A 57375-nucleotide genomic window follows, 5' to 3' on the forward strand; every position below is an offset into this window, starting at 1 on the left:
GGGTGGCGGACGCGGTGCTGGCGCAGCGGGCGAACCTGGGCTGGCGCCCGTACCGGATCGCGGCCGGCGTCTGCGTCGGCCTGACCTGCGCCACCAAGTGGAGCGGCCTGTACGTCGCGGCGGCCTTCGGCGTGATGACGGTCCTGTGGGACGTCGGCGCCCGCCGCCTGGCCGGGGCCCCGCGCCCGTACCTGGCGACGCTCGCCCGGGACGTGGTGCCGGCCTTCGTGTCGGTCGTGGTGGTGTCGCTGGTCGTCTACGTCACGTCCTGGTGGGGCTGGTTCGCCAGCAGCAACGTGCCGGGCAAGGGCGGCTGGGGCCGGGACTGGGCGGTCGGCCGCTCGACGGACTACCCGTGGATACCCGAGGGGCTGCGCGCCCTGTGGCACTACCACTCGACGGTCTACGACTTCCACACCCACCTGAGCGACCCGCACACCTACCAGTCGAACCCGTGGTCCTGGCTGGTGCTGGGCCGGCCTGTCTCGTTCTTCTACGAGTCCCCCAAGCAGGGCCAGAGCGGCTGCACGGCCGCCGAGTGCGCCCGCGAGGTGCTGGGCATCGGCACCCCGCTGCTGTGGTGGGCGGCCGTGGTGGCGCTGGTGTACTGCCTGTGGCGCTGGGTGGCGCGGCGGGACTGGCGGGCCGGAGCGGTGCTGTGCGGCCTGGCCGCCGGTTACCTGCCGTGGTTCGCCTACCAGCAGCGGACGATCTTCCTCTTCTACGCGGTGGTGTTCGTCCCGTTCCTGGTGCTCGCGGTGACCATGCTGGTCGGTGCGCTGATCGGGCCGCCGGGCGCCTCCCGGGACCGCCGGATCATCGGTTCGGCGGCGGCCGGGCTGCTGGTGCTGCTGATCGTGTGGAACTTCCTCTTCTTCTTCCCGCTGTTCACCGGGCAGACGATTCCGATGGACGACTGGCGCCAGCGGATGTGGTTCAACAGCTGGATCTGATCGACACCGCTGTTCCCTGAATCGTCCGTATGCGGTGCACGACACGTACCAGATCCGTCACAACTCGCGGGCATTTCGTCGGCGCACCGATCGGCGCTGCCTAGGGTGGGGGGAACAGCGTGTCCGGCCCCGGTCGGTTGCGCCCGTCCGGCAGACCCTTGGGGGAACAGCACCATGCGCAGAGGCGCGAAGATCGGCATCATCACCGGCGTCTCCGTCGCCGTGCTCGCAGGCGGTGGCTACGGGGCGTACAGCCTGATGGGCGGCTCGGACTCCGGATCGTCCTCGGCGAAGAAGCCCCGCACGGTGGTCGCCGAGCCGCCCTCGGCCGAGCAGGCGACCAACGGTGCGAAGGACTTCCTGGCGGCCTGGGCCGCCGGCGAGCTGGACAAGGCGGCCGCGCTGACGGACGACCCGGCCGCGGCCACCACCGCGCTGACGGCGTTCCGCGACCAGGTCAAGCCGAGCGCGCTGACCCTGGCCCCGGCCGGCCCGGCCACCCCGCAGGCCTTCGCCTCGGCCACCGGCACCCCCGCGCCGGCCAAGCCCTCCGCCGGAGCCTCGGCCACGCCGTCGGCGGGCGCGACCCCGGGTGCCACCGACTCGCCGTCGGCCTCCGCCTCGGCCGGCCCCGCCGGTGTGCTGATGGGCTTCAAGGCGCGCGCCGAGTTCGCCGGCACCAACCGGGTCTGGGACTACAACGGCTTCCTGAACGTCGTGAAGATGAGCGACAACACCCCGGCCGTGCACTGGGCGCCGACGGTGATCCACCCGCACCTGTCCGGCAACGAGACGATCGCCACCCAGCAGGTCTTCGCCCCGCCGTCCACCGTGGTGGACCGCAACGGCAAGCCGCTGCAGGGCGCCTCGCTCACCCCGGCGCTGCTGTCCACCCTCCAGGACAACGCCCACAAGCTGCTGCCGCCGGACCCGAACAAGGACCAGGACGCGGGCAGCGCGGTGGTGATCAGCGACCCGGCCGGTAAGGGGGCCACGGACAAGCTGTTCACCATCGTCGAGCCCAAGCCCGGCAAGCCGTTCAAGGTGACCATCGACAACACCATCCAGGCGGCGGCCGAGAAGGCGATGACGGACCTGGGCGGCAAGTCCGGATCCGTCGCCGCGATCGAGCCGAGCACCGGCCAGGTGCTGGCCTTCGCGAACGCGCCGGCCAACGGTCAGAACCGGGCCTTCACCGGCCTGCTCGCGCCCGGCTCGACGATGAAGATCGTCACCTCGACGGCGCTGCTGGAGGCCGGGGTCAACCCGGACACCGTGGTGGCCTGCCCGGAGAAGAGCAGCAACCCGGTCGCGATCCCGAACGACTTCCCGGGCGCCTTCCCCAACAACACGCTCCAGCAGGACTTCATGATGTCCTGCAACACGGCCTTCATCAACCAGGGCCTGACCAGCCTCAAGCCCGAGACGCTGTCCAGCACGGCCAAGGACGTGTTCGGCATCGGCCTGGAGTGGAAGACCGGCCTGCCGAACACCGACGGCAAGGTGCCGCCGACGCCGGGCAGCAAGGACGAACAGGCCATGAACTACATCGGCCAGGGCAAGGTCCAGATGAACCCGCTGGCCATCGCCTCGATCACCGCGACCGTCCAGAGCGGCGCGTTCAAGCAGCCGATCCTGGTCCCCGGCCTGCCGCAGCAGGCGGCGGCCCGCCAGATCGCGCCGGACGTCGCGGGCAAGCTGCGCGCAATGATGAACGCCACCGCCACCGGCGGCACGGCCAAGGACGTGATGGCCGGGATCACCGACAACGCGGGTGCCAAGACCGGCTCCGCCGAGGTCGCCGGCGCGTCCACCACCAACAGCTGGTTCACCGCCTTCCGCGGCAACATCGCGGTCGCCGCCGAGGTGCAGGGCGGCGGCCACGGCGTCGACGCGGCCGGCCCGGCCGTCGCCTCGCTGCTCAAGGCCGCGGGCCGCTAGAACAACCCGTCCGGACGGAGCCCGCTCAACCCCGTGGCAGGGCGGGCTCCGGTCTGCCCGGGAGCCGGTGCGGCGGGATCGGGCGCCGGCTGCTCCAGCGCCGGGCCGCCAGCCGCGGCCAGATCACCAGGACCACCGGCAGGGCGAGGTAGCCGAACCGCCCGGCCGGGGCGAGCATGAACGCGATCGCCAGCCCGGCGGCCAGCAGGTCGGCGGCCGCGATCGCGGACACCGGCGGCCGGGCGAGCAGCCAGATGGCCACCCCGATCCCGCCCATGGTCATCAGCGCCAGCGAGACGGAGTGCCCGGTCGGCCCGAAGCCGGCCAGCACCTTGCCGGGCAGCGGGCTGCCGGCCGGGGTGCGGATGGCGGTGAGCCCGAGCGGGAAGCGCACCACCTGCTCGCGCAGCGCGTCCGCCCTGGTCAGCACGGAGGGCAGGAGCACGGCCAGGCCGGTGCCGAGCGCGATCAAGGTGGTCCGGGCGGCGGGCCGGCGGCCGTACAGCCGCCACAGCAGCAGGGCGGCGACCGGCAGCGCCGGCCAGGCCGTCCACTTGAGGGTGCAGGCGAGGGCGAGCACCAGGCCGGCGCCGACGGTGCGGTCCCGCTCGGCGAGTGCCATGGCGAGGCAGCAGAGGCCGATCAGCGGCAGGTCCACCCCGCCGACGACGAGGGCCAGCGAGATCAGCGGCGAGGCGGTGAGCACGGCGAGCGGCAGCAGCGGCGCGCGCTCGCGGGTGGGCCGCAGCAGCCGCCAGCTGGCCAGCAGGCAGACCACGAAGGCCAGCGCGAACCAGATCCGGGCGTCCCCGGCGACCTGGGCGAGGTCGGAGCCGTCGCCCAGCAGTTGGCGCGGCATCCCGAACAGGGTCATGGCCGGCAGGTACGGGTTGTAGTCGGTGACCACCACCGGGTGCGGCAGGTACGGGCTGCCGGTGGTGAGCAGCAGGTGGGCCGAGCGTTCGACCACCATCACCTCGGACTGGTGGCGGCCCTGCACGGCGAGCAGGGCGAGCGGCGCGAGGACGGCCCCGGCGAGGGCGACCACGGCGGCGGCGCGGGCCGCGTAGCGGCGCGGCAGGGTGAGGCAGAGCAGCCCGGCCAGGACGTAGGCGGGGGCCGCGATGAAACCCCACATCCGCTGGTTGGGCAGGTCGGAGACGAGCGGGAAGGCGGCCGCCCAGCCGGCCGCGATCAGGCAGCCGAGCAGTTGGACGGTGCGCATCGAGGCGAGTCGGGCGGGATTCAGCCGATCGGGCGTGGGTGGGAACGTGCTCTCGCCACGCTGGCGGGGGAACGGCCGACTGGAGAAGCCGAGGGGCGGTCGTCCTGGTCCGGACGGCGCTGCGGCGGGGGTCGGCGGGGCCGGCGTTCTGCTGCGGCCGGTGAAGCGGCCGCGCGGGCGGGAGAAGCCGGGCGTGCGGGTGCTCACCATGGTGGAAGGTTATGGGTGGTGGCCGGGCCCTGTCGCCATGGCGTGGGGCACGTGGCGGGAGGTGGCATGAGGGGGGCCGCCGAGTGTCGTGGTCGGCGGCCCCTCATGTCTGGATTCGTCCGGCTCAGCTGTTGCGGTGGCCGGTGGAGCTGTCCGCCGCCGCGGCCTGTGCCTGCTGCTCCAGTTTGGAGTGCTTGATGCTGTAGCCGAAGTAGACGACCACGGCGACGGCGAGGGCGATCGCGCCGGCCCGGAAGGTGTCGGCGTGCAGGCCGGTGATCAGGTAGGCGCAGAAGGCGACGCTGAGCAGCGGGACGACCGGGTAGCCGGGGACCTTGAAGCCACGCGGCAGGTCGGGCTGGGTGCGGCGCAGGATGATCACGCCGATCGAGACGACCGAGAAGGCGATGAGCGTCCCGAGGCTGGTGATGTCGGCCAGCTCCTTCAGCGGGACGAAGGCGGCCAGCGCGCCGACGCCGAGGCCCACCACGAGGGTGTTCCAGACCGGGGTGCCGGTGCGCGGGGAGAGTTCGGCGAAGCGCTTGGGCAGCATGCCGTCGCGGCCCATGGAGTACAGGATGCGGGTCTGGCCGTAGATCACCACGAGGGTGATGCTGAAGATCGAGATGATCGCGCCGATCGCGAAGACGATCGAGGGCCAGGTCTGGCCGGTGATGTCCTGGAGGATCTGGGCGAGGCCGGCCTCCTGGCCCTCGAACTTCTGCCACGGCTGGGCGCCGATGCCGGCGAGGGCGACCAGGATGTAGAGCAGGGTCACCACGACCAGCGAGATGATGATCGCCAGCGGCAGGGTGCGGCGCGGATTCTTGACCTCCTCACCGGCGGTGGACACGGCGTCCAGGCCGATGAAGGAGAAGAAGATGCTGGACGCGGCGACCTGCACGCCGCCGATGCCGAGCGGCATGAACGGGGTCAGGTTGCCGGAGTGGAAGCCGGTGAGCGCGATGCCGACGAACAGCAGCAGGATCAGGATCTTGATCCCGACCATGGCCGCGTTGACCTTCACCGACTCGCTGACGCCGCGGGTGAGCAGCACGCAGACCATCGCGACCAGCAGCAGCGCCGGCAGGTTGAACCAGTGCGTGAGGTCCGGCGCGCCGGACAGCTGCTCCGGGATGGTGAAGCCGAAGGCCAGGTCGAAGAACTTGTTCAGGTACTCGGCCCAGCTCACCGCGATCGCGGAGGCGGAGACGCCGTACTCCATCAGCAGGCAGATGCCGACGCCGAACGCGACGCCCTCGCCGAGGGTGGCGTAGGCGTAGGAGTACGAGGATCCGGAGACCGGGATCGCGGAGGCCATCTCGGCGTAGCAGAGCGCGGTGAGTCCGGCGGTGACCGCGGCGAGCACGAAGGACAGGATGACGGCCGGTCCGGCCGAGGGCACCGCGCTGCTGAGCACGAAGAAGATGCCGGTGCCGATGGTGGCGCCGATGCCGATCGAGGACAGCTGCCAGAGGCCGATCGTGCGGCGCAGGTGGATGCCGGAGCGTCCGCCCTCCTCGGGCGCACCGGCCGGGAGGCCGTCCTGGCCCTCGCTCTCGGCGATGAGGGACGAGACGGGCTTGCGTCGCAGCAGACGCGCACCGAGAGAGTTGCTGGTCACAACTGCGGTCCTTCTGGGCGGGGGGAGGGTGTCCTGGCGGCCGGTCACTCGACGCGCCATGGGGTGTCATCGGGGACCAACCGAACAAAGATGGGACAGTACCCCGCGAAAGCACCAGTGTCGCAAACGAACAGTCCGGATCGGCGCATTGTACGAATTGGCGCATGAGCCTATACAAACCGGACACTTCGCAGACGGCGGATTCGCCGTCCAGCAGCTAAAGCAGCAGCTCAGCGGCCCAGCACCGCCCGCATCACCGAGCGGGCGATCGGCGCGGCCAACCCGCCGCCGGTGACGTCCGTGGCGTCACTGTCCGCGATCACCACGGCCACCGCCACCGGCGGCACCGCGTCCGAGCCGGCGGGCTTGGCCCAGGAGATGAACCAGGCGTACGGCGTCCCGCTGTTGTCCACCCCGTGCTGCGCGGTGCCGGTCTTCCCGCCGACCACCGCGCCGCCGATCCGGGCGTTGCCGCCGGTGCCGTTCTCCACCACGTCGGTCATCAGCTTCTGCACCTGCCCGGCCACCGCCGGGGTCATCGCCCGCCGGTACACGGCGGGTTTCATCAGCTGCACCGCGGTGCCGTCGCCCTTCGTCAGCTTGTCCACGAGTTGTGGGCGCATCACCGTCCCGTCGTTGGCGATCCCGGCCGCGACCATCGCCATCACCAGCGGGGTGGCCGCGGTGTCGAACTGCCCGATCGAGGAGAGCGCCACCTGCGACTGGTTCATCGTGGTGTCGAAGTTGGACCGGGCCGGGCGCACCGGCATGTCCAGCCTGGCGTCGTTGAAGCCGAAGTTCTCGGCCATCGCGACCATCGGGCCCAGCCCGGTCCGCACCCCGAGGTAGCCCAGCACGCTGTTGCAGCTGTAGACCATCGCGGTGTCCAGCGACTGGCCGGGCCGGTCGCATGCCGAGGTGTCGTTGACCAGCGGCGTGGTCGTCCCGGGCAGCACGTACGGGAACGGCGCGTCGGTCGGCGCATCGGGGTCGGTGACCACGCCGGCCGCGAGCGCGGCCGCCGCCGTGACCACCTTGAAGGTCGAGCCCGGCGGGTAGGTCTGGCGCAGCGCCCGGTTGAGCATCGGCTGGTCGGTGTCGGACTGCAGCCGGTTCCAGGCGGCCTGATCGGCCGCGGCGGAGCCGGCGAAGCTGCCCGGGTCGTAGGACGGCGTGCTGGCCAGGGCGAGGATCCGGCCGGTGGCCGGCTCGATCGCGGCCACCGCGCCCTTCTGGCTGCCGAGCCCGCGCACCGCGGCCTCCTGGGCGGCCCGGTTCAGGGTGGTGTAGACGTCCCCGCCGGGGTTCTGCCTGCGGGCGACGGCGTCCCAGACCGCCCAGCCGGCCAGCCTGCTGTCCGTCCCGGACAGCAGGTCGTCCTCGACCCCCTCCAGCTGGGTGTTGCCGTACGCCTGCGAGGCGAAGCCGGTGACGGCCGCGTACGTCGGGCCGTCGGTGTAGGTGCGCTTGTAGTCGTACCGGCCGCCGGTGGGCTCGGAGCCGGTCACGGTGTCCGCGCCGACCCGGATGTTGCCGCGCGGCTGCGAGTACCGCTCGATGGTGAGCCGCTGGTTGGCGGAGTTGTGGTTGAGGTCCTCGGCCTGGAACACCTGCACCCGGGTGGCCTGGACGCACAGCGCCGCGACCAGCAGCAGGCAGAAGACGCCCGCGCGGCGCCCGGTGACGGAGATGCCGGGCAGGCCCTGCGGCCCGTTGCCCCGGGCGCGCGGACGGGAGCGGGTGCGCGCCATCAGTCCTCCTCCGACCCGGACGCGGACGGGGCTGGGACCGGGGCCGGGGCCGGCCGGCGCGCGATGTCGCTCATCCGCACCAGCAACGCCACGATGATCCAGTTGGTGACCACCGAGGAGCCGCCCTGCGCGACGAACGGCAGCGTCATCCCGGTCAGCGGGATGAGGTCGAGCACCCCGCCGGCCACCACGAACACCTGGAGGCCGACGATCGCGGCCAGCCCGATCGCCAGCAGCCGCCCGAACGGGTCGCGCAGCGCGATGCCCGTCCGGAACCCCCGGGAGATCAGCAGCGCGTACAGCAGGAACACCGCGACGAGCCCGGTCAGGCCGAGTTCCTCGCCGATGGTGGCGAGGATGAAGTCCGACTTGGCGGCGAAGCCGATCAGCACCGAGTGCCCGTTGCCGAGCCCGGTGCCCAGTTCCCCTCCCCAGGCGAAGGCGAACAGCGACTGGGCGATCTGGTTGGCGCCCTTGCCCGCCGCGATCGAGCCCAGCGGGTCCAGCCAGTCCGTCACGCGGCTGTGCACGTGCGGCGAGAGCCAGCCCACCGTGGCCGCCCCGACCGTCGCCAGGGCCAGCCCGATCACGATCCACCCGGTGCGCGCGGTGGCCACGTACAGCATCACCACGAACAGGCCGAAGAACAGCAGCGAGGTGCCGAGGTCCGTCTCCAGCACCAGGACGCCGACGAACGCCGCCCAGATCAGCAGCACCGGCCCGAGCACCCGGCCGCGCGGCAGCTGCCAGCGCCAGACCCGGCGGCCGGTGAGCGCCAGCGCGTCCCGGTGCACCGCCAGGTAGGCGGCGAAGAAGACGGCCAGCAGGATCTTGGCGAACTCCCCCGGCTGGAAGGACAGCGGCCCGATGACGATCCAGATCCGCGAGCCGTACACCGGGGGGAAGAAGATCGGCAGCACCAGCAGGACCAGCGCCACCAGCGCCCCGAGGTAGGCGTACCGCTGCAGCCGCCGGTGGTCGCGCACCAGCAGCACGACCGCGATGAACAGCGCCACCCCCAGGCTCGACCAGAGCAGCTGGGTGGAGGCCGCGCCGGCGCCCGAGGTGGCGCGGTCCAGCCGGTAGATCACCACCAGCCCGATCCCGTTGAGCAGCACCGCGATCGGCAGCAGCAGCGGGTCCGCGTACCGGGCCCGCCGACGGACCACGGCGTGCGCCAGCAGGGCGAGCACGCCGAGCGCGGCGCCGTACTCGGCCGCGCCGGCCGGCACCCTGCCGTCCAGGTTGACGCCGACCTCGACGTAGCCGAACACGGCGATCAGCACGGCGGCCAGGACCAGCAGCAGCTCGGTGGTGCGCCTGGTCGGCACCGGCCGGCTCGGCCGGGCTGCGGTTCTCGTCACGGCGGGGGGTGTCGCCACGGACCGTCCTGGGGGTCGCGGGGAGCCGGAGCGCTGTTCCGGGGGGATGCCAATCGGGATGGACCGGCGACACGAAGCCGGTTCACCCAGGTTCGTCACCCTAACGAGCACTATCCATATTTATCGGCTTTTTGCTGCGGTGTGTCCGCTCTTGGCGTGAATCCTCCGCTCACTCGGGCCGCCGTCCGGCCAACGCCGCCGCCCCGGCCGCCGCCGCCCCGGCCGCCGCCGCGGCCAGCAGGACGGCGGCGAGCGGCAGTTCCGCCCACGGCACGGCGACCCGGCCGGTGCGGGCCGCGGAAACCAGACCGCGGACCGCCGCGTTGGCCGGCGAGAGCGGCGCCACCAGCTCCAGCGCGGCCAGCACCAGCGCCACCGCGATGCCGTACTGCGGCCGCGCCAGCACCGGCCGGTTCGCCAGCGCCCCGGCCGCCACCCCCAGCAGCACGCACACCACCGCGGCCGACGCCCCGGCCGCCAGCGCCGGTCCGGCCGGCGGCTGCCGCTCCACCCCCGGGTTGGCCACCGTCCCGCTCAGCCACCACAGCGCCGCCACCTCGGCCGCCGCCAGCGCCAGCCCGGCCGTCAGCGCCGCCAGCAGCGCGCCCAGGTGCACCCGCAGCGGCCCCGCCGCCGCGACCAGGCAGGCCCGCGAGGCCGGCGGCTCCGCCCCGAGCACGCTGCGCACGTACCAGGCGCTCACCGGCAGCAGCACGGCCGCGCCGTAGCCGAGGTCACCCAGCAGCGGGTTGCCCGCCGACACGCCCACCACCAGCAGCAGCGCGTACCCCAGGAACGGCGGCAGCCAGGCGTGCGAGCGCACCAGCAGTTCCAGGTGGTACCGGGTCAGCGCTCCGAGCTGCCTCACCGCTGCCCCTCCCGCTGCCGTACCGCCAGCACCCGGACGACCGGGCGGCCGAGCAGCAGCCGGCGCAGCAGCGCGTCCGTGTGCGCGGCCGGCACGGTCAGCCGCACGACCGTGCCGGCCAGCGGGGTGAGCCGCGGCGCCCCGGGCAGCCGGGGCGGCAGCGGGGTGCCGTCCGGGACGTCCACCTCGACCTCCATCGTCGGGCCGCCGCCGTCCGGCGCGGGCCCCGCCTCCTCGGCGGGCCGCAGCGCGCCGTCCGCGCCGACCCGGTAGGCGGCGCTGGTCAGCCCGGCCAGCCGGGCCGGGTCGTGGTCGACGAACAGCACCGCCCCGCCGTCCGCCGCCCGCTCGGCGGCCGCCTCGTCCAGCACCGCCCTGGCGTCGGGGTCGAGCCCGGTCCACGCCTCGTCCAGCAGCAGGACCGGGGCCTCCGCGAGCAGCGCCTGCGCGACCGCGACCTTCTGGCAGGTGCCCTTCGACAGCCGGCTCAGCGGCGTGCCCGCCCGGTCCGCGATGCCGAAGCGGTCCAGCCAGTCCCCGGCCCGCCGCCGCGCCCGCTCGGCCGACAGCCCGTGCACCCGGCCCACCCGCAGCAGGTACGAGGCGGCGTCGAACGGCAGCGCGGGCGGGAAGCGTTCTGGCACGTACGCGGCACCGCCCGGGCGGGCCACCCGCCCGGCGGTCGGCCGCTCGATCCCGGCCGCCAGCCGGAGCAGCGTCGACTTGCCGCTCCCGTTCGCCCCGGCGATCCGCACCAACTCCCCCGGCCCGACCGCGAGATCGACCCCGCACAGGACCCACCGCCCGCGCCGCCCGTACCGTTTGCCGACCCCCGTCAGCTCCACCGCGCCCCCACTCCCGCCCGGACTCGCACGAAACCCGCACGGAAGGCTATCCAGCCCGGGTAGGGCGGACGTAAGTCCTCGCAGCCCCGACGGCCTTTCCATGCACCGGAGTTCACGCCGCGGCGGGGTGACGCACGATCCGGTCTCGTTTGGCCATCGCGAACTGATGATCCCTAGGATCACCGGGTGACTACCGGACGACGACCAAAGACCAGGCTCGGCAGCCTGCTGGGCGCCCTGGCGATAACGGGCGCCTCGCTGCTCATCGGCCTGCCCGCCCACGCCGACGAACCATCAGCCGGAGCCGCCGCGCCCAAGGAGGCCCCCAGGGTCGACCTCGTCCTGGACGTCAGCGGCTCCATGAACGAGCGGGACATCCAGGGCAAGAGCCGGATCTCGGTGGCCCAGCAGTCGCTGAACGACGTGATCGACGCGCTGCCCGCGGAGACCGAGTTCGGCATCCGCACCCTGGGCGCGAACTACCCCGGCAACGACAAGACCCAGGGCTGCCAGGACACCAAGCAGCTGTACCCGGTCGGCAAGACCAACAAGGTCGAGGCCAAGACCGCCATCGCCACCCTGCGGCCCACCGGCTGGACCCCGATCGGCCTGGCCCTGCGCGGCGCGGCCCAGGACCTCGGCAAGGGCGAGACCACCCGCCGGGTGGTGCTGATCACCGACGGCGAGGACACCTGCACCCCGCCGGACCCCTGCGACGTCGCCCGTGAACTCGCCTCCCAGGGCATCCACCTGGTCGTCGACACCCTCGGCCTGGCCCACGACGACAAGACCCGCCAGCAGCTGCTCTGCATCGCCAACGCGACCGGCGGCACCTACACCGACGTCCGCACCCAGGAGCAGCTCACCGACAAGGTGAAGCAGCTGGTCGACCGCTCCAACGACACCTACGCGGCCACCCCGGTGAAGACCTCCGGCGCCGACAAGTGCGAGAGCGCCCCGGTGCTCGCCCCGGGCGTGTACAGCGACCGCGAGAAGTTCTCCGAGCACCGCGTCTACAAGGTCCCGGTCAAGTCCGGCCAGGAGCTGCGCGCCTCGGTCAGCGTCGGCCTGGACCGCGCGGTGGCCCGGGACTACGGCGTCCTGCTGCAGGCCACCAGCGCGACCGGCCAGGAGCTGGTCCGCGGCACCGACGCCGGCAGCAGCCGCACCGACGTGATCTCCACCGGCCTGCGCTGGTCCACCAGCGACTCCAAGGGCTACATCACCACCGGCCCGACCTCCTCGTCGAGCGCCAAGCCGGAGACCACCGTCTGCCTGGTCGTCAGCAACTCGCTGGCCCCGCAGGCCGGCGTCCAGGCCGACCCCGGCCTGCCGCTGGAGCTGACCGTCGACCTGGCCACCGCCTCGTCCGCCCCTGAGGGTGCGGCGATGGGCCTGGGCCGCGGCTGGATCCTGCTGCTCACCCTCACCCTCGCCGGGCTGCTGTTCGGCCTGGTGTTCGGCTGGATCGCCCGCTGGCGGATCTCTGTCTGGCGGGAGAACTGACCATGCGACCGACCACACGATCGACCACGCGCACGACCCTTCGCGGCGCCCTCGCCGCCCTCGCCCTGCTGCCCGCCCTCGCGCTGGCCGCCCCGGCCGCCTCCGCCGCCTCCCCCTCGCCCTCGGCGAGCGCGAGCGGCGCCCCGGCCCCGGCCACCAAGGCCGGCACCTCCTTCCTGACCGCGACCAACCTCTCCCCCGGCCAGGACGCCAACGTCGCCGCCTCCACCGGTGACTACCTGTACTGGGCGTTCGGCGCCTCCGAGGGCCAGACCCCGACGATCGGCCTGACCGTCAACCTGGCCCCCGCGACCGACCGGCACGGCCCGCAGACCTGGTCCGCCGAGGTCTTCGACGGGCTCCGCCGCCGCCAGTCCTGCACCGCCGGCACCCAGAACGCCACCGGCGACCAGAACACCGGCACGCTCACGCTGAGCTGCACCCTGCGTGAGATCCGCTCCTGGGCCGAGCCGTGGTCCGGCGACCCGCTGCCCGGCACCTACTACGTGCGGCTCTCGGTCAGCGACGTCCCGCAGCCCGACCTGGGCCTGGCCACCTCCGTCCAGCTGCACGTCAGCGCCAAGGGCAACGCGGACAACGCCCAGCCGGAGGGCGGCGAGCTCAAGGCCCCGCTGGTCCCGCCGGCCGGCGGCGGCGCCAGCACCGCCAAGGCGGCCGCCCCGGTGGCGGCCGAGGAGCACTGGTACACCGGCTGGTTCTCCGGCTGGAACAGCCGCTGGTACTGGACCATCGGCGGCGGCGCCCTGGCCGCCCTGGCAGGCGTCCTGGGCTACAACCTGACCCGGCACCCGCGCGGCTACCGCCCGCCCCGCTACGGCGCCGTCCCGCCGCAGTCCGGCGCCCCCCAGCCCGGCCCCTACGCCGGCTCCCAGCGCCCCTGACCCACCCCGCCCCACCCCGAGGGCCGGCCGGATTCCCCCGGCCGGCCCTCGGCCGTTCCCACTCCCGTTTCCGCTCCTGCTCCGGCTCCCGCTCCCGTCCGCGACCGACCGTCAGTTCACCGGCCCACCCCGCCGTGACGGTCGTCACACGGCCAACTCCCGCACCCGCGCGCCGGATCGACCCCGGACAACGCAGAAGCCCCGCCCGGTCTGACGACCGGGCGGGGCTTCTGTTGGGTGGAGCTGAGGGGATTCGAACCCCTGACCCCCTCGATGCGAACGAGGTGCGCTACCGGACTGCGCCACAGCCCCAACGAGAAGAAACTCTAGCACCTTCCGGAGGGGGTCCGTGACCACCCCCGGGGATGCGGTGCTGGTCCGGGGGCCGGGGAGGTCACTCGTTGGCCGCGCGGGGGCGGGCGTCGGGGGCCGACGGTTCGGCGTACTGGTCGAACAGCGGGGTGTTGCGGGCGGACTCGGCGGGGCGGCCCGCGGTCCAGGTGCCGGGGGCCGTCAGGTCGAGGCCGCGGGAGACCCGGGGGGCGACCGGCGCCGTGACGTACGTCGGCAGCGGGACGGGCACCGGTTCCCAGGAGTCCGGGCCGGCCGCTCCGCGCTCGCGCATGCCGTCGACCCATTCCTCGTGCTCGGTCGCCTCGGCCACCGCTGAGGCGGACGGCGCCGAGGCGGACGGCGCGGAGACGGCGGCCTCGCCGGGGTCGGCGGCCAGCCGCAGGTGCGGGCGGCGTCCGGCCCGCCCCTCGGCGGCCGGGGCCTGGGCACGAGCCGGGGCGTGGGCCCGGACGTGGGGCTGGGTGTGGACCTGGGTGTGGGCCTGGGTGTCGACGGCCTCGGCGGGGACGCTCCGGGCCGCGGCGCGCTGCTGCTCGCGCTTGCGCAGCCGCTCGGCCGCCTGGGCGGCCCGGGCACGGTCGAGCTTCACCTCGTAGCGCTGGCGCTCCAGCTTGCGCAGGTGGCCGATGTACAGGGTGAGGAGGGTCGCCGGGACGGCCGGGACCCAGAGGAAGGCCAGTCCGGCCACCGCCGCGACCACGGCGCCGAGCGCGAAGGCCAGGAAGAGGGCGGTGACCATCCGGCGCCGGCGGGCCAGCAGCCGGGCCCGGCGCTGCGCCCCGCCGTGCGGCGCGGAGCCCGGACGCTCTCCCCGGGCACCCCGCTCGGGCGAGGGCGCGGTCGCGGACACCGGCACCGGCGCGGGTGGAGGCTCGACGGAGGCCGAGGACTCGGGCTCCACGACGGGCGGCGCGGAGTCCGCCGCGGGGTCGCCTGAGGCGGCCCCGTCCCGTCCGGGAGGGCCGTCGCTGCTGTGCTCGTCGTCACGCGGTTCGTCGCCCAGGGCCCGGGCTGCCCGCCGCTCCAGCCCCGAACGCCCGGCCAGCAGGCGGATGGCGGTGCTGAAGCGCTCCGTCGGGCGCGCCTCGTTGAGTTCGTCCTGCCTGCGGAGCCACATCGGCACCAGATAGGCGGCCCAGGCCCCTACGATGACGGCGTAGATAAGGCCGCTACTGCTCACGACCCACACCGTACGGGCGCCGGGAAGGCCTGGCAGCAATTTGGCTCGGCGTGTCGTGTGATCAAGCTGATTCTCCGACTATTTTGCCGGTATTTGTGCCAGTCCGCCGTCGCGGCGATGCCATATCGATATTTGATTCGAACATATATTCAATTACTTGACCCGTGACCTGAACTGATCGACCGCCAGCGTTCCAGCATCCCCTCCGGCACCTCCTCGGCGGTCAGCGCGTACACCAGGTGGTCCTGCCAGGCGCCGTCGATGTGGAGATAGCGCGGGCGGATTCCCTCCGAGCGGAAGCCGAGCTTTTCCACCACCCGGCGGCTCGGGCCGTTCTCCGGGCGGATGCAGACCTCGATCCGGTGCAGGCCGAGGGTGCGGAAACAGTGGTTGACGGAAAGCGCCACGGCCGTCGGCATGATGCCCCGGCCGGCCACCGCCTCGTCGATCCAGTACCCGACGTTCGCCGAGCACATCGAGCCCCAGGTGATGCCGCCGACGGTCAGCTGGCCCACCAGCTGGCCCTTGTAGAGCACGACGAAGGGCAGCATCCGCCCGGCCGAGCCCTCACCGCGCAGGAAGCGCACCATCTGCCGGAACGTCGGGCGCGGCCCGGCGGCCTGCCCGGCCGGACCGGGCGGGACGGTCGCCTCCCAGCGGCGCAGCCAGTCCCGGTTGCGGAGGCTGACCTCCTGCCACTCGCGCTGGTCGCGGGCCCGGATCGGGCGCAGCACGACCTCCCCCTCGTGGAGTTCTACCGGCCAGCCGGCGTTCAGTGCGCTCTCCCGGAAGCTGGTGCGTCCGGCCGGGGGTGGTCCCCGCCGCCGAGCTGGTCGACGGCGTGGGCGAGCAGCGGTTCGAGGACGGCCAGGCCGTCCTTGACGCCGCCGGTCGAGCCCGGCAGGTTGACGATCAGGGTACGTCCGGCGAGCCCGGCCAGCCCGCGGGAGAGCGCCGAGGTCGGGACCTTCTCCCGGCCGTACGCGCGGATGGACTCGGCGATGCCGGGGACCTGCCGGTCGATCACCCGGGCGGTCATCTCCGGGGTGAGGTCCATCGGCGAGATGCCGGTGCCGCCGGTGGTGAGCACGACGTCGTAGCCGGCCGCGACGGCCTCGCGCAGGACGGCCTCCACCGGCTCGCCGTCCGGGACGACCCGGGGGCCGTCGGCGGTGAAGCCCATCGCGGTCAGACCGGCCACCAGCAGCGGGCCGCCCCTGTCCTCGTAGACGCCGGCCGAGGCCCGGTTGGAGACCGTTACCGCAAGCGCCCTCATGCGCCCGCCCCCTCGATGGTGAACCCGTTCCGCCCGCTCACTCGCCCGCCTCCGGCGCGAACCAGTCGCCGCTCTTGCCGCCGGTCTTGCTGAGCACCCGGACGGACTCGATGGTGGCGCCCTTGTCCACGGCCTTGACCATGTCGATGACGGTGAGGCCGGCCACCGCGACGGCGGTCAGCGCCTCCATCTCGACGCCGGTGCGGTCGGCGGTCCTCACGGTGGCGGTGATCTCGACGGCGTCGTCCGCGACCGTGAGGTCCACCGTGACGCCGGAGACGGCGATGGGGTGGCAGAGCGGGACCAGGTCGGGGGTCTTCTTGGCGCCCATGATCCCGGCGATCCGGGCCACCGCGAGGGCGTCGCCCTTGGGCACGCCCTCGCCGCGCAGCAGCTCGACCACCTTCGGGGAGACCCGGACCCGGCCGGCCGCGACGGCGGTGCGCGCGGTGGCGGCCTTCTCGGAGACGTCGACCATCCGGGCCGCGCCCTGGTCGTCGACGTGGGTGAGGCGGTCACCGGGGGGAGGTGTCGTCACGGGTGGCTCCAGGGGCGCGCAGGTGGAATACCGCGCTACCGTACAGCTCCTCCGCCCCACCCCGTGGGAGGGGCCTGGTCCGCGGGACATGTCCTAGGAACCGAGCAGGACCACGTCGACCTCGCTGCCGGCGGGCAGGGCGGTGACGGCCTCGGGGACGGTGATCAGGCAGTTCGCGCGGGCCAGGGCGCCGACCAGGTGCGACTCGGCGCCGCCCACCGGCTCGACGGTGCCGTCCGCCGCCGAGTAGCGGCCGCGCAGGAACTGCCGGCGGCCGGCCGGGGAGCGCAGCGCCGCCGGGCAGAGCGCGCGGACCACCGGGCGGTGGACGTCGGCGGCGCCGAGCATGGTGCGGATGACCGGGCGGACGAACAGCTCGAAGGAGATGTAGGCGCTGACCGGGTTGCCGGGCAGGGCGAGCAGCGGCACGCCGGCCGGGCCGCCGATCCGGCCGAAGCCCTGCGGCTTGCCGGGCTGCATCCGCAGCCTGCGGAAGTCGACACCGCCGTAGGACTCGAAGACCTCCTTGACCACGTCGTACGCGCCGACGCTGACCCCGCCGCTGGTGACGATCAGGTCGGCCCGGCCGAGCTGGTCCTCCAGGACGGCGCGCAGCCGGTCGGCCTGGTCCGGGACGGCGCCGACCCGGTAGGCGATGGCGCCGGCGTCCTGGGCGGCCGCGGTGAGGGTGAAGCTGTTGGAGTCGGAGATCTGCCCGGGGCCGACCGGCTCGCCGGGCTGGACCAGCTCGCTGCCGGTGGACAGCACCACGACCCGGGGGCGCGGGCGGACCGTGACGGTGGCGCGGCCGATCGCGGCGAGCAGGCCGAGCTGGGTGGGGCCGAGCCGGGTGCCGGCCCCCAGGACCTTGGTGCCGGCCGCGACGTCGCTGCCGCGGCGGCGGATGTGGGCGCCCTCGGCGACCGGGCGCAGGACGCGGACCTCCTCGTCCTCGACGGGCGCGGTCATCGCGTCGGCGGGCACGCCGGTGCCGGTGCCGCCGTCGGTCCATTCGACCGGGGCGACGGCCTGGGCGCCGGGCGGGACGGGGGCGCCGGTCATGATCCGGGCGGCCTGGCCGGGCCCGACCCGGGGCAGTTCGCCCGCGCCGGCCGCGATGTCGCCGACGACGGCGAGCACCGAGGGGTACGGGTCGGTGGCGCCGACGGTGTCGGCGGTGCGCACGGCGTAGCCGTCCATCGAGCTGTTGTCGAAGGGCGGCAGGTCGCCGTCGGCGAGGACGTCCTCGGCGAGCCGGCAGCCCTGGGCGTCGAGCAGTTGCAGCTCGATGGCGGGCAGCGGGCCGACCGCGGCCAGGACGTCGCTGAGGTGTTCGTCCACCGTCCAGAGGCGGGGGGCCGCCGGTGCCGGGTCCGTGGTTCCGTCGCAGCAGGCTGCGGCGGATCCGGTGGTGTGGTGGGTGGACCCGGTCATCGGCGGCTCGCTCTCTGTCGTCGTGTCAGTCCTGCAGCTCGGAGGCGACGAACTCGCGCAGCCAGGAGCGGAACTCCGGGCCGAGGTCCTCGCGCTCGGAGGCCAGTCGGACGATAGCGCGCAGGTAGTCCGCGCGGTCGCCGGTGTCGTAGCGGCGGCCCTTGAAGAGCACGCCGTGGACCTGGCCGCCGGCCTCCGGGTCGCGGGTGGTCAGCTCGCGCAGGGCGTCGGTGAGCTGGATCTCGCCGCCGCGGCCGGGCGGGGTCTCCCGCAGCACGTCGAAGACCAGCGGGTCGAGGACGTAGCGGCCGATGACGGCGTAGTTCGAGGGGGCCTCGTTCGTCTCGGGCTTCTCGACCAGGTCGGTCACCTGGAAGACGTCCTCGCCGAAGCCGTTCGCCTTGACGGCGGCGCAGCCGTAGAGGTGGATCTGGGAGGGGTCGACCTCCATGAGGGCGACGACCGAGCCGCCGAGCTCCTGCTGGACCTCGATCATGCGGGCGAGCAGCGGGTCGCGCGGGTCGATCAGGTCGTCGCCGAGGAGGACGGCGAAGGGCTGGCCGGCCACGTGCTGCTCGGCGACCGAGACGGCGTGGCCGAGGCCCTTCGGGTCGCCCTGGCGGACGTAGTGCATGTTGGCCAGCTCGACGGATTCGCGGACCCGGCGCAGGCGGTCCTCGTCGCCCTTGCGGGCGAGCAGCTCCTCCAGCTCGTACGCGCGGTCGAAGTGGTCCTCCAGGGCCCGCTTGTTACGGCCGGTGACCATCAGTATGTCGGACAGCCCCGCGGAGGAGGCCTCCTCGACGACGTACTGGATGGCCGGCTTGTCGACGACGGGCAGCATCTCCTTCGGAGTGGCCTTGGTTGCCGGGAGGAAGCGGGTGCCCAGTCCGGCCGCGGGTACCACGGCCTTGGTTACCGGGATTCGGGAGTTGGTCGTCGTCATGCGTTTACCTTACTCAGGCACGTTTTCGCCCGGCCGAGCGCGGTCGACGGCTAGGACAGCACGTCGCGGGGCCCGGCCACGGCGGCAGGCGTATGGGAATTGACCGGCTGGGCGAGGGGGTCCCCGCCGGCACAGGGCGACAGACTACCCGGCTTTTTTGAACGGTCACGCTCGGCAGTCGCGTTGGGCTGCGCACCGGCGGCGGGCGGGGCGGCCGGCCGCGCCGCCGACCGGTCGCCGGGGCCCGGGCGGACCCGCCAGCAGTCGCCGCCGGCCGCCCTGGCCTCGGCGAGCGCGCGGTCGGCGGCGCGCAGCAGCACGGCGGCGTGGGTGCCGTCCTCGGGCAGCACGGCGACGCCGACGGCGGCGGTGAGGCCGTTGCCGTGCGCCGGGCGGGACTCGCGCGGGCCGGAGGACCAGTCGAGCAGCAGGTGCCGGCGGACCGACCAGACCAGGCGCTCGGCGACCTGCGCGGCGCCCTCGGCGCCGGTGTCCGGCAGCACCACCAGGAACTCCTCGCCGCTGTAGCGGCCGAGGGTGTCGGCGCGGCGGATCTCCATCGCCAGCCGCTGGGCGAGGTCGCGCAGCACCGCACCGGCACGGCCGCGGCCGTGCTCGGCGACGACCGCGTCGAAGCCGGTGATCTCCAGCAGCAGCACGGCCAGCGGGCGTGGTCCTTCGGGCTGGTCGGTCCGCTCGGCGCGGCGGGCGCGCTCGATCTCGCGGTCCAGGGTGAGCTGCAGGTGGCGGTAGTTCCACACGCCGGTGAGCGGGTCGCAGGAGGCGGTGCGCTCCAGGTCGGCGCAGTGGGTCTCCAGTTCGGCGATCCGCTCGCGCAGCTGCTCCTGCCGGGCGGCGGCTTCGGCGCCGCCCCGGCGCAGCCGCAGCCCGAGCACGGTGGCGCCGGCCAGCGCGGGGGCGCTGAGCACGGCCAGGGCCTGGACCAGCAGCGGGGTGGACAATCGCGGCGGCCTTTCGCATGTCAGGCTCTGCGCGTCGATGGCGCCGGCCGGCGGGACCGGTCGGTGAGACCGGTCGGCGGCACAGCTCGACGGCACAGAGTTGCGGAGGATCCGATGCACAACGAGAAGAGCGATCTGAGGACACGGCTGTTGACCCGGCGCCGCGCACTCTCCGCCGACGGGCGCGCGGAGGCCGCGCACGCGCTGGCCGGGCACGCCGGGGAGCTGGCGGCGCCGGGCACCACCGTGGCCGCGTACGTGTCGGTGGGCGCCGAGCCCGGGACCAGGCCGTTGCTGGACGCGCTGCGGGCGCGCGGGGTGCGGGTCCTGCTGCCGGTGCTGCTGCCCGACAACGACCTGGACTGGGCCGCCTACCAGGGCCCGCAGGAGCTGGCCCCGGCCGGGCGCGGGCTGCTGGAGCCGGTCGGCCCGAGGCTCGGCCCGGAGGCGGTCACGGAGGCCTCGGTGGTGCTGCTGCCGGGCCTGGCGGTGGACCGGCGGGGGCTGCGGCTGGGCCGCGGCGGCGGCAGTTACGACCGGGTGCTGGCCCGGCTGGGGCGGGCGGGCGCGCGGCCGGTGCTGGCGGTGCTGCTGTACGAGCACGAGCTGCTGGACGAGGTGCCGGCCGAGCCGCACGACCGCCCGGTGGACCTGGCGGTCACGCCCGCCGGGCTGCGCAGGCTGGGGTGAGACGGCGGCGGCCCCGCTCCGGGGAGGGAGCGGGGCCGCCGGGGTCGTGCGGGTCGTGCGGGGTCAGCCGTTGGTGAGCACCAGCTTGTGCTTGGTGGCCTTCTCGACCGCGTCCGGCGTGTAGGCCCAGGTCAGCAGCTTGCCCTTGAGCCAGAGGTCGGTCTGGTCGTTGTAGTTGTCGTGGAAGGCGTGGCCGGAGGCGCCGCCGACGTTGATCCAGCGCGAGGAGTCGAGGTCGCTCAGGTCGATCACCATCCGCATCGACGGGATCCAGTCCACCTGGTAGCCGGCCGCCGCGTTCCAGCCGGCCGCGTCGACGGCCGCGGAGCCGCCGGAGAGCCGGTACGGGCCGCGGTTGAGCAGCCGGTGGACCACGCCGGAGGCGATCGAGGAATCGTCCGTGCCGAGGGTCTGCTCGCGCAGGGTCAGCTTGTGCAGGCGGCCCCAGCTCCAGGTGGAGATGTCCTTGCTGAGCAGCGAGGTGAGGTCCTGCCGGGCGTCCTTCATCGCCTCCTTGAGCAGGTTGTCCAGGCCCTTCTGCTCCTTGTGCTGGGAGTCGATGTACGTCCACCAGGAGCTGTCCGGCTTGTCCAGCTGCTGCCGGACCACCTCGGTCCAGCGGTCACCGCCGTCCGGCTGGGCCTTGCCCGGGTCGCGGGTGCCGCACTCGGTGACGATCTTGCTGGAGCTGTCCGGCCTGGTCGGGTCGTCCTGCTGGCGGACCAGCAGGCAGTTGCCCTTGGCCCGCAGGTCGGCCGGGAACTTCTGGCCGAAGGCGAGGCTGAGCAGCTGGCGCCAGACGCCGTTGTAGTAGGCGGCGGCGGCCGAGTCGGCGTCCTGGTGGTAGTTCCAATCCTTCAGCAGGTCCTGGGCCTCGCGCACGTACGGGTCGTCGATCTGCTGCTTGAGCAGCAGCGGGACGAGCGTCTTGGCCATGATGCTGGTGTTGTCCAGCTGCATGGTCTGCATGTCGTCCGGCGAGATCTTGCCGTTGTTCTTGAGCAGGCCCTCGATCTGGTCGGTGATCTCCTTGGCCCGGGTGCCGTACTCCCAGTCCTTGGTGAGCGAGTACTTGTAGCTCGGGTCCACCACGGCCTGGTTGGCGGTGACGATGTAGCCCGCGGACGGGTCCAGGCTGTACGGCAGGGCGGTGAAGGGGATCGAGCCCTTCCACTGGTACGTGGAGTCCCAGCCCGGGGCCGGGTAGCTGCCGTCGCCCTTGCCGCGGACCGGGATGTCGCCGGGGGCCTGGTAGCCGATGTGCTTGGCGTCGGCGTAGACCAGGTTCTGCGCGGGGACGGCGAAGTCCTTGGCGGCGGCCCGGAACTCGTCCCAGTTGCGGGCCCGGTCCAGCTCGAACACCGCGTCCATGGTCTTGCCGGGGTTCAGCGCCGTCCACTGCAGGGCGACGCCGTAGCCGCCGGTGCCGCGGTCGGGGGCGGCGCTGCCGTTGGGGGCGTACTTGCCGACGTTCTGCTGCTCGGTGCTCTGGTCGGAGATGAGCGGGGCGCCGGTCTGGGTGGTGCGGACGGTGATCGTGCGGTCCTCGCCGCCGGCGACCTTGATGGTCTCCTTGCGGAGGTCGAACTTCACGTCCTTGCCGTCGACCTGGTAGGTGTCCGGGCCGGTGACCTTCTCCAGGTAGAGGTCGGTCACGTCGGCGCCGAGGTTGGTGAAGCCCCAGGCGACGTCCTTGTTGTGGCCGATTATCACGCCGGGCATGCCGGCGAAGCTGAAGCCGGAGACGTCGTACTGGCAGGCCGGCGAGCTGGTGCGGCAGTGCAGGCCCATCTGGTACCAGACCGAGGGCAGGCCGGGGCCGAGGTGCGGGTCGTTGGCCAGCAGCGGCTTGCCGGTGGTGGTGTGGGTGCCGGCGACGACCCAGGAGTTGGAGCCGATGCCCTGGCCGGGGCGGCCGAGCAGCTGCGGCATGCCGTCGATCCGGTCGGTGAGGCCCTGGAGCAGCGCCTTGGTGGTGGCCGCGCCCTGGGTGGTGGCGGTGCCGCCGCCGGACGGGGGCGAGCCGTCGGCGGGGCGGTAGTTGTCGCCGGCCACCGTGCCGGTCTTCACGATCGTGCCGTTGCGGGTGTACGGGTAGTCGGGGTACAGCTCGGCGATCTTGTCCGGACCGAAGTCCTGGGCCAGCAGCGAGCGGTCGATCTCCTCCTGGAGGTTCCCGGAGAGGTTCCAGGCCATCGCCTTGAGCCAGGCCACCGAGTCGACCGGGCTCCACTGCTCGGGCTGGTAGTCGCCGTTGACGGCGCCGAGCAGGGCGTACTCCAGCGAGGCCTTCTCGCCGCCGGGGTGCTCGCCGAGCCAGGCGTTCACGCCGTCCGCGTAGGCCTGGAGGTTCTTCTTGGTGTCGGCCGACAGCTTGGTGTCGAACTCCTTCTGCGCCACCTGCCGCCAGCCCATGGTGCGGATGAAGGCGTCGGTGTCGACCTGGCCGTCGCCGAACATCTCGGACAGCCGGCCGGCGGTGATGTGCCGCCGGACGTCCATCTCCCAGAAGCGGTCCTGCGCCTGGACGTAGCCCTGGGCGCGGAAGAGGTCCTCGCTGGTGTCGGCGTAGAGCTGCGGGATGCCGTTGGCGTCCCGCTTGACGTCGACCGGCGCGCTCATGCCCGCCACCTTGACGGTGCCGTCGACCTCCGGGAAGGACGCGCGGACCGCGGTGACCCCGCGGTAGCCGCCGTAGCCGACGCCGGCCACCAGCAGCACGACCAGCACGATCACGATCAGACGGGCGCGCCGGAACTTCTTCGAGCGGGGCATCTGGGTCCTTGCGGTCCTGACTTCGGGGCGGGCGGGCGTGTCCAGGGCCGGGGGCCGTGACAGGGCACCACATTAGGCCGAGTCGGCCGAGCGGCGTGCACGGGGGACGCTCACCGTGGGATCGGAGGAGGTCAACGAGGAGGCCTGGAGGCGGCGGTCGGGGGCCCGGGGAGGAAAAGAAACTAAAGATATGGCAAAATGTTAGACTGAGTAACGATCCGCAACAGGAGCATTGACGCCTTCTTAACGGGTCGCACCCTCCAGCACCACCAGACACCCCGCCCGCCCCTGCCTGCACGAGGTGCCACTGCGTGAACATCGACCACCTGAACCAGCTCCTCCTCGAGTTCTCCGTGATCCTGCTGGTCGCGGTGGTCGCCGTGCGGATATCCACCCGCTCAGGGCTACCGAGCCTGCTGATCTACCTCGGGATCGGCGTCGCCCTGGGCCAGAACGGCATCGGCGTCTCCTTCAACAACGCCGAGCTGACCCAGGTGCTCGGCTACGCGGCGCTCGTGGTGATCCTCGCCGAGGGCGGCCTCAAGACCAGCTGGCGCGAGGTCAGACCCGTGATGCCGGCCGCCACCGTGCTCGCCACCGTCGGCGTCGGGGTCAGCGTGTTCGTCACCGCGGCCGGCGCGCACTGGCTGGTCGGCCTGGACTGGCGGACCTCGATGCTGCTCGGCGCGATCGTCTCCTCCACCGACGCCGCCGCCGTCTTCTCCGTCCTGCGCATGGTCCCGCTGCCGCACCGGCTCACCGGCCTGCTGGAGGCCGAGTCCGGCTTCAACGACGCGCCCGTGGTCATCCTGGTCGTCGCCTTCGCCACCACCGGCGAGCTGGACTCCTGGTACGTCCTGGTCGGCACGATCATCGCCGAGCTGGCGATCGGCGCGGCGGTCGGCTTCGCGGTCGGCAAGCTCGGCGCGTACGGGATCAAGCACGTCGCGCTGCCCTCCTCCGGCCTGTACCCGATCGCCGTGATGGCGCTGACCGTGCTCGCCTACGCGGGCGGCGCGCTGCTGCACGGCTCCGGCTTCCTCGCCGTCTACATCTGCGCGGTGATCCTCGGCAACGCCAAGCTGCCGCACGGCCCGGCCGTCCGGGGCTTCGCCGACGGCCTGGCCTGGATCGGGCAGATCGGCATGTTCGTGCTGCTCGGCCTGCTCTGCACGCCCGAGACCATGGGCTCCGCGGTGGTCCCCGCGCTGGTGATCGGCGGCGTGCTGGTCTTCCTGGCCCGGCCGCTGTCCGTGGTGCTGACGCTGACCCCGTTCAAGGTGCCCGGCCGGGAACAGGCGCTGCTCAGCTGGGCCGGACTGCGCGGGGCGGTGCCCATCGTGCTGGCGACCATCCCGCTGGTGTCGGGCGCGCCGAAGGCCCAGGACGTCTTCAACATCGTCTTCATCCTGGTCGTCGTCTTCACCCTGCTCCAGGGCCCGACCCTGCCCTGGGTGGCCAAGCAGCTGCGGATCGGCGAGGGCTCGATGGGCCAGGACCTCGACATCGAGTCCGCCCCGCTGGAGAAGCTGCACGGGCACCTGCTGTCGGTCACGCTCTCCCCCGGCTCCCGGATGTCCGGCGTGGAGGTCAGCGAGCTGCGGCTGCCCAAGGGGGCCGCCGTCACCCTGGTGGTGCGGGAGGGCAGCTCCTTCGTGCCGGACAAGGCGACGGTGCTGCGCGGCGGGGACGAGCTGCTGGTGGTCACCACCGACGAGGTCGGCGAGGCGGCCGAGCGGCGGCTGCGGGCCGTGGACAAGGGCGGCAAGCTCGCGGGGTGGCTGCACGGGCGGTGAGCCCGGCGGGTGGGCGGCGGGTGGTGACCGGAAGACCGGAAGGCCTCACCCGCTGTTCACCTTCGATGGGCAGGACAATTTTGGACGTGCCTTGTAGTCTGGGGATCCGCGCGACATCTACGCGCGTATATGTATGATGGTCAGATCACACCCAGCATCTGCCTGAAGCAGAGTTGGCGCGACCGTTCGGCGGCCGCGGTCCGGACCTCGGCCACCACGCCGGTCCGGCCCGGTATCTACCCCGGTCGACGCGCGAGAGGACGACTCTCGGCGCCGTCGGGGCCACCCCATGCCCTGCCGCGCTACCAGGCAGCAGGAAGGACCGACCGTGACGGCCCGCCGAACGGTCGACGACCCCGCGGACACCGCGACCCCGCGTGACACCGCCAACGCCACCCCCGCCGACGGCACCGCCGATGCCGTCGACGCCCCCGCCCCCGTGCGGGTCGGGTACGGCGCACTGCTGCGCACGCCCGGCGCCTGGACGTTCCTGGCACCGGCATTCCTCGCGCGGCTGCCGTACGCGATGCTCAGCATGGGCATCCTGCTGCTCGTCAAGGACACCCACGGCTCGTACGGCACCGCGAGCACCGTCGCGGCCGTCGCCGCCGTCGCCCAGGCCCTGATCGGCCCGCAGACCGGCCGGCTCGCCGACCGGTACGGCCAGACCGCCGTCCTCGTCCCGACCGTCGTGGTGCACGCCGCCTCGGTCGGCGCGCTGATCGCGCTGGCGCTCGGCCACGCACCGGCCTGGAGCCTGTTCCTGGCCGCCGTCCCGGCCGGCGCGAGCGTTCCGCAGATCGGCGCCATGGTCCGGGCCCGCTGGATCGCCGAGTTCACCGCGGACGGCGCGTCCGCCTCGTCCGCGGCCAAGGTGGGCACCGCGTTCGCCTTCGAGTCCGTGACGGACGAGTTCACCTTCGTGATCGGCCCGATCCTGGCCACCGCCGTCGCCACCACGGTCAGCCCCTCGGCCGGGCTGATCGCCGAGGCCACGCTGACCCTCGTCGGCGGCCTGGCCTTCGCCGCCCAGCGGCGCACCGCGCCCGCCCGGGCACTGCCCCAGCCCGGCGTGCGACGCGCCTCCGCGCTCGCCTCCCCCGGCGTCCGGCTGCTGGCCGGGGCCTTCCTCGGGGTGGGCGCCGTGTTCGGCGGCATGCAGGTCTCGGTGAACGCCTTCGCCGACTCGGTCGGGCAGCACGGCGCCGCCGGCACCGTGTACGGGATCTTCGCCGGCGGCTCGATGGTGGCCGGCGTGCTGTACGGCGTGATCGCCTGGCGGCGGTCCGTGCAGCAGCGGATGGTCATGAGCTACGCCCTGCTGGTGCTGGGCTGCTCCACGCTGTGGGCGATGCCCAACCTGGTCGCGCTCGCCGTCGCCGGACTGGTCTGCGGCCTGGCCATCGCGCCGACCCTGATCAGCGGCTACACCCTGGTCGAGACGCTCGTCGCGGACGGCGCCAAGACCGAGGCGTTCACCTGGCTGACCGGCGCCATCGGCCTCGGCCTGGCGGTCGGCCAGATGATCGCCGGGCAGCTGATCGACGGCCACGGGCCGTCCAGCGGGTTCCTGGTGCCGGTGGCCGGCGCCGGCCTGGGCCTGATCGCGCTGGTGTCGCTGCGGCACCTGCTGACCGCACCGGGCGGGCCTGGTCAGGTCGTCGCGGCCGCACCGGAGCTCGGCGCCGCGGCGCAGCTGGTGGGCGCGGCCAAGGGCTGAGCGGGCACGCGGTGGCGCACCGCGCGAAGCCGTGGGCGGCGCGCGGTGGAAGCCGCGCGGAGCCGCGGTGGAGAAGTGTGCGCGGCTCGGCCACGGCTCATCTCACATCGGAGTCGCTGGACTGATTCAGCGGAATGCCGCATCATTGACCATCGTTAGCACTCATCAGGCGAGAGTGCCAGGAGGAAGACAAGTGCCCACGTACCAGTACCAGTGCACCGAGTGCGGCAACGGCCTGGAGGCGGTGCAGAAGTTCACCGACGAGGCGCTGACCACGTGCCCCGACTGCCAGGGACGGCTCCGCAAGGTCTTCTCGGCCGTGGGCGTCGTGTTCAAGGGCTCGGGCTTCTACCGCACCGACAGCCGCTCGTCCTCCAGCAGCACGGTGGGCGCAGGCTCCTCCGGTAGCTCCTCGGCGGCGTCGTCCGGCTCGACCCCGGCGTCGTCCTCGACGTCGTCGACGTCCTCGTCCTCCGGTTCTTCGAGCTCTTCCAGCTCCTCCAGCCCGGCTCCGGCCGCGAGCTGACCTCGGCGCCGGACGCACACAGCGCATCGACAAGGCCCGCCACCCCGCGTTCTCCGCGGGGCGGCGGGCCTTCGTCGTCCCTGCTCGCTGTCACCACCCGCCGCCCCGGTTCGTCAGCCCCGGCGGGCCGGATGCACTCGTGCGGGTGTACGAATTCATCCACAGGGCCCGAGTTGTCCACAGGCTGCGGATAACGGCTTTCCGGGGCGGGGCGCGGCGCACATCGTAGGGGTCGCCGGAGAACGACCGGCCCGCACAGGGGCGGCCCCCACGACCTCGGTGGTGACCATGACGACGATGAGCCTCTCCGTACCGCTGCCCGCACCCGCCGTACCGCCCCGGCGGGAGGTGCCGTGCTTCCCGCCGATCCGGCGCGGGGCCGGCGGGTGGCACCGCTGGCGGCACGCCGTACGGCGCCGGGCCGGGGTGCCCGCGCTGGTGCTGCTCGCGGTGGCCGCGGCGCTCGCGGTCGGGCCCGCACGGGCCGGGCTGCCGTCGCCGCCGGGCGGCCCGGTGAGCCGGACGGGTTGCCAATCCGGTCCGACGGAAGATCACCCGTAACCGGGCAACGACTTCGTCGTTCACGGCGGCATGAAAGGCTTCAAGGAATTCCTGCTGCGTGGAAACGTCGTCGAACTCGCCGTCGCCGTCGTCATCGGCGCGGCCTTCACCAACATCGTCAACGCCTTCGTCAAGGGCGTCATCAATCCGATCGTCGGCGTCTTCGGAACGAAGGACCTGGCGTCCTACAGCTCCTGCCTCAAGGGGCCCTGCGAGCTGAACGCCACCGGCGAGGTCACGTCCGGGATCCTCATCCTGTGGGGATCGGTGCTCAGCGCCCTGCTGCAGTTCCTGATCACGGCGGCCGTCGTCTACTTCGTCCTGATCGTGCCCATGAACAGGCTGGCCGCCAGGCGGAAGAGCACCGCCGAGACGCTGGCGGAGGCCGAGGCCAAGGAGGTCCAACTGCTCACCGAGATCCGCGACGCGCTGGTCGCCCCGCAGCGCTGAGCGCCGCGCCTCAGTCCCCGTGGTGCGGCGGGCGCTGGCTCAGGTACCAGTCCAGCCCCCGCCCACCGCTCTCCCCCGCCCCGGGGCGCTCACCCCAGCCGGTGTCGGTGTCGTCCCGGGACTGCTGGTCCAGCGGGTCCCGGAAGACCAGCCGGGCCTTCGGCGCCGCCGGCCGCTCCTCCCGTCCCTGCTGCTCCCCCTGTCCCTGCTCCCGCGCCTGCCCCTGCCCCTGCTCGCTCACCCTGCTCACTTCCGCTTCCCGTCGACTGCCGTCCGGATCGTCCTGTCCCTCCAGCCTAAGAGCCCCGTGACACACCCCGGGCCCTGGTGCGGAGTGCTCCGCACCAGGGCCCGGGGCGGGGATGGAGCCGCAGGCAGTTGCTCGGGTTCTCAGGCGGCCTCGAAGCCCGCGTGGTCGGCGATCTTCTTCAGCTCGGCCAGCGCGTGCTTCTCGATCTGGCGGATCCGCTCGCGGGTGAGGCCGTGCTGCTTGCCCACCTCGGTGAGGGTGCGCTCGCGGCCGTCCTCCATCCCGTAGCGGGAGCGGATGATCGAGGCCGTGCGGTCGTCCAGCCGCCCGATCAGGCCGTCCAGCTCCTCGCGGCGGAGCATGACCATCACGGCGTCCTCGGGGGACGTCGCCCCGGTGTCCTCGACCAGGTCGCCGAACTGGGTCTCGCCCTCGTCGTCGACCGCCATGTTGAGGCTGACCGGGTCGCGGGCCCAGTCCAGCACGTCCTTGATCCGGGCCTCGGTGGTGTCCAGCTCGGCCGCGATCTCGGCCGGCTCGGCCTCCCGGCCCAGCTCCTTGGACTTCTCCCGCTGCACCCGCCGGATCCGCCCCAGCTCCTCGACCAGGTGCACGGGCAGCCGGATGGTGCGGGACTGGTCGGCGATCGACCGGGTGATCGCCTGCCGGATCCACCAGGTGGCATAGGTGGAGAACTTGAAACCCTTGGCGTAGTCGAACTTCTCGACGGCGCGCACCAGGCCGGCGTTGCCCTCCTGGATGAGGTCCAGCAGCGGAAGGCCGCTGCGCGGGTACCGGCGGGCGACCGCCACCACGAGCCGGAGGTTCGAGCGGATGAAGACGTCCTTGGCGCGCTCGGCGTCCTCGGCTATCGCCTCCAGTTCCTCGCGCTTCACGCCGTCGGGGAACACGCCCTGCTCCAGCAGGTGCTGGGCGTACACGCCGGCCTCGATCCGCAGTGAGAGCTCGACCTCCTCGGCGGCATCGAGCAGGGGTGTCCTGGCGATCTCGTCGAGGTACATACCGACCAGGTCGCGGTCGGCCTCAAGGTTGGTCGGGCGGGCCGCGCGAGTCCGGTCGGCCCTGTCGCGAACGACGGCACGGGTGGCCATGCTTGCTCCCTTTGCTGGAATTGCCGAGGTCTGCCTGCCTGCCCCCCGAGAGGGCAAGAAATGCGGGCCCCGCGGGGCTCACACGTAACGATCCAACGAACAGAATCCGGACAACATTCCCAAGTTACTCAGATTCTTCCCCGTGATGCAGTATGCTGCCGGTTTTCACCCCGGCTATGGACACTAGGTGACCGGTCGAGCACCTTCGGTGTCGTTTTCGCGACTGCTTTTGAGCACTTCCGTCACGCCCCGCACACGCGCCCGCCGCCCCGCCGGCCGCCGTACAGGGTGAAACCCGCGAACGGGCACGCGCGTTCCCGCGCACCCCCGCCTTCCATCCCCGCCTTCCACTGGCGCCCGCCCCCGGCGTACGCAGGTTCTCCCCACAAACGATGCCGAATCGCTATCACCCGTGGTCCTGATCGGCCCGGGACACTGGGAAGGTGTCAGCCATGCACCTGACCAACAGCTCGACCACCGTCACTGCGCGTCACCGTCGCCTCCTGCGGGATTCGGCGCTCGCGGTGGTCTGTGCCGCGCTGTTCGGCCTCCTGGCCGCCCTGGTGACCCGGCACTGGCATCCGCTGGAACAGCTCGACCAGAGCTGGATCGGCGAACTGCACACCTTCGCCCGGCAGCACCGGATCTGGACCGCCTCGGTGCAGACGCTCTCCGACATCGGCGGCACGGTCACGATGCGCACCCTGCTCGGCATCGCGGCCGTCTGGCTGTGGCTGATCGGCGCCCGGGTCCTGGCCGGCTGGGTGGCCGCCCAGACCCTGGTCGGCTGGGGCGGCCAGTGGGCGCTGAAGCTGGCCGTCGGCCGCCAACGCCCCTCCTTCACCGACCCGGTCTCGCACGCCGGCGGCCCGGCCTTCCCCTCCGGGCACGCCATGGCCTCGGCGATCACCTGCGCGGTGCTGGTCGGCCTGGTCTGGTACCGGGTCCGTCGACGCGGACGGATCGCCGCCTGCGCGGTGGCGGCGGCGACGGTGCTGACCATCGGCTGGACCAGGATCGCCCTCGGGGTCCACTGGCCGAGCGACGTGGTCGCCGGCTGGCTGGCCGCCGGGTTCGTGCTGGGCGCCGTGACCGCCGTCGTCGAACTCTGGCGACCGGGCGCGCTGGCCCGCGACGTACGGCGGGTCAACTGGCGTACCCGGCCGAGGGTCCAGCGGATCACCGTGCCGTCGGTCCGGTCGCCGCGCGGCACCGATCCGCTGGGCGACGCCGCCACCGACCACCCGGACGAGGCCGTCCACTGAGACCACCGACATCCGCGTACGGTCGTCCGGGGCCGCCCAGGGCCGGTACAGGGCCGTCCGGGGCTGCCCGAAGCCGTCCGCTAGCGTGACGGCCATGTCTCCCGACCCGGCCCCCGCCGCCGCCCTCCGTCACCCCGAGCGCCCACTGCGGATCGCCACCGTCCAGGCCCAGGCCGTGGCCGGCGACATACCCGCCAACGCCGCCCAGGCCGCCGAGTTGGTCCGCGAGGCCGCCGCGGCCGGCGCCCGCCTGGTGCTGTTCGCCGAGAAGTTCCTCTCCGGCTACGAGCCCGAGCTGATCCGCACCGACCCGCTCAAGTGCGCCGTCCAGCCCGGCGATCCGCGCCTCGCGCCGATCGCCGAGGCCTGCCGCGAGACCGGCACCGCCGCGATCGTCGGCGCCGCCGCGCAGGTGGGCGACGAGCTGCGGGTCTCCGCCTTCGTCCTCGGCCCGGACGGCGGCCTCGTCACCCGCTACGACAAGCAGCACCTGTTCAAGGCCGAACGCGACTACTACCGTCCCGGGGCTGCCGGTTGCACCCTGGAGCTGGACGGCTGGCGGCTCGGCCTCGGCGTCTGCTACGACTCGGGCTTCCCCGAGCACGCCCGCGCCGCCGCACTCGACGGCTGCCACGCCTACCTGGTCGGCGCGCTGTTCAGCGTCGGCCACGGCCACCACGAGTCCCGCACCTGGTTCCCCGCCCGCGCGCTCGACAACACCCTCTACACGGTGCTCGCCAACCACATCGGCCACACCGGCGGTTGGCACACCTGCGGTGGCAGCGCGGTGTGGGCCCCGGACGGCCGGCTGCTCGCCGAGGCGGGCGAGGACCGGCGCGAACTCGTCGTCGTCGACCTCGACCCGGCCGTCCTGCGCGCCGCCCGGGAGAGCGAGACCATGCTCGCCGACCTGGCCGCCGCCAACGCCCGCCCGGCCGCCCCGCGCGCGCTCTTCGCCCTGGTCTGAGCCGGTCGACCTCCGTGCCCGGCCGCTCCGGGCAGGCGGGGTGGCCCGGCCGCTCCGAGCCGAGTGCGCTGGCCGGTCAGGCGGTCCGCATCGCGTCCACCACGGTCATCCGGCCGACCCGACGGGCTGGCAGGACGGCGGCGGCGAGCCCGGTCAGGACGGTCAGCCCGAGTGCGGCCAGCACCAGCACCACCGGCGGGCCGCCGACCGTCCCCACCGTGGAGGTGAGCGAACGCGCGGCCGCCCAGCCGTAGCCGACGCCCAGTCCGGTGCCGACCAACGCCCCGGCCAGCGACAGCAGCACCGCCTCCAGGGTGAGCATCCGGCGCAGCTGCCGCCGGGACATCCCGATGGCGCGCAGCATGCCGATCTCGCGGGCGCGTTCGCTGACGCTGAGCATCAGGGTGGCCGCGACGCCGAGCCCGGCGATGGCGACCGAGAAGGACAGCAGGGTCATGCTGACGGTCGTCATCCGGTCCAGCAGCAACCGCAGCGTCTCCGCCTGCGCGCCGGTGTCGGTGACGGCCACCTCCGGGTGGTCGGCGAGCGCCCGGTCCAGCGCCCGGCGGGCGGTCGACCGGTCCTCGCCCGCGCCCGGGCTGATCCAGACCGTGGTGACGGCCGCGCCGGGGGCGAGCCGGTCCAGGGTCGCGGGGGTCACCAGCAGCGTCGCACCGGTCTGCAGGGTGAGCGGCAGGCTGCTGCGTCCGGGTTCGACCCGCAGGTCGGTGCCGGGCCCGCCCGCCGGGCCCCCGACCCGGCGCACCCCGCCGCCGCCGAGACCGCTCAGCGCGGCGCCGTCGGCGAGCGCCCCGGCCTGGTCGACGCCGTCCGCCGAGGGGTTGAGCCGGGCCAGGTCGGCGGCCGCGACCAGGGTGGGCCGGCCGTCGAGTTCGACGGTGGCCGAGCGGACCGGCGTGACGGCGAGCCCGCGCTGCGCACCGAGCGCGGTGACCGTCCCGGCGGGCAGCGCGCCGCCCCCAGTGACGACCGCCGAGAAGACCCCGGGCTGGCGCGCGGACACCGCCGGCACCAGGGAGTTGGAGGTGATCTCCAGCGCGGTGACCGCGCCGACCATCACGGTCACGCCGAGCAGCAGCGCCGAGCCGGTCGCCCCGGTGCGGCCCGGGTTGAGCCGCAGCTGCTGGGTGGCGAGCCGCCCGGCCGTCCCACCGAGCCGCCGGGCCGGGCCGCCCAGCACGCCGACGACGGCGGGCAGCAGCCGGTCGGCGAGCCGCAGCACGCCGAAGAAGCTGACGATCGCGCCGACGGTGACCGCGAGCAGCGACAGCGGCGGCGGGGCCACCGCGCCGGCCACCAGCAGCGCCGTCCCCGCGCACAGCAGCACCACCGTCCACACCGCCGCCCGGGCCTTGGCCGCCCCGCCGACCGGCCCGTGCGTGCCGCCGAGCGCGGCCACCGGCGGCACCGCCGCCGCGGCCTTCGCCGGGCCGCGGACGGCCAGCAGGGTGAGCAGCACGCCGAACAGCCCGGCCAGCGCGCAGGTCAGCGGGGCCGGCGCCAGCGAGAGGTGCACCGGGCCGAGGTCGAGCGTGCCGACGACCACCGTCCCCGCCGCGCACAGGCCGACCCCCAGCAGCACGCCCGCCGCCGAGGCTCCCGTCCCGAGCAGCAGCCCCTGGCGGCGGATCAGCCGGCGCAGCTGCCGCCGGTCGGCGCCCACGCAGCGCAGCAGGGCGAGTTGGCGGGTCCGCTGGGCCAGCACCACCGTGAAGGTGTTGCCGACCACCATCCGCGCCACCGCGAGCGCGATCAGCACGAAGGAGAGCGCGGCGATCAGCACCACCCCGTAGAGGGTCCGGCTCTGCCGGGTCGCCTCGGTGACGGAGGCGTCTCGGGTGCGCACCTCGACGCCGTCGCCGAGGACGGCGCGCAGCGCCTCGACGGTCCGGGCCCGCGAGGCGTCCGGCCGGACCCGGACGTCCAGCTGGGCGGTGGTGACGCCGGTCGCGTACTGGGCGACCGCACCGGCCGGGACGCCGACGATCGGGCGCCCGGCGAGGCTGGGCGCGCCCCGGCCGTCCAGGACGCCCGCCAGCCGGGCGGTGGCGGCGGAGCCGTCGGCCCGGGCCAGCCGCACCTCGGCCCCGGGGGCGGCGTCGAGCCGGTGCGCGGTGTCGGCGTCGAGCAGCACCTCGCCGGGCCCGGCCGGCCAGTGGCCGCCGGTGAGCAACTGCCAGCGCAGCGCCGGGTCGTCGGCGACCGCGCTGACCGCGGCGGTCTGGTCGAGCGGGCGCCCGTCGGCCGTCAGCACCGATCCCTTGCCGACCAGTCGCGGCGCCACCCCGGCCACCCCGGCCGTCCGCCGGGCCCGCTCGGCGGCGGCGTCCAGCCCACCGCCGGCGGCGGTCCTGGTCACCTGCACGTCGCCGGGCCCGACCTCGGCGGCCGCGGTCTGGCTGAAGGAGTCCACCAGCGCCCCGCTGCCGCTGACCGAGGCGATCAGGAAGGCCACCCCCAGCGCGATCGCGGCCCCGCTCAGGAGCAGCTGCCGCAGTTGCCCGCGCAGCTCGGCCACGGTGTATCGGTACGTCGTCATCGCTCCCCGGCTCGTCCGCCCTGACCAGGCACGACGCACTGGCAGGGGCCTCACCGAGCCTAGGGTCCGCACCCGCCCCGGCCCGTCAGCACGAGGTCTCCTCGATGATCACTCCGAGGACGGACGGCCGACCGCGCCCCCTCCTCCCCGAGAGGTACGCCGCCCCCGACCCGGCCCGGCCCCGGAAACGCCGTAGGCCCCCCGCCCTGGTGGGCGGGGGGCCTACGGCGACACACGCGTCTCTGGTGCCCCAGGCAGGATTCGAACCTGCGACACCGGCTTTAGGAGAGCCGTGCTCTATCCCCTGAGCTACTGAGGCGGGGCCCGTCTGCGACAAGGCCGTCCACAGCCTACCGGATCGGGGGTGGGGTGGGTGTGGCGGTTGGGGGTGCGGGTGCCGACGAGGGGTCAGGGCGGGTCAAGTAGCCTGCCGGAAATGCGTTCGACCGCCTTGCCGCGCCGTGCGAAGGAGACGAAGGACCCGATGAGACCTGCTGGGCACCCGGTGGTGCGACTGCTGGGGCAGGTGTGGGTGTGGCCCGCGGTGGTGATGCTGGCGGTGGGCGGGTACCGGCTGGGGACGCCGGAGCTGTGGCGGGACGAGATGGCGACCTGGACGGTGGCCACCCGGTCGTTGGGCGACCTGCTCCGGCTGCTCCAGCACGTGGACGCCAGCAACGGGGCGTACTACCTGCTGATGCACGGCTGGACGGCGGTGTTCGGCGACTCCGTGGTGGCGCTGCGAATACCCTCCGTGCTGGCGATGGCGGGGGCGGCCGCGTTCGTGGCGCTGACCGCCGAGCGGCTGTTCGGCAACCGGGTGGCGGCGGTCGGCGCGGGGCTGCTGTTCGCGGTGCCGCCGGAGGTGTCGCGGTACGCGCAGGAGGCGCGCGCGTACGCGCTGGTGACCTTCGCGATCGCGGCGGCCACCTGGTTCCTGGTGCGGGCGCTGGAGCGGCCGACATGGCGGCGGTGGGCGCCGTACTGCGCGGCGATGGCGGTGGCCGGCGCCGGGCACCTGATCTCGTTCAGCACGGTGGCCGGGCAGGCCGCGCTGGTGCTGCTGCACCTGTGGCGCACGCGCGGGGCGGCGGAGCGGCGGCTGCTGTGGCAGTACCCGGTGGCGGTGGGGGTGGCGGCGGTGCCGGTGCTGCCGGTGGTGCTGCTGGGCAGCCGGCAGTCGGACCGGCAGCTGGGCTGGATCGAGAAGCCGAACCTCGGGGGCCTGGTGCACTTCGGCCAGCACCTGTTCGGCTCGCACACGGTGTTCTACGCCTTCGTCCTGCTGGCGCTGCCGGTGCTGCTGCTGCCGGGCCGGCGGGTGCAGGCCGGGCAGGCGCTGCTGCTCGCGGGGCTGCCGGTGGCGGGCGTGTGGGTGGTGTCGCAGGGCGGCACCTCGTACTTCATCGAGCGGTACCTGCTGTTCACGGTGCCCGCGTGGGCGGTGCTGGCCGGGGGCGGGGTGGGCGCGGTGTACGGCGTCGCGGCGGCCTGGGCGAAACGTTTCCGTGCTCCGGGACCGGCCAGGGCGGCGGTGGGACTGCTGGCGCTGGGACTGCTCGCCGTCCCGGCCGTGGCCGCCCTGCCGAAGCAGCCCGCAGTGCGCTACGTGGGCTCGCACAACGGGTCGGAGGAGCCGTTCCGGGCGGCGGCCGGGGTGATCGCCGCGGGCTACCGGTCCGGGGACGGGATGGCGGCCCCGCTGGGCAACCAGGCCTGGGCGATGGTGTGGCCGGGCGTCAGCTACTACCTGCCGTCGGACGTCCACCCGTACCCGGTGTTCGTCGCGCAGAGCGCCGACGACGCGGAGGAGCTGTCGCCGACGCCGTGCCCGCAGCCGGAGGCCTGCCTGGGGCAGGCGGCGCGGATCTGGCTGCTGGTCCTCGGGGACACCGAGGACCCGCTGACCACCATGCCGGAGGACCAGGCGCAGGCTCTCCGCACGCAGTACGGGGCGCCCGACCAGGTCACGCCGCTCGGCGGGTTCACGGTCGCGCTGCTCGACCGCGACAACTGACGAGCGGGACCCGGAGCGCGCGGCGGCTGACGAGCACCCACCCGGAGCGCGCGGCGACTGACGGGACGGCCCTGGAACACGCGACGGCTGACGAGCATCACCCGGAACACACGGGAACACGACGGAGGGGGAGCCGGGCGAACCGGCTCCCCCTCCGTCGTCGCGGGCTCAGAGCGTGCGCATCAGCCGGGACTGGATGGACGGCGGGTTCAGGTCGGACTGGAGGGCCACCGGGACCTCCGTCTTGTCGTCGCCCTCGCCCACCCGCAGCAGGCCGACCTCCTGGCCGGCCTTCGCGGTGTGGCCGAGCTTGGCCGCGTCCAGGGTGACCGTGCCGGTGATGCCCGGGAAGCCGGCCACCACGAGGTCCTTGGTCGCGACGACCTGGACCTTGCCGCCGAGGCCGTCGTCCACGGTGCCGACGACGTCGCCCTTCTTCACCACGGTCTGGCCGGTCAGGCCGCCCTGCGCGGCCTGGATCTGCTTGCCGCTGACCTTGAGCACGGTCGGCAGGATGCCGTCGCCGGGGTTGGGCGAGGTGGCCTGCTGGCCCAGGGTGACGCCGATGATCAGCCGCTTCACACCGCCGATCTCCTTGTAGGCGGCCCACATCAGGCAGCCGCCGGCCGGGGTGCTGGAGCCGGTCTTGACGCCGATGACCCCGGTCTTCGGGTTGATCAGGTTGTTGGTGTTGGAGATCTTCACGTTGTTGAGGCTGGTCTCCGGGGTGGAGACGATCTGCCGGAAGATCTCGTCCTGCATGACCTGCTCGGCCAGCTTCAGCTGGTCCTTGGCGGTGGACTTGGTGTCCGCGAGGAAGCCCGCCGGGTCGGCGTAGGTGGTGTTGGTCATGCCGAACTTGGCCGACGTCTCGTTCATCAGCTTGACGAACGCTTCCTCGGAGCCGGAGTGGAAGCGGGCGAGCAACCGGGCCACGTTGTTGGCCGAGGGCAGCATCAGCAGTTCCAGCGCCTGGTACTCGGTGAGCACCTGGCCCTCGGTGAGGGTGACCCGGGACTCGTCGACGTTGCCGGACTCCTGCGCGGCCTGCTTGTCCACGGTGATCTTCGGGCCGCTCTCCCCCTTCTTCAGCGGGAACTTCTGCAGGATCAGGTAGGCGTTCATCACCTTGGTGACGCTGGCGATCGCGGACGGCGTCTCCTGCCCGGAGCTGCCGAGGCTGCCGACGCCGACCACCTCGGCGGCGGACTGGCCCTTGGCCGGCCAGGCGAGGTCGAGCGGGTCGCCGGCGAAGCTGAAGCTGCCCGCGGCGGACATCCGCACCTTGGCGTCCGGCAGCGGGCGCAGCAGCTGGGCCACCACCGCCGCACCGAGCACCACGGCGAGGAAGGCCGTCCAGATGGTGATCCGCTTGAGCGCGCGGCGCAGCGGCGAGACCGGGCGCGCGTTGAGGGTCGCCAGGACCTCCATCGCCTCGGCGGTGTTCTCCGGCGCGGGCGGCGGCTCCGGGAGGGGCAGCGGCTCGGGCTTCGGCAGCGGCGGGACGGGCGGCACCGGCCGCGGGTCGGGGGTGGGCAGCGGCTCGGGGGCCGGGGTGGGGCCGGGCACGGGGGCGGGGGCCGGCTTAGGCAGCGGCTCCGGACCGGGCTGCGGCTCGGGTTCGGGGAGGGGCTTGGGCGCCGGGTGCGGCTCGGGCACCGGCTCCGGGAGCGGGGAGGGCTCGGGCACCGGGGTCGGTGCCGGGGGCTCCGGCACGGTGCCGGACGCGGAGGCGGAGGCCATGGCGGCGCGCGGAAGCCTGGGGTCCTCCGGCGCCTCGGGCTTGGCCGGCTCGGCTGCCGCCTCGTCGGGTTCGTCGCTCTCGGGCGCGGCGGGCGTGGCGGCCTCGGCGGGCGCGGCGGCCTCGGGCGTGTCGCCCTCGGAGGCGGCCTTCTCGCCGGCCTCCCCCGCCCCCTTCTCCGCGTCCTTCTCCGCGTCCTTCTCCGCGGCCTTCTCCGCACTCCCCGCCACGGCTCCCACGCCCGCCACATCCGTCCGCATCGTGAGACGCGGGTCGGTTCCGGTCGGCCGCCCGGCCGCCTTCTCCTCGCCGTCGGCGGCCGTCGCGGCCTCCGCCTCCTCGGCCTCACCCTCGGAACTTCCGCCATCGGCGGGCTTGGTCAGCTCCTCGGGCAGCCGCAGCGCGGTGGTCGCACTGTCCACCGGCAGCCGCAGCATCGTGGTCTTGCTGTCCACATCCCGGACACGGAGCTGTACGGTCGAGCCGCGCTTGGCCCCCGCCGCCGGCGCGTCGCCGGGGCCGGTCCCGGCCTCCCGGGTGCCGTTCGGGTTGCCGTCCGGAGCACCGTCCGGGTCCGGGCCCGCGCCGGCGGCCGTCCCGGTCCGCTCGCGTTCGCGCTCCTGCGCCCGCTCGCCGTCCCTCAGCACCCTGTCGGGGGACTCGCCCACGTATCCCAGCCTCCTCAACGCCCGGCGGGGCACCGGCAGACCCGATTTCGGGAAGCCGACGCCCCGCCCCGTGTACCTGTACAGTCTCCGCCACCGCCGGCCGATCCGGCTGCGCACACCCCGCCCGACCGGCGCTTATTGCCGTCGCACGGGCGTACTGCGGTCTGTTCACCGGTCAGACGCCGGGCCCGCCGCCCCCGGTTCCCCGCCTCCACCGCAAGGTCACGATTCGGAGGCGTACTCGACAAGCCCGTGTGAGAGGCGTCACCCTGTCTCTCATCCACGCGGGGAGGCTTGGATGGGCAAGAGCCGCAGAACTGTTCCCGAGGAACTCTTGCTGCTCGCTTTGGACCCGACCACGGGTACCACGGCGCAGCCGCAGACCCTCGACCTCGGACTCGCCGGGGCCCAGCTCGTCGAGCTGTCCCTGGCCGGACGGATCGTACCGGAGGGAGACCGGATCGCTGTCGTGCTCGCACGGCCGACCGGCGACCCGACCTTGGACCACGCACTGGAACTGCTGCGCCGACGCGGCAGTCCGGTCCGCGCGGCGCACTGGATCGGCGGGCCCCGGCTGGGGCTGCGGCAGACCTACCTGGCGCACCTGGAGCGCTGCGGCATGGTCACGGCCGTGCCGGGCCAGGTGTGCGGGGTGCTGCCGACGACCCGTTATCAGGCGTCGGACGACTGCACCAACGCCGCGATCAAACAGCGGCTGGACACCGCCATCCGCACCGGCGTGCCGCCGGACCCGCGGACGGCCGCACTGGCGGCCCTGGCCCATTCCGTGGGCCTGGGCAAGCACCTGTATCCGGGCAACGAGGGCCGGTCCTCGCGGTCGCGGCTGCGCGACCTGATCCGGTACGACCCGCTGGGCGGGATGGTCGCGCACGCCGTGATGGACGTGCAGAACGGCCTGCCGGCGCAGCAGAACCGTTCTTCCCAGGGTTCCGGGGCCGGGACCGGCGCCGGGCGTTCCGGCGCCCGCGCGGCCGGCCGGGGCTCCGGTCGGGTCGCCGCCTCACGGGTCGGCGTCCGCTGACCGGGACCGCCCGGGCGCGCGGGACACCGCACCGATCGCCGTACGGCCTGCGCGGCACGTGCGGTCCGCACCGCCCGTACGGCCCGTGACAGCGGGCACGACGGGGCACGACGGCACGACGGGGCACGACGGGCCCGGCGGCACCCCCGACGGCGCGCGCCGCCCCGTTCACGCCGCCCGACGGCGCTGAGCAACGGCGCTGAAGGACCCGACGCACCACCGAAGCAGCACCCGCACCACCAGGAGCACGGAGGGGCGGTCGCCCCGCGACGGAAGTCGCCCGGCGACCGCCCCTCTGCCGTCCCCGAAGGCCCTCCGAGGCCCGTCCGGGGAGCCCGGCGGTCCTGCCTTCGCACGTGCCACTGGCACCTGCGCCGCCGGGGAGCACATCCTTAGCCCGTACCGGTTCGAGCCGCTGAGCCGCATTACCACTCGAAGGCCCTCGCCGTCTCACAGAAGTGCTTTTCCGACGATCTGTTCTACTGCGCTGCTGTGATTCCCTGACGCCGACGTGGCCCAAGGTGACATGCTGCTCCAAGTCAGGGGGGTTGGTCCCAATGTCCGAAGTGTTCCGAGGGCTGCCGATCCAACGATCACCAGAGGTCCGGCCGGAGGTCGATGTGTCGACGAGCATCAATCCCACCGTGCGCCGTCGGCGCCTGGGCTCGGAGCTGCGAAAACTCCGCGAGGGCCTCGGGATGACGGCGGAGGAGGTGGCGGGCCGGCTGATGGTCTCCCAGTCGAAGATCAGCCGACTGGAGAACGGCCGCCGCAGCATCAGCCAGCGCGACGTGCGCGACCTCTGCGACGTCTATCTCGTGAACGACGAGCAGATGCGCGCCAGCCTCATGGAGATGGCCAAGGAGTCGCGCCAGCGCGGCTGGTGGCACGACTTCAACGACATGCCGACCCCGTACAGCGTCTACATCGGGCTGGAGGCCGAGGCCTCCTCGATCCGCGCGTACGAATCCTCCTTCGTCCCGGGCCTGTTGCAGACCGAGCAGTACGCGCAGGCCGTCGTGGAGGGCACCCAGCCGGACACCGACGCGCTCGCCGTGCAGCGCCGGGTGCAGGTCCGGATGAAGCGCCAGGACCGCATCCGGGGCGAGAACCAGCTCGGCAGCCTGTGGACCGTCATAGACGAGGCGGTGCTGCGCCGCGAGGTCGGCAGTCGCGAGGTGATGGCCGAGCAGCTCAAGCACATGATGGAGCTGAGCCAGCACCCGAACATCACCATCCAGGTGATCCCGTTCTCGGCCGGCGCCCACCCCGGTATGACCGGGACATTCTCCCTGCTGGAGTTCCCCGAGTCAGCCGATTCCACGGTTGTCTACTTCGAAGGGGTGACGAGCGATCTCTACCTGGAGAAGGAGGCGGACGTGCGCCGCTATACCGGTCTGTACGACTACCTGCGTGCGGCGGCACTCGGCGTGGCGGAGAGCCGGACACTGATAGCTGAGATTGAAGAGGGATACCACTGATGAGCACCACCTCCGAGCACGGAACCCGCTGGCGGAAGAGCAGCCACAGCGGCGGCAACGGAGCCTGTGTGGAGATCACCACGCCGGCCACGGGGGCGGTGGCGGTACGGGACTCCAAGGACCCTCAGGGGCCCCAGCTGTGCTTCTCCGCCGAGGCCTGGACCGCGTTCGCGAGTGCTGCGGCCACCGGAATGTTCGGCCGCCACTGACCTTGCGGCGGCGGCCGCCGACCCGGCCCCGCGCCCCCGGTGCGAATCCGAGCTCGGACCAGTTGCCCGTAGCAGTGGCCTTCGCCCTCGCCGGCGGCCGACACTACGGGCAACTGTCGTTCCCGCCCGAACTGCCTTCCCGCCGAGCCTTTCCGCCCGAACCGCCTTGCCGCCCGAACTTCGCTTCCCGCCCGGACCGTTCAGCGCACCACCGGGTACCGCTCGGACCAGGTCAGCCCCTCCGGGGTGCGCGGATCGTGCAGTTCGGTGCCGTGCATCAGCTCCAGCACGAAGTCGTCGGCGAGTTCGAGGATGGCGCCCCGCCCCTCCAGCCCGGCCACCAGCCCCGACGGCAGCGCGGTGTCACCGTGCAGCACCCCGAGCAGGCTCCCGCAGACCGCGCCGGTGGAGTCGCTGTCCCCGGAGTGGTTGACGGCGAGCAGCAGGCCCGAGCGCACGTCGTGCGCGACCAGCGCGCAGTAGACCCCGATCGCCAGCGCCTCCTCGGCGACCCAGCCCTCCCCCAGCGCCTCCACCCGGTCGGCGGACGGCTCGCCGGCCCGGACCGCGTCCAGCGCGGCCCGCAGCGCGGCGGTGGTCTCCTCGTGCGCCTGCCTTTCGGAGAGCAGCGCCAGGGCGAGGTGGACGCCCTCCTCCAGGGTGCCGCCGCGGGCCACGCTCTGGACGATCACCGCGAGCGCGCCCGCCGCGAGGTAGCCGGTGGGGTGGCCGTGGGTGAGCACCGCGCACTCCACCGCGAGTTGGAAGACCAGGCCCGGCTCCCAGCTGGTGAGCAGGCCGAACGGCGCCGCCCGCACGACCGTGCCGCAGGCCTTGGAGTGCGGGTTCTTGGGCCGCTCCACGGTGCCGAGGTGCTCGGCGTCGGCCCCGGTCAGGGCGGACAGGCAGCCCTGGCCGGGGGCGCGCTGGGCGTACAGCCACTCCTCGCGGCCGAGCCAGCCGAGGTCGGGGCGGCGCTCGTCGGGGCCCCAGTCGCGCTGGGTGGCGGCCCAGCGCAGGTAGGCGAGGTGCAGGTCGGTGGGCGGGTGCCAGCTGCCGGTGTCGCGCCGGATGTGGGCGCGGATCAGGCCGTCGACGGTGAACAGGGTGAGCTGGGTGTCGTCGGTGACGGCGCCGGTGCGCCCGTACGCGGGGACGTAGCCGGTGACGCCCTGCGGGCCGTGCTGGGCCCGGATCTTCTCCAGCTGCTCGAACTCGACACCGGCGCCGAGCGCGTCGCCGATGGCACCGCCGAGCAGACAGCCCCGCACCCGGCTGCGGAAGTCCTGCTGCTGGGCGCGTGACCACAGTGGCATCACGACGGGGCGCCTTTCCTCGGGGCAGGGGGCTGCGCGACGCACGGCCGCGGCGCGCGCCCTGGCACTGTATTCGAAGACCCGAGCGAATCAAGGGCGTCCCTCGTGCTCCGGTTTCCCGGCCCAGCTGCCGCCCGTACGGTGGCAGCTGGGCCGGGGGAACCGGCAGGCCGGGGCCGGGGGGAACCGGGAGGCCGGTGGCGGGGGGGGACCGGGAGGCCGGTGGCGGGATCAGTCCAGGACCGGCAGCAGCTCCGGCAGGTGCCCGTCCGAGGCCAGCGCCGCGGCCCGGCGCTCGGCCGACACCTCGCCGTAGGTGGTGGTGCGCTGGCGGTGCGGGCGGCCCGCCGCCTCGGCGATCGCCTGGAGGTCGCGCACCGACTTGTAACTCCCGTACGCCGAGCCGGCCATCCGCGAGATGGTCTCCTCCATCAGCGTGCCGCCCAGGTCGTTGGCGCCCGAGCGGAGCATCTCGGCGGCGCCCTCCGCGCCCAGCTTGACCCAGCTGGTCTGGATGTTGGGGATGTGCGGGTGCAGCAGCAGCCGGGCCATCGCGATCACCGCGCGGTTGTCCCGGGCGGTCGGGCCGGGCCGGGCGATGCCGGCCAGGTAGACCGGCGCGTTGGTGTGGATGAACGGCAGGGTCACGAACTCGGTGAAGCCGCCGGTGCCGTTGGCCTCCAGGGAGCGCTGCTGGATCTCGGCGAGCAGCCGCAGGTGCCCGAGCCAGTGCTTCGGGGTGTCCACGTGCCCGTACATCATGGTGGACGAGGAGCGGATGCCCAGTTCGTGCGCGGTGGTGACCACTTCGACCCAGGTGGCGGCCGGCAGCTTGCCCTTGGTGAGCACCCAGCGGACCTCGTCGTCCAGGATCTCGGCCGCCGTGCCCGGGATGCTGTCCAGGCCGTTCTCCTTGGCCCGCTGGAGCCAGTCGCGGATGGACAGCCCGGTGCGGGTCGCGCCGTTGACCACCTCCATCGGCGAGAAGGCGTGCACGTGGATGCCGGGCACCCGCTCCTTCACCGCGCGGGCGATGTCGAAGTAGGCGGTGCCGGGCAGGTCCGGGTGGATGCCGCCCTGCATGCAGACCTCGGTGGCGCCGACCTCCCAGGCCTGCGCGGCCCGGTCGGCGACCTGCTCCAGCGACAGGGTGTAGGCGTCGGCGTCGGTGCGGCGCTGGGCGAACGCGCAGAAGCGGCAGCCGGTGTAGCAGACGTTGGTGAAGTTGATGTTCCGGGTGACGCAGTAGGTGACGTCCTCCCCGACGGTGTCCCGGCGGACGTCGTCGGCGATCCGGCAGAGCGCGTCCAGGGCCGGGCCGTCCGCGTGGAACAGCGCCAGCGCCTGGTCGTCGGTGAGCCGCGTCGGGTCGTCGGCGGCCACCGCCAGCGCCTCGCGCAGGTCGCCGACCAGCCGCTCGGGCGCGCCCTCGGCGAGCACCTGCTCGCGCAGCACCTCCCAGTCGCCGTAGACGTCCTCGAAGTCGGCCCGGCGGTCGCCGGTGCGGCCCTCGGTGTCGATGGTGGCGTGCAGGTCGGTCCGCCCGTACGAGACGGGCAGGTCCTCGGGCTCCTGCCAGGGCAGGCCGCGGACCACCGCGTCCGGGTTCGCCAGCCCGGTCTCCGGGTCGGCGAGGGCACGCACGTGCGGCAGCACCCGCGGGTCCAGCCAGGGCTCGCCGCGCCGCACGTACTCGGGGTAGACGGCGAGGCGTTCGCGCAGTTCGAAGCCGGCGGCCGCGGAGCGCTCGGCGAGCCGCTCGATCTGCGGCCACGGGCGTTCGGGGTTGACGTGGTCGGGGGTGAGCGGGGAGACGCCGCCCCAGTCGTCGACGCCGGCCGCGATCAGCCGCCCGTACTCGCCGTCCACCAGGTTCGGCGGCGCTTGCAGGCAGGCCGCCGGGCCCATCACGTGCCGGGCCACCGCCACGGTGGCGACCAGCTCGTCCAGTTCGGCGTCGGGCATGCCGCGCATCGCCGTGTCCGGCTTGGCGCGGAAGTTCTGCAGGATCAGCTCCTGGACGCCGTGGTAGGCCCGGGAGACCTTGCGCAGCGCGAACAGCGACTCCGCGCGCTCCTGGTACGTCTCGCCGATGCCGATCAGCAGGCCGCTGGTGAAGGGGACGGAGCTGCGCCCGGCGTCCTCCAGCACCCGCAGCCGGACGGCCGGCTCCTTGTCCGGCGAGCCGAAGTGCGGGCCGCCGGGCTCGCTCCACAGCCGGGTGGCGGTGGTCTCCAGCATCATGCCCATGGAGGCGGAGACGGGCTTGAGCCGCTGGAAGTCCGTCCAGCCGAGCACCCCGGGGTTGAGGTGCGGGAGCAGGCCGGTCTCCTCCAGGATGCGGATCGACATCGCCCGCACGTAGGCGATGGTGTCGTCGTACCCGTGCGCGTCGAGCCACTCGCGGGCCTCGGGCCAGCGGTCCTCGGGCTTGTCGCCGAGGGTGATCAGGGCTTCCTTGCAGCCGAGTTCGGCGCCGCGCCGGGCGACGTCCAGCACCTCGTCGGGGGACATGAACATCCCGTGGCCGGCCCGGCGCAGCTTGCCGGGGACGGTGACGAAGGTGCAGTAGTGGCACTTGTCGCGGCAGAGCCGGGTGAGCGGGATGAAGACGCTCTTGGAGTAGGTGATGACGCCGGGCCGCCCGGCCGCCGCCAGCCCCGCGTCGCGGACCCGGGCGGCGCTCGCACACAGGTCGTTCAGGTCCTCGCCTCTGGCCTGGAGCAGCACCGCGGTCTCGGTGACGTCCAGGGCGACGCCGTCCCGGGCGCGGCGCAGGGCGCGCCGCATCGCGTTAGCGGTCGGGGGGTTGCTTGCGTCCATGGCGGTTCCGTCCATGGCGCGACCCTACGCCAGGTCTCGTACGTTCGGAGTAGCCAACCCTGAGGGCGTCTCAGGGTCGATGTACCCGTGAGGTTTACCCCGAACTGGACCCGCAGGGCGATGACGGGGGCGGGGTGCGGGCCTCTAATGGAAGGGCACAGCCAATCGCTCGTGTTCGTAGAGGAGTTGAGGACGCCATGACCAATGACACGGCGGCGGGGGACAACGTGGACGGCGGCGTGCCGTACCGCTCACGGCGGCGCATGCTGGTGCGGGCCGGGGTACCGCTGACGGTGGCCGCGGTGATCGCCGCCGGGGTCGGGCTGGTGCCCGCGCTGGCGGCCGACGCCCCGCCCGACCTTCCCTCGCTGACGCCGGAGCAGCTGGTGGCCAAGGTGCTCGGCTCCGACGCGCAGGCCCTCTCCGGCACGGTGTCCGTCTCCACCGACCTCGGCCTGCCCAGCCAGCTGCTGGGCGCCGCGGCCGGCGGGCTCGGCGCGGCGGCCGGGCGCGGCGGCGGCCAGGGATCCTCCTCGGCCGACCCGCAGGCCAAGCTGCTCGGCCTGCTCGGCGGCGACCAGACGCTGCGGGTCGCGGTGGACGGCCCGGACCGCCAGCGGGTCGACCTGCTGGAGGACATGGCCGGCTACACCGTCGTCCACAACGGCGACCAGGCCTGGGCCTGGGACAGTTCGACCAACACCGCCGTACGCCTGACCGGCCAGGCGGCCGCCCAGCACTCCGACACGGCCGGCAAGCACGCCGGGGCGCCGCTGACCGGGGTGCCGACGACCCCGCAGGAGGCCGCCCGGCAGTTCCTGACCGCGAGCGCGGACACCACGTCGGTCACCGTGGCCGGCACCGCCAACGTGGCCGGGCAGAAGGCGTACCAGCTGAGCGTCAAGCCCGCGCAGTCCGGTTCGACCGTCGCCGAGGTCCGGATCGCGGTCGCCGCCGACAACGGGGTGCCGCTCTCGGTGGTGGTCAAGGGCGTCGACGGTTCCACCGTGCTGGACGTCCACTTCACCGACGTGTCCTTCGCCAAGCCGGCCGCCAAGACCTTCGACTTCACCGTGCCCAAGGGCGCCAAGGTGACGGAGCACAAGGCCGACGAGGGCGCCAAGGGTGAGGGGCCGCAGGGTTTCGCGCCCAAGGGTTCCGCGCCCGGGGGCAAGGCCGGTCGGGACGCCTCGGGCCAGGACCACGGCGGCGTGAACGTGATCGGCGAGGGCTGGACGACCGTGGTCTCGGCGCAGCTGCCCGGCGGCGCCGTCGACGTGCCGCAGGACGGCGGCAAGGGCGGCAAGCACGGCGGCCGGGGCGCGGCCCTGAACCCGCAGGCGCTGGTGAAGTCGCTCGGCAAGCCGGTCGGCGGCGGCACGCTGATCAGCACCAAGGTGGTGAACGTCCTGGTCACCGACGACGGCCGGGTGTTCGCCGGCGCAGTGACCCTGCCGGTGCTCCAGCACGCCGCCGGGGTGAACTGACGGATGACGAAGGCTCCCGTAACGGGGGACGTTACGGAGTCGGCCGAGGGTCCGGGCGCCGAGCAGCGCCCGGGCCCCGCGCCTTCCACCTCCTCCTCCCCCTCCTCCCCTGACTCCCCCGGCCCCCTCTCCTCCCCCGGTTCCTCCGGCTCCTCCGGCTCCTCCCGGCCCGACGACGTGATCAGGACCCGCGGCCTGACCAAGCGCTTCCGGGGCGGCCAGCTCGCCGTGGACGGCCTGGACCTGAGCGTGCCGCGCGGCTCCGTCTTCGGCTTCCTCGGCCCGAACGGCTCCGGCAAGACCACCACCATCCGGATGCTGATGGGCCTGATCGCCCCCACCTCCGGCGTGGCCACCGTCCTCGGCGAGCCGATGCCGCAGTCCGTCGCCTCCGTGCTGCCCCGGGTGGGCGCGCTGATCGAGGGCCCGGCGCTGTACGGCTTCCTCTCCGGGCGGGACAACCTGGTGCGGTTCGACGCCGCCGACCCGACCGCCGACCCCCGTACCCGGCGCCTGCGCGTCGAGACGGCGTTGGAACGGGTCGGGCTGAGCGCCGCGGCGGCCAAGAAGGCCCGCGCGTACTCGCTGGGCATGAAGCAGCGGCTCGGCCTGGCGTCGGCGCTGCTCCAGCCGCGCGAGCTGCTGGTGCTGGACGAGCCCACCAACGGGCTGGACCCGCAGGGCATGCGCGAGATCCGGGCGCTGGTGCGGGAGGTCGCGGCGGAGGGGACCACGGTGTTCCTCTCCTCGCACCTGCTGGACGAGATCGAGCAGGTCTGCACGCACGCGGCGGTGATGTCCCGGGGCCGGCTGGTGGTGCAGGGCACCGTCGCCGAACTGGCCGCCCGCGCGCAGGGCCGGCTGGTGGTCCGCACACCGGACGTGGCGCACGCCGTGGAGGTGCTGACGGCCCACCGGGTCGGCTCCCTGCTGCCCGGCGACGGGCGGGTGGACGGCGATCTCGCCGCGCTCGGCTCGCTCGGCTCCCCGGTCGAGGAGGCGCTGCCGAAGCTGTGCGCGGCGCTGGTCGAGGCCGGGGTGCGGGTGCACGGGTTCGGGCTGGAGCGGGGCACGTTGGAGGACGCCTTCGTGGCGCTGACCGGGGAGGGCTTCGATGTCGCAGGCTGAGCTGTCGCGGGCTGAGCTGTCACAGGCCGGGGCGCTGCCGGTCCGGGCCGGGCGGAGGCCGCAGACGGCGGCCGGGTTCCTGGCGCTGTTCCGCAACGAACTGCACCTGACCTTCCGCCGGATGCGCACCAAGGTGCTGCTGGGGATCCTGGCGGTGCTGCCGATCCTGATCGGCGTGGTCGTCAAGCTCAACACGGGCAGCCCGCACGAGGGCGGCGGCGGGGTGAACTTCATCGCGCAGACCACCCAGAACGGCCTGTTCCTGGTCTTCACCGCCCTCGCGGTCGCGCTGCCGGTGTTCCTGCCGATGACGGTCGGCGTGGTCGCCGGGGACTCGGTCGCCGGCGAGGCGGCCACCGGGACGCTGCGCTACCTGCTGGTCGCCCCGGCCGGGCGCACCCGGCTGCTGGCCGCCAAGTTCACCGCCGGGCTGGTGTTCTGCCTGGCCGCGACCGTGGCGGTCGCGGCGGCGGCGCTGGCCACCGGCGCCGCGCTGTTCCCGCTCGGCGAGGTGACGCTGATCTCCGGCGACACCATCGGCTTCGGCGACGCGCTGCTGCGGGCGGTGCTCGTGGCCGGGGTGGTGGCGGCCTCGCTGGCGGGGCTGGTGGCGATCGGGCTGTTCGTCTCCACGCTCACCGGCAGCGGTATCGCGGCGATGGCCGCGACCGTCGGGCTGGTGGTCACCGTGCAGATCCTGGACGCCTTCCCGCAGTTGGACGCCGTCAGGCCGTTCCTGTTCACCCATTACTGGCTCAGCTTCGCGGACCTCCTGCGCCAGCCGATGTACTGGGACGGCGTGTGGAAGGACCTCGGCCTCCAGGCCGCCTACGTCGCCGTGTTCGGCGCGGCGGCCTGGTCCCGCTTCACCAGCCGGGACATCAGCGTCTGACCGCCGCGTCGGCGGGGGGCGGATCAGAAGGGGCGGATCGGCGGGGGCGGATCAGCGGGGCGGATCAGCGCCTGACGGCCGCCTTCGCGGGGGCGGGTTGCGGCACGGCCGCGGCCCGCCCCGCGCGGTCGGCCCGCACCTGGCGCAGCGCGTCCCAGGTGAGCACCGCGAGCGCCAGCCAGACCAGGCCGAAGCCGGCCCAGCGGGCGGGCGGCATCGACTCGTGGAACACCGCCACGCCGATCAGGAACTGGAACACCGGCGCCAGGTACTGCAGCAGCCCGAGCACGGTCAGCGGCACCCGCACGGCCGCCGCGCCGAAGAACAGCAGCGGGATCGCGGTGATCACCCCGCTGAGCAGCAGCAGCCCGGAGTGCCCCCAGCCGTACGAGCCGGCCACCGTGTGGCCGAAGGTGCCGCGCCCGCTGACCTCCAGGTAGACCAGGTAGCCGAGCGCGAACGGGAACATGAAGGCGCTCTCCGCCGCCAGGCTCTCCAGCCCGCTCAGCCCGACCTTCTTCTTCAGCAGCCCGTACGTGGCGAAGGAGAGCGCCAGGGTGAGCGCGATCCACGGCAGCCGCCCGTACGCGACGCTGAGCACCGCGACGGCGGCCGCGCCGACGCCGACCGCCGCCCACTGCGCCGTCCGCAGCCGCTCCTTGAGCACCAGGACACCGAAGCCGATGGTGACCAGCGGGTTGATGAAGTAGCCGAGGCTGGTCTCGACGACGTGCCCGGCGTTGACGCCCCAGATGTAGACGCCCCAGTTGATCGAGATCACCGTGGCCGCGCCGGCCAGCATGGCGAGCCGGCGGGGCTGGCGCAGCAGCGGGCGTATCCAGCTCCAGTGCCGCTGGGCGATCAGCAGCAGCACCACGGCGACCAGGGACCAGACCATCCGGTTGGCCAGGATGTCGTCGGCGGCGCCGGGCTCCAGCAGTGGCCAGAACAGGGGGAAGAGGCCCCAGATGCCGTAGGCCGCGACGCCGTACCAGAGGCCTCGGCCGCTGTCCTGCTGGGTTGTCTGTGGCATGGCCGCCTGCCCTCCGCGCGCGTGTGTCGAGGTGACGGTAGCTGGCGGAGGGGCAGGCTGTCATCTCCGTTTCCGCATTTTGGTCATGACATCGCTGACCTCGGGAAACGCGGGGCTCATCGCCGGCCCGGAGCGCCTCAGGCCCGGAGCGCCTCAGGCCTGGAGCGCGGTGCGGACCGACTCGGCCAGCGGGACGGTCGGGCGGCCGATCAGCCGGGCCAGGTCGCCCGGGGTGCCGGCCAGCTCGCCACGGGCGATGCCCGCGTCCACGTCCACCAGCACCTCGGCGAAGCCCTCCGGCAGGCCCGCGCCGACCAGCGCCGCGAGGTGCTCCGCCGGCGCCACGTCCTGGTGCGCGACCGGCTGCCCGGAGACCAGCGCCAGCTCGGCCGCCAGCTCCGACAGGCTCCACGCGGCGTCGCCGCTCAGCTCGTACACCCGGCCCTCGTGGCCCTCGCCGAGGAGGACGGCGACGGCCGCGTCCGCGTAGTCCTTGCGCGGGGCGGTGGCCACCCGGCCGTCCCCGGCGCTGCCGAGCACCACGCCGCGCGCGACCGTGCCGGCCGCGTCGCCCAGGTAGTTCTCGGTGTACCAGCCGTTGCGCAGCAGGACGGACGGCAGGCCGGATGCGCGGATCAGCTCCTCCGTCGCCTTGTGCTCGTCGGCCAGCCGGAAGGTCGCCGCGCCCGGCGCGCTGGTGTAGGCGAACAGCGCGACGTCGGCCGCACGGGCCGCGTCGACCACCGCGCGGTGCTGCGGGATCCGGCGGCCGACCTCGCTGCCCGAGATCAGCAGCACCCGGTCGCCGGCCGCGAAGGCGCCGGCCAGGGACGCCGGGTCGTCGTAGTCGACCACGCGGACGGCCACCCCGCGCGCGGCCAGGTCGGCCGCCTTCTCGGCGGAGCGGACGGCGACCGCCACCTCGCTCGCGGGGACGGCGGCCAGCAGGCCCTCGACGACGAGACGGCCGAGCTGGCCGGTGGCACCGGTGACGACGTACATGGGGATGCTCCTCGGGTGGGTTTGTGCCTCGATGGGGTTCCTGCCTCGAAACTCACCCTAGGGACTGCACTAACCTTTCGAAAGTACGCACTTCAAAGTACGGTACTGACATGAAGGTAATGGCAGGACAGTCATGAAGACCCTGGAGGAAGGCCGCCCGGCCGTCCCGGTGCGCGAGCTGCCGCCGGCCGACGTGTTCGACCGCATGTGCCCGTCCCGGGGCGTGCTGGAGCACGTCACCAGCCGCTGGGGCGTCCTCGTGCTCGGCGCGCTGCGCGAGCGCGGCTACCGCTTCAGCGAACTGCGCCGCCGGGTCTCCGGCGTCAGCGAGAAGATGCTCGCGCAGACCCTGCAGACACTGGAACGCGACGGCTTCGTGCACCGCGAGGCCCACCCGGTGATCCCGCCCCGGGTCGACTACAGCCTCACCCCGCTCGGCCGGGAGGCCGCCGAACTGGTCGCCGCCCTCGCGCACTGGTCCGAGCAGCGGGTCCCCGCCGTCGAGGCCGCCCGCGCGGAGTACGACGCCCGGCCTAGCGCTCGCTGATCAGGGCCGCCAGCCCGTCCAGCACGCGGGCCAGGCCGAAGGCGTACGCGTGGTCCGGGTCGTACGCGCCGCCGTGCGCCTCGCCGGCGGCGGCGCCCACCCGGGCCGCGACCGGGTAGCGCTCGGCGTCGAAGACCTTGGCGAGCAGCTCGGCGTTGGCGGCCCACCACTGCGCGTCGGTCATCGCGCTGTCCTGCCGGGCGGCGCGCTCGTCGGCGGCCATCCGGGCGCAGGTCTGGACGAAGCCCAGCAGGTGGGTGAGCGCCGCGTCCAGTTCGACGTCGGGCAGGCCGGTGCCCTCGAAGGCGCGCAGCTCGTACTCGTACTTGGCCATCAGGCCCGGGCCGAGCGGCGGGCGACTGGTGGGGACCGCCGAGACCCACGGGTGGGCGCGGTGCAGCGTCCGGTTGTCGTCGGCGACGGCGGTGACCCTGGCCCGCCAGCCGTCGTCGGCGGGGGCGCTGCGCGGCGTCGTCGCGTAGACGGTGTCCAGCATCAGGTCGAGCAGTTCGGCCTTGCCGGGGACGTAGGTGTACAGCGCCATCGGGGACAGCCCCAGCTCCTGCGCCACCCGGCGCATGGTGACGGCGTCCACGCCCTCGGCGTCGGCCAGGGCGATGGCCACGGCGGCGATCTCGCCGGTCGACCGGGCCTGTCGCGGGCCGCGCCGGCCGGGCTTCTCCTCGGCGGTCAGCCCCCAGAGCAGGGCGAGGGTGCGCGCCGGATCTCCTGCGCTGCTGCGGTCCGTGGCCATGGGGGGATCTTTTCACGGCCCCGCCGACAGCTCGACGGCCCGACGGCCGGTCGCTCGGCGGTCCGGCGGCCCGGTGCCGGCGTCATACGAGCGCCGGGTGGATCAGCCGCCCGTGGTGGACGAGCGAGGCGGACTGCTTGAGCCGGCTCACCCGGACGCTGATCTCGTAGCCGCGGATGCCCTCGACGTGGGCCAGGCGGCCGGTGAGGTAACGGTAGAAGTCGGGGGTGTCCCGGCAGGCGACCACGGCCATCAGGTTGTGGCGTCCGCTGATCGCGGCGACGAACGCGCACTCGTGGTGGCCGCCGACCTCCTCACCGACCTGGTGCAGCCGCGGTAGGTCGACCTGCAGCCACAGGGTGGCGTTGAGCCGGTAGCCGAGGCGCTCGGCCAGGGTGTCGACGTCGTACGTGAGCGAGCCGGCCGCCTCCAGTGCCTCCAGGCGACGGGCGACCCGGGGCTTGGACCAGCCGGTGACCTCGGCCAGGTGGGTATGGGTGGCCCGGCCGTCCTCGGCGAGCGCGCGCAGCAGCGGCAGGTCCTGTTCGCCCAGGGGCGTCGACGAGGCCACTGCCGGGGTGGGGTGGCCGGAGGTCAGCCGCCGCACCTGTTCGGGGGTGAGCGAGGCGTCGGGGTCGGTCCAGGGCGCGGTTCCGGGACCGCCGTAGATACGCACGACCAGGTCGACGTTCACGTCCAGGACCGCGCCCGCTCGCGGCAGCTGGCGCAGCAGTAGGTCGTCTTGGTCGGTTCCGGCGGGGGACCGGATGATGCAGATGATCTCCGAGCCGCCGGAGGCGATGCCGACGTACGCCACCTCGGACCGGCGGGCCAGTGACTGGGCCAGTGGTGCCACCGCATCAGGTCGGCAGCGCAGCCGGACGATCCACTCCGCCTGGCCGTCGGCGTTCAGGTTGCCCAGTCCGACGACGCGCAGCAGGCCGTCCCGCCGCAGGGCGGCGTAGCGGCGCGCCACAGTCTGTTCGGACACGCCGATGACCTCCCCGAGCCGCCGGAACGAGACCCGGGGCACGCACTGCAAACCGTGGATGATTTTGCGGTCCAGATCATCAGCCATGGAGGAATGGTCCCATCGCCAGAACCCCAGATGGAGGTTCCGGGACGCTTGGTGGGATCGACCGCGGGTTTCGGGTGCTTCGGGGAGAAGCTGATCGGCGGCTCCACGGGCGGCTGCCGTCTGCCGTCGCCCCCGGGAGCGGGCGCACGCTCCCGGCGGCGCTCCGAGAATGCGGGGCCTCCCCCGCAGCAGCCGAAGGAACGACCCCGTGAATTCCACAACGACGCCGGACCTCAGGGCCGGACGGGCCGCCACGCTCGTCATGGCCTGCCTGGGTGTCTTCGTCGCCTACCTGCCCGTCACCACCGTGTCGGTGAGCCTGCCGGCGATCCAGCGCGCGCTGGGCGCGTCGACCTCCGAACTGTCCTGGGTGTCGGACGCGTTCGTGCTGCCGATGGCCGCGCTGATCCTGACCACCGGCGTCTGGGGCGATGTCCACGGCCGCAAGAAGGTCTTCCAGACCGGCATGGTCTTCTGTGCGCTGGGCGCCGCGATCTCGCTGCTGTCCAGCTCGGTGCAGGCACTGTGGGTCGGGCAGGCGGTCTCCGGCATCGGCGCCGCCGCCCTGCTGCCCACCACACTCACGCTGATCAGCCATGCCGTGCCCGACCACCGTGAGCGGGGCAAGTTCATCGGCTTCTGGGCGATGAGCCTGACGGCCCCGCTCGCCGTCGGCCCGCTGATCGGCGGCGCCCTGCTGGAGCACACCACCTGGCGCTGGATCTTCCTGCTGCCGATACCGCTCTCCGTGGCCCTGCTGGCCGTCGCCGCGTTCCGGCTGCCCGACTCGCGCGCCCCGCACGGCCGCCGGCTCGACTGGCCCGGCCAGATCACCGCCGCCGTCGCCGTCACCGCACTGGTCTACGGCGTCATCGAGGGCGGCGCGGACGGCTTCGGCGAACCCGCTGTGATCACCGCGCTGACGCTCGGCGCGGTCGCCGCCGGAGCCTTCGTCCTGGTGGAACTCCGCAGTGCCGGCCCGATGCTGGACCTGGCGCTGTTCCGCAGCCCCGCGTTCACCGCCACCGCCCTGGTGGCCGTGGTCAGCTTCCTCGGCCTGATCGGCTTCTTCTTCGTGCTCAGCCTGTACTTCGGCCTGGTCCAGCACCTGAGCACCATGCAGGCGGCACTGCGGATGGTGCTGGTGTCCGGCACCTCGCTGGTGGCCGGCCTCCCTGTCGGACGGCTGATGCACCGGATCCCGCCGAGGGTGCTGATCACCACCGGGCTGGTGCTGATCGCCGCCGCGATGTTCGCCATGACCGGCGTCGACGCCCACACCTCCTACGCGGCGCTGACCTGGCGGCTGGTACTGCTCGGACTCGGCATGGGCGCGGTGCTCACCCCGATGACCGCCTCCGCAGTCTCCGCCGTTCCCTTCCACCTGGCCGGGATGGCCGCGGCCGGCAACAACGCGATCCGCCAGGTCGGCGCCGCGCTCGGCCCCGCCGTCCTCGGCGCGCTGCTCACCACCCGTGCCCTGAACGCCCTGCCCGAACAGCTCGCGAACGCCGGCGTCCCGGCCCAGACCGGCGCGCGTGTCCTGGACGCCGCCCGCGAACACGGCCTGGGCGCCGTCGCCGGACTCGACCTCGGCCCCGCCACGGGACAGGCCCTGACCGCGCTGAGCAACTCCTTCCTGGACGGCATGCGGCTGTGCCTGCTGGTCTCCGCCGGCCTCGCCCTGCTGGCCGCGCTGGCCTGCGCCCTGCTGCTGAAGAGCCCGTCGAGCGCGGCACCGAGGGCGGCGGGTCCGGGACGGCCGGTGCCGGAAGCGGAGCAGGCCGCGGTCCCGGTTGCGGTCCCGGTTGCGGCGCAGCCGGCCTGAGGACCCGCCCGGCGATCTTTCCGCGAACCCCGGCGGAGCCCCCAGCCGGTGCGCCGGCCGACCATGACCAATCTCGGCGCCGACCGCTGTACCGATGTTCCCCGAGGCCGGGCTACCGTCTCCCCATGACCAGCGTCCCGACCAGCAACGGCCCGAGTGGCGGCGGCTCGACCGGTGGCAGCCCGACCGGTGGCGGCCCGAGCGGTGGCGGCCCGGACCCGATCCCGGGCACCGACACCCCCGAGGCCATCCGCCCCCGCGTCACCTGCCGCCGCTGCCACCGCCCGTTGCACGACCCGGAGTCGCGGATCCTGCGGCTCGGCCCGGAGTGCCGTGATCCGGCGGAGCGGGTCACGCGCTTCGACGTCGACCAGGATCCGCTGCCGGGCATCGGGTGACAGGCACCGGGTGACGGGCGTCGCTCGCCGGCCTCTGGTGTAGCGCCCGTCAGGCGCGCCGGAAGAGGCGGCGCAGGAGGCCGGGGCGGGGTTCCGGCTGCTCCTCGATCTGCTTGGCTTCCTGGGCTTCTCGCGCGGCCCCGGCTTCCCTGGCTTCCTGGGCCTCGGCCCGCTCGATCATCCGCCGGGCCAGGTCGAGGTCGGCCCGGGGCAGCCAGGGCGCGGTGAGCGCCAGCGCGGCGAGTGAGCGCAGGACGGTCACCACGCGGGTGCGGCGGGCCCGGGCGCTGTAGTGCAGCCGCTGCCGGAGCCGGTCGGCGATGTCGGCGCGGGTCTCGGGGTGCGTCCAGCCGATCGCGACGAGGGCGAAGCCGGCCGCCTCGACCACCCAGTCCTCGGGTCCGAGCAGCAGGTCGACCAGCACGCGGCGGCGCTCGGAGTCCTCCCACGGCTGGTCGGTGCGGTGGTGGGCGATACCGAGGCAGGCGAAGACCTGGACGGCCCGCACCCACAGTTCGGGCTGGTGGGCGAGCAGGGCCCGGCCGAGGTCGTCCTCCCGGGGCATCGGCGGGTGGACGAGCGCGCCGAGCAGGTCGTCGAGGGGCAGCCCGGCCAGCCGGACGGCGTGGTCGTAGGCGGCGGGGACGGTCGCCCAGACGATCTCGGCGGTGGCCCGGACGAGTTCGGCGCTGTCCGGCGCGGGCGGGGCGACGGCCGGGCGCGGGTCGGTGCCGTCCCAGGCCCAGATCCGGGTGGCCGGTTCGGCCAGCGGCAGCCGGGGGTCGGGCTCGGCGACGGACTGGTAGGCGACGGTGGAGCGCGGCAGGGCGAGGCGGACGGCCAGCAGGGAGCTGGGCGGTTCCACGGCGGAGGCGCTGCACTCGATCTCGCTGTCGCGGGTGGTGCCGGGGGCGGCGAGCACTTGGTGCAGCACGTTGACGGTCGCCTCGGTGGCGCCGGAGACCATGCCGAGCCAGGGTTCCCGGTGGCTGAGGCGTTCCAGCAGGTCCTGGGCGTACTCGTGGTCGGGGTGGGCGCGGTGGTGGTCGGCCAGGGCGAGCAGGTGGGCGGGGTCGCCGTCGGCGGCGTGCCGCAGGCCGTACCGGGCGGGGGCCGCCTTGGGGTGGTCGGGTTCGGTGGCGAGCACGCGGTCCAGCCAGGGCAGGCCGTCGGCGGGGCGGCCGAGGGCGCCGTACAACTCGGCGACGTCGACGGCGAGGTAGCTGCTGGAGTTGTCCCGCTCCGGTTCGACCCGGGCCAGTTCGGCCTCCCAGACGGCGAGCGCCCGTTCCGGCCGGCCGTGCGCGCGCAGGGCGTTGCCGAGCATCACGGACGGCAGGTAGCCGGGGGCCAGCAGGTGGG

General features: G+C 73.6%; 47 protein-coding genes and 2 tRNA genes (2 of these 49 running past the window's edge). 22 read left to right on the top strand and 27 right to left on the bottom strand.

Going from position 1 to position 57375, the window contains the following annotated elements; translation table 11 throughout:
• Both A6F73_RS13745 and A6F73_RS13750 read left to right on the top strand, forming a co-directional pair.
• Window positions 1–953 carry the 3' portion of a phospholipid carrier-dependent glycosyltransferase gene (locus A6F73_RS13745; RefSeq protein WP_079135665.1) on the top strand. 916 nt of this gene lie to the left of the window's left edge, so the window shows 953 of its 1869 coding nt (coding positions 917–1869); its start codon lies beyond the left edge, outside the window; it ends in the stop codon at window positions 951–953.
• 174 nt (window positions 954–1127) lie between these two features.
• The gene (locus A6F73_RS13750; RefSeq protein WP_063348069.1) at window positions 1128–2894 is read left to right on the top strand and encodes a penicillin-binding transpeptidase domain-containing protein; all 1767 of its coding nucleotides are present in this window, start codon (window positions 1128–1130) and stop codon (window positions 2892–2894) included.
• Window positions 2895–2919: 25 nt separating this feature from the next.
• On the opposite strand, the gene A6F73_RS13755 is transcribed toward A6F73_RS13750, so the two are convergent.
• The 6 genes from A6F73_RS13755 to A6F73_RS13780 form a co-directional block, all read right to left on the bottom strand.
• Complete coding sequence (locus A6F73_RS13755; protein ID WP_159398452.1) at window positions 2920–4329, bottom strand: glycosyltransferase 87 family protein; 1410 nt, start codon at window positions 4327–4329, stop codon at window positions 2920–2922.
• A 124-nt stretch (window positions 4330–4453) separates the two neighbouring features.
• The gene (locus A6F73_RS13760; protein ID WP_063348071.1) at window positions 4454–5953 is read right to left on the bottom strand and encodes an amino acid permease; all 1500 of its coding nucleotides are present in this window, start codon (window positions 5951–5953) and stop codon (window positions 4454–4456) included.
• Between the two features lie 230 nt (window positions 5954–6183).
• Window positions 6184–7704 carry a penicillin-binding transpeptidase domain-containing protein gene (locus tag A6F73_RS13765; RefSeq protein ID WP_079135667.1) on the bottom strand — a complete coding sequence of 507 codons (1521 nt, stop codon included), beginning with the start codon at window positions 7702–7704 and terminating at the stop codon, window positions 6184–6186.
• Window positions 7704–9068, bottom strand: a complete 1365-nt coding sequence (locus A6F73_RS13770) for an FtsW/RodA/SpoVE family cell cycle protein (RefSeq protein WP_063348072.1) — start codon at window positions 9066–9068, stop codon at window positions 7704–7706. The genes A6F73_RS13765 and A6F73_RS13770 overlap by 1 nt, the downstream gene beginning before the upstream one ends.
• A 187-nt stretch (window positions 9069–9255) precedes the next feature.
• The gene (locus A6F73_RS13775; RefSeq protein WP_063348073.1) at window positions 9256–9954 is read right to left on the bottom strand and encodes a hypothetical protein; all 699 of its coding nucleotides are present in this window, start codon (window positions 9952–9954) and stop codon (window positions 9256–9258) included.
• Window positions 9951–10799: an ATP-binding cassette domain-containing protein gene (locus A6F73_RS13780; protein ID WP_063348074.1), complete on the bottom strand. Its 849-nt coding sequence runs from the start codon at window positions 10797–10799 to the stop codon at window positions 9951–9953. The genes A6F73_RS13775 and A6F73_RS13780 overlap by 4 nt, the downstream gene beginning before the upstream one ends.
• Window positions 10800–10985: 186 nt before the next feature.
• Between A6F73_RS13780 and A6F73_RS13785 the strand changes: the two genes are divergently transcribed.
• Complete coding sequence (locus A6F73_RS13785; RefSeq protein ID WP_063348075.1) at window positions 10986–12305, top strand: VWA domain-containing protein; 1320 nt, start codon at window positions 10986–10988, stop codon at window positions 12303–12305.
• Window positions 12306–12307: 2 nt separating this feature from the next.
• Window positions 12308–13207: a hypothetical protein gene (locus tag A6F73_RS13790; protein ID WP_063348076.1), complete on the top strand. Its 900-nt coding sequence runs from the start codon at window positions 12308–12310 to the stop codon at window positions 13205–13207.
• A 238-nt stretch (window positions 13208–13445) separates the two neighbouring features.
• Here the strand turns inward: A6F73_RS13790 and A6F73_RS13795 are convergent.
• The 8 genes from A6F73_RS13795 to A6F73_RS40415 all read right to left on the bottom strand — a co-directional run bounded on the left by A6F73_RS13795 (window position 13446) and on the right by A6F73_RS40415 (window position 19897).
• Window positions 13446–13519, bottom strand: a tRNA-Ala gene (locus A6F73_RS13795).
• An 82-nt stretch (window positions 13520–13601) separates the two neighbouring features.
• A complete protein-coding gene (gene glpR, locus A6F73_RS13800; protein ID WP_063348077.1) occupies window positions 13602–14741 on the bottom strand; it encodes a gephyrin-like molybdotransferase receptor GlpR in 1140 nt (379 codons plus the stop codon).
• Window positions 14742–14890: 149 nt separating this feature from the next.
• Window positions 14891–15517, bottom strand: a complete 627-nt coding sequence (locus tag A6F73_RS13805; RefSeq protein ID WP_063348078.1) for a GNAT family protein — start codon at window positions 15515–15517, stop codon at window positions 14891–14893.
• A complete protein-coding gene (locus A6F73_RS13810; protein ID WP_063348079.1) occupies window positions 15514–16017 on the bottom strand; it encodes a MogA/MoaB family molybdenum cofactor biosynthesis protein in 504 nt (167 codons plus the stop codon). Before A6F73_RS13810 ends, A6F73_RS13805 begins: the two co-directional genes overlap by 4 nt.
• A 37-nt stretch (window positions 16018–16054) precedes the next feature.
• Entirely contained in the window at window positions 16055–16555 is a 501-nt protein-coding gene (gene moaC, locus A6F73_RS13815; protein WP_279634901.1) for a cyclic pyranopterin monophosphate synthase MoaC, read from the bottom strand.
• Window positions 16556–16648: 93 nt separating this feature from the next.
• A complete protein-coding gene (gene glp / locus A6F73_RS13820; RefSeq protein ID WP_063348080.1) occupies window positions 16649–17989 on the bottom strand; it encodes a gephyrin-like molybdotransferase Glp in 1341 nt (446 codons plus the stop codon).
• A gap of 25 nt (window positions 17990–18014) precedes the next feature.
• Window positions 18015–18935 carry a UTP--glucose-1-phosphate uridylyltransferase GalU gene (galU, locus tag A6F73_RS13825; protein ID WP_063348081.1) on the bottom strand — a complete coding sequence of 307 codons (921 nt, stop codon included), beginning with the start codon at window positions 18933–18935 and terminating at the stop codon, window positions 18015–18017.
• 50 nt (window positions 18936–18985) lie between these two features.
• A complete protein-coding gene (locus tag A6F73_RS40415) occupies window positions 18986–19897 on the bottom strand; it encodes a GGDEF domain-containing protein (RefSeq protein ID WP_063348082.1) in 912 nt (303 codons plus the stop codon).
• 114 nt (window positions 19898–20011) lie between these two features.
• Here A6F73_RS40415 and A6F73_RS40420 point away from each other — a divergent pair, with 114 nt between their 5' ends.
• Window positions 20012–20587, top strand: a complete 576-nt coding sequence (locus tag A6F73_RS40420) for a 5-formyltetrahydrofolate cyclo-ligase (RefSeq protein ID WP_063348083.1) — start codon at window positions 20012–20014, stop codon at window positions 20585–20587.
• 63 nt (window positions 20588–20650) lie between these two features.
• Here the strand turns inward: A6F73_RS40420 and A6F73_RS13840 are convergent, their stop codons facing one another.
• Entirely contained in the window at window positions 20651–23362 is a 2712-nt protein-coding gene (locus A6F73_RS13840) for a penicillin acylase family protein (protein WP_063348084.1), read from the bottom strand.
• A gap of 311 nt (window positions 23363–23673) precedes the next feature.
• Here A6F73_RS13840 and A6F73_RS13845 point away from each other — a divergent pair, with 311 nt between their 5' ends.
• From A6F73_RS13845 to mscL, 5 genes are all read left to right on the top strand, one after another.
• Complete coding sequence (locus A6F73_RS13845) at window positions 23674–25158, top strand: potassium/proton antiporter (protein ID WP_063348085.1); 1485 nt, start codon at window positions 23674–23676, stop codon at window positions 25156–25158.
• 328 nt (window positions 25159–25486) lie between these two features.
• Entirely contained in the window at window positions 25487–26878 is a 1392-nt protein-coding gene (locus A6F73_RS13850; protein WP_244293384.1) for an MFS transporter, read from the top strand.
• A 193-nt stretch (window positions 26879–27071) separates the two neighbouring features.
• Window positions 27072–27404 (top strand): FmdB family zinc ribbon protein, encoded by a 333-nt coding sequence (locus A6F73_RS39325; RefSeq protein WP_079135672.1) that lies wholly within the window; start codon window positions 27072–27074, stop codon window positions 27402–27404.
• Between the two features lie 297 nt (window positions 27405–27701).
• A complete protein-coding gene (locus A6F73_RS41450) occupies window positions 27702–27965 on the top strand; it encodes a hypothetical protein (protein WP_159398453.1) in 264 nt (87 codons plus the stop codon).
• A 30-nt stretch (window positions 27966–27995) separates the two neighbouring features.
• Window positions 27996–28415: a large conductance mechanosensitive channel protein MscL gene (gene mscL / locus A6F73_RS13860; protein ID WP_063348087.1), complete on the top strand. Its 420-nt coding sequence runs from the start codon at window positions 27996–27998 to the stop codon at window positions 28413–28415.
• A 10-nt stretch (window positions 28416–28425) separates the two neighbouring features.
• Here the strand turns inward: mscL and A6F73_RS13865 are convergent, their stop codons facing one another.
• Together A6F73_RS13865 and A6F73_RS13870 are read right to left on the bottom strand one after the other, a co-directional pair.
• A complete protein-coding gene (locus tag A6F73_RS13865; RefSeq protein ID WP_063348088.1) occupies window positions 28426–28665 on the bottom strand; it encodes a hypothetical protein in 240 nt (79 codons plus the stop codon).
• 140 nt (window positions 28666–28805) lie between these two features.
• Window positions 28806–29777: a sigma-70 family RNA polymerase sigma factor gene (locus A6F73_RS13870; RefSeq protein WP_063348089.1), complete on the bottom strand. Its 972-nt coding sequence runs from the start codon at window positions 29775–29777 to the stop codon at window positions 28806–28808.
• Between the two features lie 452 nt (window positions 29778–30229).
• Between A6F73_RS13870 and A6F73_RS13875 the strand changes: the two genes are divergently transcribed.
• Together A6F73_RS13875 and A6F73_RS13880 are read left to right on the top strand one after the other, a co-directional pair.
• Entirely contained in the window at window positions 30230–31042 is an 813-nt protein-coding gene (locus tag A6F73_RS13875) for a phosphatase PAP2 family protein (RefSeq protein WP_063348090.1), read from the top strand.
• Between the two features lie 94 nt (window positions 31043–31136).
• A complete protein-coding gene (locus tag A6F73_RS13880; RefSeq protein ID WP_063348091.1) occupies window positions 31137–32009 on the top strand; it encodes a carbon-nitrogen hydrolase family protein in 873 nt (290 codons plus the stop codon).
• 76 nt (window positions 32010–32085) lie between these two features.
• Here the strand turns inward: A6F73_RS13880 and A6F73_RS13885 are convergent, their stop codons facing one another.
• The gene (locus A6F73_RS13885; RefSeq protein WP_063348092.1) at window positions 32086–34569 is read right to left on the bottom strand and encodes an ABC transporter permease; all 2484 of its coding nucleotides are present in this window, start codon (window positions 34567–34569) and stop codon (window positions 32086–32088) included.
• A gap of 243 nt (window positions 34570–34812) precedes the next feature.
• A tRNA-Arg gene (locus A6F73_RS13890) sits at window positions 34813–34888 on the bottom strand.
• Window positions 34889–35005: 117 nt separating this feature from the next.
• Here A6F73_RS13890 and A6F73_RS13895 point away from each other — a divergent pair.
• Complete coding sequence (locus tag A6F73_RS13895; protein ID WP_079135673.1) at window positions 35006–36586, top strand: glycosyltransferase family 39 protein; 1581 nt, start codon at window positions 35006–35008, stop codon at window positions 36584–36586.
• Between the two features lie 168 nt (window positions 36587–36754).
• On the opposite strand, the gene A6F73_RS13900 is transcribed toward A6F73_RS13895, so the two are convergent.
• On the bottom strand, window positions 36755–38995 hold the full coding sequence (locus tag A6F73_RS13900) for a D-alanyl-D-alanine carboxypeptidase (RefSeq protein ID WP_063348094.1): 2241 nt from the start codon (window positions 38993–38995) through the stop codon (window positions 36755–36757).
• A gap of 298 nt (window positions 38996–39293) precedes the next feature.
• Here A6F73_RS13900 and A6F73_RS13905 point away from each other — a divergent pair, with 298 nt between their 5' ends.
• The 3 genes from A6F73_RS13905 to A6F73_RS13915 all read left to right on the top strand — a co-directional run bounded on the left by A6F73_RS13905 (window position 39294) and on the right by A6F73_RS13915 (window position 41727).
• Complete coding sequence (locus A6F73_RS13905; protein WP_063348095.1) at window positions 39294–40037, top strand: GPP34 family phosphoprotein; 744 nt, start codon at window positions 39294–39296, stop codon at window positions 40035–40037.
• A gap of 620 nt (window positions 40038–40657) precedes the next feature.
• A complete protein-coding gene (locus A6F73_RS13910) occupies window positions 40658–41518 on the top strand; it encodes a helix-turn-helix transcriptional regulator (RefSeq protein WP_063348096.1) in 861 nt (286 codons plus the stop codon).
• Complete coding sequence (locus A6F73_RS13915; RefSeq protein WP_063348097.1) at window positions 41518–41727, top strand: DUF397 domain-containing protein; 210 nt, start codon at window positions 41518–41520, stop codon at window positions 41725–41727. The genes A6F73_RS13910 and A6F73_RS13915 overlap by 1 nt, the downstream gene beginning before the upstream one ends.
• Before the next feature lie 200 nt (window positions 41728–41927).
• Here A6F73_RS13915 and A6F73_RS13920 read toward each other — a convergent pair whose 3' ends face one another.
• Window positions 41928–43043 (bottom strand): ADP-ribosylglycohydrolase family protein, encoded by a 1116-nt coding sequence (locus A6F73_RS13920; protein WP_063348098.1) that lies wholly within the window; start codon window positions 43041–43043, stop codon window positions 41928–41930.
• A 231-nt stretch (window positions 43044–43274) separates the two neighbouring features.
• Window positions 43275–45881 carry a bifunctional FO biosynthesis protein CofGH gene (locus A6F73_RS13925; protein WP_063348099.1) on the bottom strand — a complete coding sequence of 869 codons (2607 nt, stop codon included), beginning with the start codon at window positions 45879–45881 and terminating at the stop codon, window positions 43275–43277.
• Window positions 45882–46063: 182 nt separating this feature from the next.
• Between A6F73_RS13925 and A6F73_RS13930 the strand changes: the two genes are divergently transcribed.
• Genes A6F73_RS13930 through A6F73_RS13940 form a run of 3 tightly spaced genes read left to right on the top strand, consistent with a single transcriptional unit; the run spans window position 46064 to window position 49373 of the window.
• A complete protein-coding gene (locus A6F73_RS13930; RefSeq protein WP_063348100.1) occupies window positions 46064–47353 on the top strand; it encodes a hypothetical protein in 1290 nt (429 codons plus the stop codon).
• 3 nt (window positions 47354–47356) lie between these two features.
• Complete coding sequence (locus A6F73_RS13935) at window positions 47357–48481, top strand: ABC transporter ATP-binding protein (protein ID WP_079135674.1); 1125 nt, start codon at window positions 47357–47359, stop codon at window positions 48479–48481.
• On the top strand, window positions 48468–49373 hold the full coding sequence (locus A6F73_RS13940) for an ABC transporter permease (protein WP_107452884.1): 906 nt from the start codon (window positions 48468–48470) through the stop codon (window positions 49371–49373). The genes A6F73_RS13935 and A6F73_RS13940 overlap by 14 nt, the downstream gene beginning before the upstream one ends.
• 64 nt (window positions 49374–49437) lie before the next feature.
• Here A6F73_RS13940 and rarD read toward each other — a convergent pair whose 3' ends face one another.
• The gene (gene rarD, locus A6F73_RS13945) at window positions 49438–50406 is read right to left on the bottom strand and encodes an EamA family transporter RarD (protein WP_063348102.1); all 969 of its coding nucleotides are present in this window, start codon (window positions 50404–50406) and stop codon (window positions 49438–49440) included.
• A 153-nt stretch (window positions 50407–50559) separates the two neighbouring features.
• The gene (locus A6F73_RS13950; RefSeq protein ID WP_063348103.1) at window positions 50560–51408 is read right to left on the bottom strand and encodes an SDR family oxidoreductase; all 849 of its coding nucleotides are present in this window, start codon (window positions 51406–51408) and stop codon (window positions 50560–50562) included.
• Window positions 51409–51613: 205 nt separating this feature from the next.
• Here A6F73_RS13950 and A6F73_RS13955 point away from each other — a divergent pair, with 205 nt between their 5' ends.
• Window positions 51614–51955 carry a helix-turn-helix domain-containing protein gene (locus A6F73_RS13955; protein WP_063351188.1) on the top strand — a complete coding sequence of 114 codons (342 nt, stop codon included), beginning with the start codon at window positions 51614–51616 and terminating at the stop codon, window positions 51953–51955.
• Here the strand turns inward: A6F73_RS13955 and A6F73_RS13960 are convergent.
• Both A6F73_RS13960 and A6F73_RS13965 read right to left on the bottom strand, forming a co-directional pair.
• A complete protein-coding gene (locus A6F73_RS13960; protein ID WP_063348104.1) occupies window positions 51942–52709 on the bottom strand; it encodes a TetR/AcrR family transcriptional regulator in 768 nt (255 codons plus the stop codon). The genes A6F73_RS13955 and A6F73_RS13960 overlap by 14 nt on opposite strands.
• An 82-nt stretch (window positions 52710–52791) precedes the next feature.
• Complete coding sequence (locus A6F73_RS13965; protein WP_063348105.1) at window positions 52792–53787, bottom strand: Lrp/AsnC family transcriptional regulator; 996 nt, start codon at window positions 53785–53787, stop codon at window positions 52792–52794.
• Between the two features lie 262 nt (window positions 53788–54049).
• Between A6F73_RS13965 and A6F73_RS13970 the strand changes: the two genes are divergently transcribed.
• Both A6F73_RS13970 and A6F73_RS13975 read left to right on the top strand, forming a co-directional pair.
• The gene (locus tag A6F73_RS13970; protein ID WP_063348106.1) at window positions 54050–55615 is read left to right on the top strand and encodes an MFS transporter; all 1566 of its coding nucleotides are present in this window, start codon (window positions 54050–54052) and stop codon (window positions 55613–55615) included.
• A 125-nt stretch (window positions 55616–55740) separates the two neighbouring features.
• Window positions 55741–56013, top strand: a complete 273-nt coding sequence (locus A6F73_RS13975; protein WP_063348107.1) for a DUF6011 domain-containing protein — start codon at window positions 55741–55743, stop codon at window positions 56011–56013.
• A gap of 49 nt (window positions 56014–56062) precedes the next feature.
• On the opposite strand, the gene A6F73_RS13980 is transcribed toward A6F73_RS13975, so the two are convergent.
• Window positions 56063–57375 carry the 3' portion of a hypothetical protein gene (locus A6F73_RS13980; protein ID WP_063348108.1) on the bottom strand. It continues 601 nt past the right edge of the window, so 1313 of the gene's 1914 nt are visible here — the last part of the coding sequence; its start codon lies off the right edge, out of view — the gene reads right to left on this strand; its stop codon occupies window positions 56063–56065.

Source organism: Streptomyces sp. MJM8645 (genome assembly GCF_001625365.1).
In the GTDB taxonomy this organism is placed as follows: domain Bacteria; phylum Actinomycetota; class Actinomycetes; order Streptomycetales; family Streptomycetaceae; genus Kitasatospora.

Coding starts and splice junctions, on each gene's coding strand:
- A6F73_RS13965 (WP_063348105.1), bottom strand. CDS start 53,787: ATGGCTGATGATCTGGACCGCAAAATCATCCACGGTTTGCAGTGCGTG.
- A6F73_RS13960 (WP_063348104.1), bottom strand. CDS start 52,709: ATGGCCACGGACCGCAGCAGCGCAGGAGATCCGGCGCGCACCCTCGCC.
- A6F73_RS13920 (WP_063348098.1), bottom strand. CDS start 43,043: ATGCCACTGTGGTCACGCGCCCAGCAGCAGGACTTCCGCAGCCGGGTG.
- glp (WP_063348080.1), bottom strand. CDS start 17,989: ATGACCGGGTCCACCCACCACACCACCGGATCCGCCGCAGCCTGCTGC.
- A6F73_RS13895 (WP_079135673.1), top strand. CDS start 35,006: ATGCGTTCGACCGCCTTGCCGCGCCGTGCGAAGGAGACGAAGGACCCG.
- rarD (WP_063348102.1), bottom strand. CDS start 50,406: ATGCCACAGACAACCCAGCAGGACAGCGGCCGAGGCCTCTGGTACGGC.
- A6F73_RS13950 (WP_063348103.1), bottom strand. CDS start 51,408: ATGTACGTCGTCACCGGTGCCACCGGCCAGCTCGGCCGTCTCGTCGTC.
- A6F73_RS41450 (WP_159398453.1), top strand. CDS start 27,702: ATGAGCCTCTCCGTACCGCTGCCCGCACCCGCCGTACCGCCCCGGCGG.
- A6F73_RS13915 (WP_063348097.1), top strand. CDS start 41,518: ATGAGCACCACCTCCGAGCACGGAACCCGCTGGCGGAAGAGCAGCCAC.
- A6F73_RS40420 (WP_063348083.1), top strand. CDS start 20,012: ATGCACAACGAGAAGAGCGATCTGAGGACACGGCTGTTGACCCGGCGC.
- A6F73_RS13755 (WP_159398452.1), bottom strand. CDS start 4,329: ATGGTGAGCACCCGCACGCCCGGCTTCTCCCGCCCGCGCGGCCGCTTC.
- A6F73_RS13885 (WP_063348092.1), bottom strand. CDS start 34,569: ATGACGACGTACCGATACACCGTGGCCGAGCTGCGCGGGCAACTGCGG.
- A6F73_RS13940 (WP_107452884.1), top strand. CDS start 48,468: ATGTCGCAGGCTGAGCTGTCGCGGGCTGAGCTGTCACAGGCCGGGGCG.
- A6F73_RS13975 (WP_063348107.1), top strand. CDS start 55,741: ATGACCAGCGTCCCGACCAGCAACGGCCCGAGTGGCGGCGGCTCGACC.
- A6F73_RS13955 (WP_063351188.1), top strand. CDS start 51,614: ATGTGCCCGTCCCGGGGCGTGCTGGAGCACGTCACCAGCCGCTGGGGC.
- A6F73_RS13750 (WP_063348069.1), top strand. CDS start 1,128: ATGCGCAGAGGCGCGAAGATCGGCATCATCACCGGCGTCTCCGTCGCC.
- A6F73_RS13905 (WP_063348095.1), top strand. CDS start 39,294: ATGGGCAAGAGCCGCAGAACTGTTCCCGAGGAACTCTTGCTGCTCGCT.
- A6F73_RS13930 (WP_063348100.1), top strand. CDS start 46,064: ATGACCAATGACACGGCGGCGGGGGACAACGTGGACGGCGGCGTGCCG.
- A6F73_RS13970 (WP_063348106.1), top strand. CDS start 54,050: ATGGCCTGCCTGGGTGTCTTCGTCGCCTACCTGCCCGTCACCACCGTG.
- A6F73_RS13925 (WP_063348099.1), bottom strand. CDS start 45,881: ATGGACGGAACCGCCATGGACGCAAGCAACCCCCCGACCGCTAACGCG.
- A6F73_RS13765 (WP_079135667.1), bottom strand. CDS start 7,704: ATGGCGCGCACCCGCTCCCGTCCGCGCGCCCGGGGCAACGGGCCGCAG.
- A6F73_RS13935 (WP_079135674.1), top strand. CDS start 47,357: ATGACGAAGGCTCCCGTAACGGGGGACGTTACGGAGTCGGCCGAGGGT.
- A6F73_RS13840 (WP_063348084.1), bottom strand. CDS start 23,362: ATGCCCCGCTCGAAGAAGTTCCGGCGCGCCCGTCTGATCGTGATCGTG.
- A6F73_RS13810 (WP_063348079.1), bottom strand. CDS start 16,017: ATGAGGGCGCTTGCGGTAACGGTCTCCAACCGGGCCTCGGCCGGCGTC.
- A6F73_RS13880 (WP_063348091.1), top strand. CDS start 31,137: ATGTCTCCCGACCCGGCCCCCGCCGCCGCCCTCCGTCACCCCGAGCGC.
- A6F73_RS13790 (WP_063348076.1), top strand. CDS start 12,308: ATGCGACCGACCACACGATCGACCACGCGCACGACCCTTCGCGGCGCC.
- galU (WP_063348081.1), bottom strand. CDS start 18,935: ATGACGACGACCAACTCCCGAATCCCGGTAACCAAGGCCGTGGTACCC.
- A6F73_RS13875 (WP_063348090.1), top strand. CDS start 30,230: ATGCACCTGACCAACAGCTCGACCACCGTCACTGCGCGTCACCGTCGC.
- A6F73_RS13870 (WP_063348089.1), bottom strand. CDS start 29,777: ATGGCCACCCGTGCCGTCGTTCGCGACAGGGCCGACCGGACTCGCGCG.
- mscL (WP_063348087.1), top strand. CDS start 27,996: ATGAAAGGCTTCAAGGAATTCCTGCTGCGTGGAAACGTCGTCGAACTC.